This is a genomic window from Marinobacterium sp. xm-m-312, from assembly GCF_013283295.1.
Classification (GTDB): Bacteria; Pseudomonadota; Gammaproteobacteria; order Pseudomonadales; family Balneatricaceae; genus Marinobacterium_E.
The window spans coordinates 230,304-280,901 of sequence record NZ_WBYS01000004.1 but is presented as its reverse complement, the minus strand read 5'-3'; the positions used below and the strand labels follow the sequence as shown (position 1 = coordinate 280,901).

General features: G+C 46.8%; 51 protein-coding genes and 2 pseudogenes (1 of these 53 cut by a window edge). 24 read left to right on the top strand and 29 right to left on the bottom strand.

Annotated features, from left to right (window positions below):
* Positions 1-183 precede the first annotated feature (183 nt).
* The 3 genes from rarD to XMM312_RS07045 form a co-directional block, all read right to left on the bottom strand.
* A complete protein-coding gene (rarD, locus tag XMM312_RS07055; RefSeq protein ID WP_173488952.1) occupies positions 184-1,086 on the bottom strand; it encodes an EamA family transporter RarD in 903 nt (300 codons plus the stop codon).
* Positions 1,083-2,159 (bottom strand): histidinol-phosphate transaminase, encoded by a 1,077-nt coding sequence (gene hisC / locus XMM312_RS07050; protein WP_173488951.1) that lies wholly within the window; start codon positions 2,157-2,159, stop codon positions 1,083-1,085. The genes rarD and hisC overlap by 4 nt, the downstream gene beginning before the upstream one ends.
* A 219-nt stretch (positions 2,160-2,378) precedes the next feature.
* The gene (locus tag XMM312_RS07045; protein ID WP_173482303.1) at positions 2,379-2,567 is read right to left on the bottom strand and encodes a PA3496 family putative envelope integrity protein; all 189 of its coding nucleotides are present in this window, start codon (positions 2,565-2,567) and stop codon (positions 2,379-2,381) included.
* 212 nt (positions 2,568-2,779) lie between these two features.
* On the opposite strand from XMM312_RS07045, the gene XMM312_RS07040 reads away from it, so the two are divergent.
* Together XMM312_RS07040 and XMM312_RS07035 are read left to right on the top strand one after the other, a co-directional pair.
* Complete coding sequence (locus XMM312_RS07040) at positions 2,780-3,454, top strand: AzlC family ABC transporter permease (protein ID WP_173484244.1); 675 nt, start codon at positions 2,780-2,782, stop codon at positions 3,452-3,454.
* Positions 3,433-3,744 carry a branched-chain amino acid transporter permease gene (locus XMM312_RS07035; RefSeq protein WP_173488950.1) on the top strand — a complete coding sequence of 104 codons (312 nt, stop codon included), beginning with the start codon at positions 3,433-3,435 and terminating at the stop codon, positions 3,742-3,744. The genes XMM312_RS07040 and XMM312_RS07035 overlap by 22 nt, the downstream gene beginning before the upstream one ends.
* Here the strand turns inward: XMM312_RS07035 and XMM312_RS07030 are convergent.
* Complete coding sequence (locus XMM312_RS07030; RefSeq protein WP_254442871.1) at positions 3,741-4,064, bottom strand: metalloregulator ArsR/SmtB family transcription factor; 324 nt, start codon at positions 4,062-4,064, stop codon at positions 3,741-3,743. The two genes, XMM312_RS07035 and XMM312_RS07030, sit on opposite strands and share 4 nt — an antisense overlap.
* Positions 4,065-4,268: 204 nt before the next feature.
* On the opposite strand from XMM312_RS07030, the gene XMM312_RS07025 reads away from it, so the two are divergent.
* Positions 4,269-5,171 carry a universal stress protein gene (locus XMM312_RS07025; protein WP_173488949.1) on the top strand — a complete coding sequence of 301 codons (903 nt, stop codon included), beginning with the start codon at positions 4,269-4,271 and terminating at the stop codon, positions 5,169-5,171.
* A gap of 5 nt (positions 5,172-5,176) precedes the next feature.
* On the opposite strand, the gene xthA is transcribed toward XMM312_RS07025, so the two are convergent.
* Positions 5,177-5,992, bottom strand: coding sequence for an exodeoxyribonuclease III (gene xthA / locus XMM312_RS07020; RefSeq protein ID WP_173488948.1), 816 nt, complete (start codon positions 5,990-5,992; stop codon positions 5,177-5,179).
* A 310-nt stretch (positions 5,993-6,302) separates the two neighbouring features.
* Here xthA and gorA point away from each other — a divergent pair, with 310 nt between their 5' ends.
* Entirely contained in the window at positions 6,303-7,661 is a 1,359-nt protein-coding gene (gene gorA, locus XMM312_RS07015; RefSeq protein WP_173488947.1) for a glutathione-disulfide reductase, read from the top strand.
* 55 nt (positions 7,662-7,716) lie between these two features.
* Here gorA and XMM312_RS07010 read toward each other — a convergent pair whose 3' ends face one another.
* On the bottom strand, positions 7,717-8,883 hold the full coding sequence (locus XMM312_RS07010; RefSeq protein WP_173488946.1) for a cation diffusion facilitator family transporter: 1,167 nt from the start codon (positions 8,881-8,883) through the stop codon (positions 7,717-7,719).
* A gap of 68 nt (positions 8,884-8,951) precedes the next feature.
* On the opposite strand from XMM312_RS07010, the gene XMM312_RS07005 reads away from it, so the two are divergent.
* The gene (locus tag XMM312_RS07005) at positions 8,952-10,538 is read left to right on the top strand and encodes a chloride channel protein (RefSeq protein ID WP_173488945.1); all 1,587 of its coding nucleotides are present in this window, start codon (positions 8,952-8,954) and stop codon (positions 10,536-10,538) included.
* Positions 10,539-10,555: 17 nt separating this feature from the next.
* Here the strand turns inward: XMM312_RS07005 and XMM312_RS07000 are convergent, their stop codons facing one another.
* Entirely contained in the window at positions 10,556-10,768 is a 213-nt protein-coding gene (locus XMM312_RS07000) for a hypothetical protein (protein WP_173481490.1), read from the bottom strand.
* A gap of 206 nt (positions 10,769-10,974) precedes the next feature.
* Here XMM312_RS07000 and XMM312_RS06995 point away from each other — a divergent pair, with 206 nt between their 5' ends.
* The 5 genes from XMM312_RS06995 to XMM312_RS06975 all read left to right on the top strand — a co-directional run bounded on the left by XMM312_RS06995 (position 10,975) and on the right by XMM312_RS06975 (position 17,636).
* Complete coding sequence (locus tag XMM312_RS06995) at positions 10,975-14,127, top strand: DUF3427 domain-containing protein (RefSeq protein ID WP_217363890.1); 3,153 nt, start codon at positions 10,975-10,977, stop codon at positions 14,125-14,127.
* Positions 14,128-14,329: 202 nt separating this feature from the next.
* Entirely contained in the window at positions 14,330-15,145 is an 816-nt protein-coding gene (locus tag XMM312_RS06990; RefSeq protein ID WP_173488944.1) for a hypothetical protein, read from the top strand.
* Positions 15,146-15,257: 112 nt separating this feature from the next.
* Positions 15,258-16,028 carry a type IV toxin-antitoxin system AbiEi family antitoxin gene (locus XMM312_RS06985; protein WP_173481488.1) on the top strand — a complete coding sequence of 257 codons (771 nt, stop codon included), beginning with the start codon at positions 15,258-15,260 and terminating at the stop codon, positions 16,026-16,028.
* A complete protein-coding gene (locus XMM312_RS06980) occupies positions 16,025-16,924 on the top strand; it encodes a nucleotidyl transferase AbiEii/AbiGii toxin family protein (protein ID WP_173482312.1) in 900 nt (299 codons plus the stop codon). Before XMM312_RS06985 ends, XMM312_RS06980 begins: the two co-directional genes overlap by 4 nt.
* 19 nt (positions 16,925-16,943) lie before the next feature.
* On the top strand, positions 16,944-17,636 hold the full coding sequence (locus XMM312_RS06975; RefSeq protein WP_173482313.1) for an aspartate/glutamate racemase family protein: 693 nt from the start codon (positions 16,944-16,946) through the stop codon (positions 17,634-17,636).
* 148 nt (positions 17,637-17,784) lie between these two features.
* Here XMM312_RS06975 and XMM312_RS06970 read toward each other — a convergent pair whose 3' ends face one another.
* The gene (locus tag XMM312_RS06970; protein WP_173488943.1) at positions 17,785-19,146 is read right to left on the bottom strand and encodes a TrpB-like pyridoxal phosphate-dependent enzyme; all 1,362 of its coding nucleotides are present in this window, start codon (positions 19,144-19,146) and stop codon (positions 17,785-17,787) included.
* 307 nt (positions 19,147-19,453) lie between these two features.
* Between XMM312_RS06970 and XMM312_RS06965 the strand changes: the two genes are divergently transcribed.
* The 4 genes from XMM312_RS06965 (at position 19,454) to XMM312_RS11670 (ending at position 22,686) form a co-directional block, all read left to right on the top strand.
* Entirely contained in the window at positions 19,454-21,205 is a 1,752-nt protein-coding gene (locus tag XMM312_RS06965) for a hypothetical protein (protein ID WP_173488942.1), read from the top strand.
* 138 nt (positions 21,206-21,343) lie between these two features.
* A complete protein-coding gene (locus XMM312_RS06960) occupies positions 21,344-22,267 on the top strand; it encodes a hypothetical protein (protein WP_173480770.1) in 924 nt (307 codons plus the stop codon).
* 16 nt (positions 22,268-22,283) lie between these two features.
* Entirely contained in the window at positions 22,284-22,490 is a 207-nt protein-coding gene (locus tag XMM312_RS11675; protein ID WP_371731429.1) for a CBS domain-containing protein, read from the top strand.
* 16 nt (positions 22,491-22,506) lie between these two features.
* Positions 22,507-22,686: an HPP family protein gene (locus tag XMM312_RS11670; RefSeq protein WP_254856799.1), complete on the top strand. Its 180-nt coding sequence runs from the start codon at positions 22,507-22,509 to the stop codon at positions 22,684-22,686.
* A 92-nt stretch (positions 22,687-22,778) separates the two neighbouring features.
* On the opposite strand, the gene XMM312_RS06950 is transcribed toward XMM312_RS11670, so the two are convergent.
* Together XMM312_RS06950 and XMM312_RS06945 are read right to left on the bottom strand one after the other, a co-directional pair.
* Entirely contained in the window at positions 22,779-25,820 is a 3,042-nt protein-coding gene (locus XMM312_RS06950; protein WP_173488941.1) for an efflux RND transporter permease subunit, read from the bottom strand.
* Between the two features lie 3 nt (positions 25,821-25,823).
* A complete protein-coding gene (locus tag XMM312_RS06945) occupies positions 25,824-26,891 on the bottom strand; it encodes an efflux RND transporter periplasmic adaptor subunit (RefSeq protein ID WP_217362028.1) in 1,068 nt (355 codons plus the stop codon).
* 208 nt (positions 26,892-27,099) lie between these two features.
* Between XMM312_RS06945 and XMM312_RS06940 the strand changes: the two genes are divergently transcribed.
* The 6 genes and pseudogenes from XMM312_RS06940 to XMM312_RS06915 all read left to right on the top strand — a co-directional run bounded on the left by XMM312_RS06940 (position 27,100) and on the right by XMM312_RS06915 (position 31,121).
* On the top strand, positions 27,100-27,720 hold the full coding sequence (locus tag XMM312_RS06940; RefSeq protein WP_136249857.1) for a TetR/AcrR family transcriptional regulator: 621 nt from the start codon (positions 27,100-27,102) through the stop codon (positions 27,718-27,720).
* Positions 27,721-27,778: 58 nt separating this feature from the next.
* Positions 27,779-28,286, top strand: a pseudogene (locus XMM312_RS06935) (IS3 family transposase); the annotation flags it as partial.
* A gap of 77 nt (positions 28,287-28,363) precedes the next feature.
* On the top strand, positions 28,364-28,732 hold the full coding sequence (locus tag XMM312_RS06930; protein WP_136249858.1) for a hypothetical protein: 369 nt from the start codon (positions 28,364-28,366) through the stop codon (positions 28,730-28,732).
* An 88-nt stretch (positions 28,733-28,820) separates the two neighbouring features.
* The gene (locus tag XMM312_RS06925; protein WP_136249859.1) at positions 28,821-29,801 is read left to right on the top strand and encodes an IS5 family transposase; all 981 of its coding nucleotides are present in this window, start codon (positions 28,821-28,823) and stop codon (positions 29,799-29,801) included.
* 181 nt (positions 29,802-29,982) lie between these two features.
* The gene (locus XMM312_RS06920) at positions 29,983-30,291 is read left to right on the top strand and encodes a hypothetical protein (protein WP_173480772.1); all 309 of its coding nucleotides are present in this window, start codon (positions 29,983-29,985) and stop codon (positions 30,289-30,291) included.
* The gene (locus tag XMM312_RS06915) at positions 30,288-31,121 is read left to right on the top strand and encodes an SDR family NAD(P)-dependent oxidoreductase (protein ID WP_173480773.1); all 834 of its coding nucleotides are present in this window, start codon (positions 30,288-30,290) and stop codon (positions 31,119-31,121) included. Before XMM312_RS06920 ends, XMM312_RS06915 begins: the two co-directional genes overlap by 4 nt.
* Positions 31,122-31,652: 531 nt before the next feature.
* Here the strand turns inward: XMM312_RS06915 and queE are convergent.
* From queE to ccoN, 16 genes and pseudogenes are all read right to left on the bottom strand, one after another.
* Entirely contained in the window at positions 31,653-32,303 is a 651-nt protein-coding gene (gene queE / locus XMM312_RS06910) for a 7-carboxy-7-deazaguanine synthase (RefSeq protein ID WP_173481156.1), read from the bottom strand.
* Positions 32,303-33,220: a recombination-associated protein RdgC gene (locus tag XMM312_RS06905; protein WP_173484783.1), complete on the bottom strand. Its 918-nt coding sequence runs from the start codon at positions 33,218-33,220 to the stop codon at positions 32,303-32,305. The genes queE and XMM312_RS06905 overlap by 1 nt, the downstream gene beginning before the upstream one ends.
* Before the next feature lie 99 nt (positions 33,221-33,319).
* Positions 33,320-33,724 (bottom strand): thioredoxin fold domain-containing protein, encoded by a 405-nt coding sequence (locus XMM312_RS06900; RefSeq protein ID WP_173480775.1) that lies wholly within the window; start codon positions 33,722-33,724, stop codon positions 33,320-33,322.
* Positions 33,725-33,749: 25 nt separating this feature from the next.
* Complete coding sequence (locus XMM312_RS06895) at positions 33,750-34,628, bottom strand: alpha/beta hydrolase (protein WP_173480776.1); 879 nt, start codon at positions 34,626-34,628, stop codon at positions 33,750-33,752.
* Between the two features lie 76 nt (positions 34,629-34,704).
* Positions 34,705-35,247, bottom strand: a pseudogene (locus tag XMM312_RS06890) (adenine phosphoribosyltransferase).
* 13 nt (positions 35,248-35,260) lie between these two features.
* On the bottom strand, positions 35,261-36,022 hold the full coding sequence (fnr, locus tag XMM312_RS06885) for a fumarate/nitrate reduction transcriptional regulator Fnr (RefSeq protein ID WP_173480778.1): 762 nt from the start codon (positions 36,020-36,022) through the stop codon (positions 35,261-35,263).
* Positions 36,023-36,143: 121 nt separating this feature from the next.
* A complete protein-coding gene (hemN, locus tag XMM312_RS06880) occupies positions 36,144-37,529 on the bottom strand; it encodes an oxygen-independent coproporphyrinogen III oxidase (protein ID WP_173480779.1) in 1,386 nt (461 codons plus the stop codon).
* 75 nt (positions 37,530-37,604) lie between these two features.
* Entirely contained in the window at positions 37,605-38,258 is a 654-nt protein-coding gene (locus tag XMM312_RS06875) for a sulfite exporter TauE/SafE family protein (protein ID WP_173480780.1), read from the bottom strand.
* A gap of 2 nt (positions 38,259-38,260) precedes the next feature.
* Positions 38,261-38,473 carry a cbb3-type cytochrome oxidase assembly protein CcoS gene (gene ccoS / locus XMM312_RS06870; RefSeq protein ID WP_173480781.1) on the bottom strand — a complete coding sequence of 71 codons (213 nt, stop codon included), beginning with the start codon at positions 38,471-38,473 and terminating at the stop codon, positions 38,261-38,263.
* 6 nt (positions 38,474-38,479) lie between these two features.
* Positions 38,480-40,885, bottom strand: coding sequence for a heavy metal translocating P-type ATPase (locus XMM312_RS06865; protein ID WP_173484471.1), 2,406 nt, complete (start codon positions 40,883-40,885; stop codon positions 38,480-38,482).
* A 9-nt stretch (positions 40,886-40,894) separates the two neighbouring features.
* On the bottom strand, positions 40,895-41,404 hold the full coding sequence (locus XMM312_RS06860; protein WP_173482395.1) for a FixH family protein: 510 nt from the start codon (positions 41,402-41,404) through the stop codon (positions 40,895-40,897).
* Between the two features lie 90 nt (positions 41,405-41,494).
* Complete coding sequence (ccoG, locus tag XMM312_RS06855) at positions 41,495-42,916, bottom strand: cytochrome c oxidase accessory protein CcoG (protein WP_173488940.1); 1,422 nt, start codon at positions 42,914-42,916, stop codon at positions 41,495-41,497.
* 108 nt (positions 42,917-43,024) lie between these two features.
* The gene (gene ccoP, locus XMM312_RS06850) at positions 43,025-43,918 is read right to left on the bottom strand and encodes a cytochrome-c oxidase, cbb3-type subunit III (RefSeq protein ID WP_173488939.1); all 894 of its coding nucleotides are present in this window, start codon (positions 43,916-43,918) and stop codon (positions 43,025-43,027) included.
* 11 nt (positions 43,919-43,929) lie between these two features.
* Positions 43,930-44,109: a cbb3-type cytochrome c oxidase subunit 3 gene (locus tag XMM312_RS06845; protein ID WP_173480786.1), complete on the bottom strand. Its 180-nt coding sequence runs from the start codon at positions 44,107-44,109 to the stop codon at positions 43,930-43,932.
* A gap of 6 nt (positions 44,110-44,115) precedes the next feature.
* Complete coding sequence (gene ccoO / locus XMM312_RS06840) at positions 44,116-44,736, bottom strand: cytochrome-c oxidase, cbb3-type subunit II (protein WP_173480787.1); 621 nt, start codon at positions 44,734-44,736, stop codon at positions 44,116-44,118.
* Positions 44,737-44,756: 20 nt separating this feature from the next.
* A complete protein-coding gene (gene ccoN / locus XMM312_RS06835) occupies positions 44,757-46,196 on the bottom strand; it encodes a cytochrome-c oxidase, cbb3-type subunit I (protein ID WP_173480788.1) in 1,440 nt (479 codons plus the stop codon).
* A 392-nt stretch (positions 46,197-46,588) separates the two neighbouring features.
* Between ccoN and rlmM the strand changes: the two genes are divergently transcribed.
* Positions 46,589-47,653, top strand: a complete 1,065-nt coding sequence (gene rlmM / locus XMM312_RS06830) for a 23S rRNA (cytidine(2498)-2'-O)-methyltransferase RlmM (protein WP_173480789.1) — start codon at positions 46,589-46,591, stop codon at positions 47,651-47,653.
* On the opposite strand, the gene XMM312_RS06825 is transcribed toward rlmM, so the two are convergent.
* Positions 47,654-47,935: an antibiotic biosynthesis monooxygenase gene (locus tag XMM312_RS06825; protein ID WP_173480790.1), complete on the bottom strand. Its 282-nt coding sequence runs from the start codon at positions 47,933-47,935 to the stop codon at positions 47,654-47,656.
* A gap of 139 nt (positions 47,936-48,074) precedes the next feature.
* Between XMM312_RS06825 and tusA the strand changes: the two genes are divergently transcribed.
* The 3 genes from tusA to trxC all read left to right on the top strand — a co-directional run bounded on the left by tusA (position 48,075) and on the right by trxC (position 49,397).
* Positions 48,075-48,314 carry a sulfurtransferase TusA gene (gene tusA, locus XMM312_RS06820; RefSeq protein WP_173488938.1) on the top strand — a complete coding sequence of 80 codons (240 nt, stop codon included), beginning with the start codon at positions 48,075-48,077 and terminating at the stop codon, positions 48,312-48,314.
* Positions 48,311-48,871, top strand: a complete 561-nt coding sequence (locus tag XMM312_RS06815) for a ProQ/FINO family protein (RefSeq protein WP_173482398.1) — start codon at positions 48,311-48,313, stop codon at positions 48,869-48,871. The genes tusA and XMM312_RS06815 overlap by 4 nt, the downstream gene beginning before the upstream one ends.
* 100 nt (positions 48,872-48,971) lie before the next feature.
* Complete coding sequence (trxC, locus tag XMM312_RS06810) at positions 48,972-49,397, top strand: thioredoxin TrxC (protein ID WP_173482399.1); 426 nt, start codon at positions 48,972-48,974, stop codon at positions 49,395-49,397.
* A gap of 1 nt (position 49,398) precedes the next feature.
* Here the strand turns inward: trxC and XMM312_RS06805 are convergent, their stop codons facing one another.
* Together XMM312_RS06805 and XMM312_RS06800 are read right to left on the bottom strand one after the other, a co-directional pair.
* A complete protein-coding gene (locus tag XMM312_RS06805; RefSeq protein ID WP_173488937.1) occupies positions 49,399-50,454 on the bottom strand; it encodes a DUF3080 family protein in 1,056 nt (351 codons plus the stop codon).
* Positions 50,420-50,598: the 3' end of an MATE family efflux transporter gene (locus XMM312_RS06800; RefSeq protein WP_173488936.1), read on the bottom strand. Its footprint extends 1,189 nt past the window's final position; the window shows 179 of its 1,368 coding nt (coding positions 1,190-1,368); its start codon lies beyond the right edge, outside the window; its stop codon occupies positions 50,420-50,422. The genes XMM312_RS06805 and XMM312_RS06800 overlap by 35 nt, the downstream gene beginning before the upstream one ends.

The window sequence follows — 50,598 nt, the reverse complement described above, 5'->3', positions numbered from 1 at the left end:
GTATGTACTTCTGCGTTTGTTATAGTCTGCGTCATGGTCCGTCTCCTTTGGATAAAAGTGTGGTAACTAATATCCTGGCACATTGTGATGCCGTTTAAGAAGCGGGACGGACCATCCCATTAGACCCGCAGCTGCGTAGCCAGTTTAACACTCTGGTGTCTGACCTAAGGTCTGACACCGCTGTTAACCGTTTGCCTTAGCCTTACGAAATAGATCGACACTGAACACAATCAGCCCCACCCAAATAAAAGCAAAGCTGATAAAACGATCGATGCCGAAGGCTTCGTTCAAAATGAACACAGCGCTAAGGAACTGCATGATCGGGGCGATGTAGTTTAGGAAGCCTACGGTACCTAACGGAAGCTTTCTGGCGGCAGAGGCAAACAGCATCAGTGGAACAGCGGTCATGACGCCGGCACCGATTAACTCCCAAGTGAATGCTCCGAAATGATCAACACCCTGGGTGGCTAGCAAGCTTAGGTAGATCAGAGCGATCGGCAACATGATTAGGGTCTCAATCAACAATCCGCTGACTGAATCGACCGCTATCTGCTTACGCACGACGCCGTAAAAGCCGAACAGCAGCGAGAGGCTAACAGCGATCCATGGGAACTCGCCAATGGCGACTATCTGCCATAAGACCCCGACAGAGGCAAAAAAGACCGATGTTTTTTGTAGCCTATTGAGTTGCTCTTTAAAAAAGATCAGCCCCAACAACACCGCAACCAAAGGTGACAGAAAATACCCCAGACTGGCCGCGATCACTTGGCCACTGCCTACCGCCCAGATATAGATCCACCAGTTACCACTGATTAGCAGTGATGAAATGGTTAACCAGAACAGCGTCTTCTTGGATGTTAACATCGTCCAGGTGGAACGGATTTTTTTCTGTAGAAGAATCAGCAAGCCAACAAAGAGCACACACCAGACAATACGGTGTGCTAACACCTCGTCGGCGGGTACCTCGGCGAGTAGGGTGAAGTAGAGTCCAAAGCAACCCCAGATTAGATAGGCTAGGGTGCCTTGGAAGAGTCCTTGTCGATACTCTTTGTGTGAGTCCTGTTGTGACGCTATTGATTGGTTCAAGCGTCTAGCTCGACCATATCAGGGTGCGATTTGAGTGCGTCGATCAATGCATCCATCTCAGCATCGGTACCAATGGTGATGCGAAGGAAGTTCGCGATCTCAGGGCGACTGAAGTGGCGAACTAACACCCCTTTAGTACGTAAATAGCCCATCAACTCACTCCCCTCAATAAACCGGTGCTCGGCAAAGAGGAAGTTGGTTGCTGATGGAAGTATGTTGAAACCTAGCTTTTCAAGGCGATCACGAGTGGTCTCGCGCGTTGCGATGATTTTGTCACACATCTCCTTGAAGTAGGCGCTGTCTTTCAATGAGGCAACACCAGCAGCGATCGCGAGCATATCCATAGGGTAGCTGTTGAATGAGTTTTTAACTCGATTTAAACCGTCGATCAGATGGGGTTGTGCGACGGCATAACCAATGCGCAAACCAGCAAGTGAGCGCGACTTAGAGAAGGTCTGTGTCACTACTAGGTTAGGGTATTGATTCACTAGCTCAATGGCCGATTCGCCACCAAAATCGACGTACGCTTCATCCACCAATACTACCGTTTCAGTGTTGCGATCGAGTAGGTTTTTGATCTGATCTAACGGCAGAGCTAACCCAGTAGGAGCATTCGGGTTGGCAAAAATGATACCGCCATTATCCAGTGGGTAATCCTCTAAAGAGATTGAGAAATCATCATTAAGTTTTTGATTCTTAATCTCAATTCCATATAGATCAGCATAAACATCGTAGAAGCTGTAAGTGATGTCTGGTTTAACCAGTGGCTTCTCTTGACGGAAGAAAGCCATAAACGCATGAGCCAACACTTCGTCTGAGCCATTACCGACAAATAGATTTTCGTTAGGCACACCCAGAGTGGTTGAAAGCTCATTGATGAGCGCAGAAGACTCAGGGTCTGGATAGAGGCGTAAACGATCGGTCTCAAACGCGGTTAACACTTCCTGAACCCCATGAGCAGGGGGGTAAGGATTCTCATTGGTGTTGAGTTTAACTAAGTTGGCAACCTTAGGTTGTTCACCGGGTGTATAAGGAACGAGATCATGGATCTGCGGGCTCCAAAACTTACTCATAACGAAACCTTACAAATGGATAAATTTGAGCTGAGATAGTATCAGAAGCGAAGTAGGGAAAGAAGAAGAGGTCGACCGGTGTCAGCTATTGATACTGCCACCGGTCGGGTGTGCCGAACTTGCCCTCAATAATTAAGGTCAACTTCAGTCAACTCCATATAAACAAAGTTAAACTTTGACCACAACCTTTTTTATTAAGACTTAGGTGGTACGGGGAGCCTAGTAAAGTTCGTCGTAAGCGTCACGTAACTGACTGGCGAGAACGCGATCCTCCATAATATCTTCGATCTGACGTCTGCGCTTAGCATTGTATCTGGATCGGTTACGTTGGCTCTCTTGCTCTTCGAATTGATCATTCCAATCGTCGAGGTCTTCGATCTTTTCATCGACACGGACTTTGCTGCCCATCTCTTAATCTCACTCTATAAAATTGATCGCTCAGTTCTGACGCTAGTCACGGTCGAGGGTTACCGTTAATGCGGAATATAGTTCATGCTTAGAATTTTGAGAAAATTAATTTTTTCAATTTGATTTCAATAAAAATCGATATTTTAACTATCTATAAAGTTGACCTGATCAAGAGCCTGAGCGAGGATCGCTTTTTTACGAGAAGTGAATGCATGCATCTTTTTAGACTCTCATTGCCGGTTCTATTTGGCTACCTTCCACTTGGGATGGCCTTCGGCGTGCTGTTTGTCACCGAGTTGGGATTGGATTGGTATTGGGCCGTTGCATTCAGCGTCATTGTGTTTGCCGGCTCTGCCCAGTTTTTATCGGTGGGTTTGATTGCCAATCATGCAGGGCTGTTAGAAGTGTTTGTGGCTGTTTTCCTCCTGAACAGTCGGCACATCTTCTATGGCCTGACTCTGCTATCTTCGCTAAAGCTTACTGGGTGGCGTAAGGCCTACATGGTCTTTGCATTGACCGATGAGACCTTCTCACTGATAACCGGGCTGCCAAAAGAGAGCGGCCTGCAGCAGCAAGATTATTGGCGCTTGGCAGGCATCAATCAGAGCTACTGGGTTTTCGGTACATTGATTGGTGCTCTATTGGGTGCTCAACTGACACTGCCCGATTTAGGTTTGGAGATAGTGCTGCCAGCACTGTTCGTGGTACTGGCCGTTGAACAGTATCGAACGCATAGAGCGGCGGGTTTGATGTTGATAGCCTGTTTGATTGGGCTGATCGCCATTTGGCTTTGGCAAGATCAGATGCTGTTGCTATCGATCACTACCGCACTGGTTCTAATGTTAATTAACTACTTGAGGCAGCGATGGACCAGTCACTCTATCTGATCAGCTTTATAGCGTTAGCAGCGTTGGCAACAGTGGCAACACGTGCGCTACCGTTTCTCTTTTTATCGCGTCACAGTCAGCACCCACTACTGGAGTATCTGGGTCGCTATCTGCCACCGGTTTTGATGGTGCTGTTGGTGGTGTATGCGGTCTCTGATCTGCCGATGGCCAATCAACAGTGGGTAATCAGTCTGGGGAGCTTAATGCTGGTGGCCGTGACTCAGTGGTTGAGCAAAAATGCACTGCTCAGCATTGCGCTGGGCAGCCTGTTGTACATGCTATTGATTTAAATGCCGCAGTACATGCCGTGCAGAGTACTGATAATTCGTTGTGCACGATCGCCTTCAAGTGAGTAGTAAATCGTTTGCGAATCGCGACGAGTTTTAACTAGGCCATCACGACGCAGCACTGCTAGGTGTTGTGACAGGGCGGACTGGCTTAGATCCAGATGCTCGTTTAGCTCGGTGACAGAGAGCTCTTTACCTTCCAAGTAGCAAAGAATCATTAATCGACTACCGTTTGCGAGTGCCTTCATCAAACGCGCGGCCTCTTTTGAGTTTTCACGCATTAGCTCTAATGTGTCTGCGGGTAGGCGTTGTGTATCTGTCATAGTTGAACTCGGTAATGATCGGTCCCCAAAGGGATGTGAATTTGCTTAATTAGCAGTTTTGAATATAACGACTTGATGGGTGTTTGTAAATTTTTATTATCCTATCGCATCGTTTAATCGCCCTTAATTGCGCTGAGTCAGGCTCATTTCGACAGTTAACGCTATACTGCAATTAATCACATAGTAGAGGGTAGGAGAGTACTTATGTTCCAACGAGTCCTGGTCACCAATGAAGAGTCACACTACTCCCCGCAGCCACTGTTAAAAGCGTCGGCACTCTGTGCAGAGTCGTCTCATATTGAGTGGTTTCAGTCGGTCTATAACGCTGCGTTTGAAACGGCGACGGCGGAAGATCAACCATCACAAGAGGATGCATTGGCACTCTATGTGACGCACAGGCTCAACCAAGCTGAGCGGCACATCGAAGAGTTAGACCTACCACAGGATGTAGCGGCTGATATTCGTTGGCACCCTAGCTTTCTTAAAGCGGCACTAGAAGAGTCAGATCGTTACCAGCCTGACTTGATGGTGGTACCCCGTGTCAGAAAACATGATCTGTTGGATTGGCTAATCGGTGGCGATGAGCAAGAGTTGGTGCGTCGTCTCCATGAACCGGTTCTGCTAGCCAATGATCAACCCTGGCAGGCCCACCCAAGGATTGCCGTAGCCATTGATCCGTTCCATCTGGATAGTCGCAATCACAGGTTGGAGAAGCAACTGCTTGAGGTGGCTGATCAGTTTGCACAACGGCTGTCAGCTGAGCTTCATGTCGTTCACTGTTTTCAAACACTTCCACAGAGCGTCATCTATGATGAGCATTTAGTGGAAGATTTTGAGTCGCTTCAAAAACAGGTGGGTGAGGAGCATCGTCAAAGAATTGAATCGTTGATTGAACCTCTAAACCGTCCATTGGGTTCGCCACTGCTTAAATTGATTGTGGGGGATGCGGATGAAAAATTGCCTGAGTTCTGTCAGCAAGAGAAGATCGATCTGTTGATTCTGGGCGCACCCGAAAAAGGGTGGGTGGAGCGCTTCTTAATGGGCAGCACCACCGCACGTCTTTTAAATAGAATAGAGTCCGATATTTTGGTTATTCACGATCAATAAAGTATTTAAAGATCGAACTTAGCCCAGACTGGTGCATGGTCAGAGGGTTTTTCCATACCGCGAATATCAAGATCGATGCCGGTCTCCACGCACTTTTGCATTAGAGGTTTGGTCGGCATGATCGCATCGATACGCAGACCCCGTTTAGGCGTGTCCTCAAACCCGCGACTGCGGTAATCGAACCAACTAAACAGATCGTTGGTCTCTGGATGCTGTTCACGGAATGAGTCAACCAGTCCCCAGTCATACAGGCGCTGTAACCACTCACGCTCTTCGGGTTGGAAGCTGGTTTTACCGGTTTTAAGCCAGCGAAGACGGTTGGGTTCACCAATGCCGATATCCTTATCGGTCGCAGAGATGTTCAAATCCCCCATCACAAGTAGATTGCTGTTGGGGTCATTATCATTTTGTAGGTAGTCACTGAGATCCGCGTAGAATTTGCGTTTAGCAGGGTATTTTGTCTCGTGAGCTATGTTTTCACCCTGTGGGAAATAGCCGTTAATAACACGCAGTGTCTCGCCCTTGGCTGTTTTGAAATCCCCGATGATCATGCGACGTTGAGCATCCTCATCATCGGTGACAAACCCTTTTTGAATCGATAAAGCCGGCTCTTTGGAGAGAAGGCAAACCCCGTAGTGGGTCTTTTGACCATGGAAATAGGCGTGGTAACCCAGCTTCTCCATCTCTTCAATCGGGAACTGATCATCATGCACCTTGGTCTCTTGAATACCGATGACATCGGGCGAGTGGCTATCCACCAAAGCCTGCAACTGATGAAAACGCGCACGAATGCCATTGGTATTAAACGAGACAACAAACATAACAACCTCCAAAGTCTAGTGGCTTGGATGCTACCGAAAATGGGGGAGGGTTAAAAGAATAACCCAATTATTGTTGGAGCCTTATCAAAGATGAGGCGATCTTTTCGGTGACTGGCTTCAGCCTGTCATCCGCAAGTATGCTTTACTACTTACCTGGAAAACGCTGAGATAGTGGATGTCAGGCTGAAGGCCAGACACCGGTGCCAATAGCCCTACTCAATCACATCATTTGCGCTTCTTAATTGGATGCAGCCTCTCACACAGGGTAAGCTTAAATGATTGAATATTAATGATCTCAGATAGGTAGAGCATGAGCGGTTACGATTACGATCTTTTTGTTATTGGTGCAGGGTCTGGTGGTGTGCGTGCGGCGCGTATGGCGGCGGCGAAAGGGGTTAAAGTGGCCGTGGCAGAGGACCTCCATTTGGGGGGTACCTGTGTCAACGTTGGTTGTGTGCCTAAAAAACTCTATGTCTATGCATCGGAGTACATGCAAGAGATCGAAGAGGGGCGCGGCTTTGGTGTCAATGCAGACTCAGTCAGCTTTGATTGGGCGACGCTGCGTGATAACAAAAAGCACGAGATCGCTCGCCTCAATGGTATCTACGGTAAATTGTTGGATAACTCGGGTTGTACCCGTATCAATGGACGTGCGACGGTGACAGGCCCTAATTCAGTCAGCGTGAATGGTGAGACAATAACGGCTGAGCGTATTTTAGTGGCAGTTGGTGGTTGGCCGTTTGTGCCCGATATTCCTGGTAAAGAGCACGCCATCACATCAAACGAAGTCTTTGATCTAGACAGCTTCCCACAGCGCGTCATGGTGGTCGGTGGCGGTTACATTGCCATTGAGTTCGCCGGTATTTTTGCAGGTCTGCAAGCACAAACGGAACTGGTCTACCGAGGCGATCTATTCTTGCGTGGCTTTGACCAAGAGGTGCGCGAGTTCACGGCAACTGAAGTGGCTCGCAAAGGCATTAAATTAAGCTTTAATACCGATGTCGCCAGCATTGAGAAACGTTCTGATGGTGCACTCGATGTGACCCTGTCTAACGGTGAAGTCCGTGTTGTTGATCAGATTCTGTACGCCACAGGTCGTGTGCCTAAAACGGCCAACCTTGGGCTCGAATCAGCAGGCGTAGCGATGAATAACAAAGGTGCCATTGAGGTTAACGATCGTTTCCAAAGCTCAGTGCCATCAATTTACGCCTTAGGTGATGTGATCGATCGTGTTCAGTTAACGCCTGTCGCGCTCGCTGAGGCGATGTCGTTGGTTGATCACCTCTATGGCAGCGGTGAGGGCGAACTGCCTAACTATGAGTTAATCCCAACGGCGGTCTTCTGCCAGCCCAATATTGGTACTTTGGGACTAACGGAAGAGCAGGCGCGTGAACGCTTTGACAGCGTGGATGTTTACGTTTCTGATTTCAGAGCGATGCGCCACACCATCTCGGGTAGTGAAGAGCGCACACTGATGAAACTGATCGTGGAGTCTGCCACTGATAAAATCGTGGGCATTCATATGGTCGGTGCGGATGCTGGAGAAATCTTGCAAGGTCTTGCTGTTGCAGTGATCGCTGGCGCGACTAAACGTGATTTCGATCGAACGATCGGCATTCACCCAACGGCTGCTGAAGAGTTTGTAACAATGAGGCAGAAAACCCGTTAACCATTAAAGCCACTGGTATCGGTGTGTTTAATGGCCGATACCAGTGTGTTACTTCTTATTGTGCAACCACCAACACCTCTAGATGGTGAAGCCAACTGTGTTTGCTTAACGTCTCTTTAAGCGCCTGCTTCAACTGGCTGGGCGTCAGTGATTTCTCATCCAACAACGGCTGCATAGCCGGTAGTAGACGAATCTCTAAATCAACCTTCTTCGGCGAATAGTAGAGCTGCAGCTGATAACCACTGCTACTGCCAACGGCATCGTTCAATGCAGCATCAACCGCTTCTCGAATGGTGCCACGAGTCGGCATGATCGGGCAGCTCAACTCATCTAAATGCTCATCATTGTAAGTATCGATGTGGAAGATCACTTGGCTGATCTCCGGAAACGCTTCGGTTAACGCGCAGACAGCTTGGTCCCCTAAATAGTGGCCTTCGCTGGCGCTTAAATGCGGAGCAACCTGAAGGTGCATCTCTAGAATGATCTGGCTTCCCATAGGACGCGATTTGAAGTCGTGAACGTTAATGATGCCTTCAACCTCATTCACAACGGCACGAAACTCGGCCGCTTGCTTTTCGGGTAGGGCAGTATCAACCAACTCCGTAAGACTGCGTTTAACCAGTCCCCAACCGATCTTAGTGACTAGGCCCGCTACCAATACTGCCGCAACAGCATCAAGCCAAACCCAGCCGAGCATGGCCCCAATGAGTGCAACAAACACCACAATCGATGACAGTGCATCGGTACGAGAGTGCCAGGCGTTCGCAATCAATAGATCCGATTTAAGGCGCTTGCCCACCGCAAGGCTATAACGGAAGATCCACTCCTTAGAGATGATTGAGATAGCAGCAACAACCAGAGCCGGCCAGGTAGGCACCTCGGCAGGGACACCTGAGAATAGATTGCTGATTAACTCGTAGGCCATACCAAGACCCACCAGAATCAAGACAACACCCAGCGCCGTGGTACCCACCGTCTCAAAACGACCATGCCCCCAAGGGTGATCTTCGTCGGGTTCTTGATGAGAAATGCGTAGAACCGCAATCACCATAAAATCGGTGGCAAGATCTGAGAGCGAATGAACACCGTCAGCAATCAGGGCAGCCGAGTTGGCAAAAAAACCAACCACAATTTTAGTCACCCCTAAAAAGAGGTCGACGGCTGAACCAATGAGTGTGACTTTTTCGGCCTCTTTACGGCGGGTATCCAATTCGTTTTGCATGAAAGCTCCCAGAGTTAACTTTGATAAGGATAAGTGACTAAGGCATTCAGGGCCAGAGTGTCTGTAAAATGAATGTGATAAAATTTGGTCTATTCATTCATGACTATTGGCCTAGCGACATGTCTTCAAAGCCGTCAGATACGACACCTAACTCAAGTAGTGCGTCGTTTAATAAGTTACCTCAGCTTGTGCTATTAGGTATCGCCGTCGGCGTCGTCACCGCTTTGGTGATGGGGCTGTTCCGTTGGCTCATTACGCTACCGACTGAACTGGTTAGCGGGCTTGGGTTGTCGACATCTGATCCTTGGGTTCTTTTTGCTCTGCCTGTAACGGGTTCTGTGCTCTTATGGCTCTTTTGGAGTGGTCAATCTAAAGACAGTCGCCGAGTGGGCATACCGCATCTTTTTGAGCACCTCTCTTACCAACATGGCGCCTTACCCTTTAAAAACTTATTGAATCAGATCGTGGGTGCGACCTTGGCTATAGGCACCGGACAACCAGTAGGTCGTGAAGGGCCTGGGGTTCATATTGGTGCGGCGTTCAGTAGTTGGTTGGGCACCAAAGTCGGGGTCTCCAACAGTTATCAAAGGCTGCTGATAGGCTGTGGTTCTGCAGCCGCCATTGCTGCGCTCTTTAATACCCCGTTAGCCGGTGTTCTGTTTGCGATGGAGGTTATTCTTCTTGAATACAGCTTGGTCGGTTTTACCGCCATTATTGTCGCCTCCATCAGTGCTGATGCCATCTCCAGAGCCCTATTTGGTTCCCCGGAGCTGTTGGGCCACAGCCTGAAAAGCAGTGACCTGTTTGCTCACCTGCCGGTTCTAGTACTGTTGGCAGTACTCATCGGTGTCGCGGCGTTTCTGTTCCACGAGATCGTCACGCGATTAGCAAAACAGCGTGGGCAATATTGGCCAGCGAAATTGATCTTTTCGGGTCTGTTAGTCGGTGCGTTGGTTGCATATGAACCGATCCTGTTCACCCCAGTACACGCAGTGATGCTGGGTACCCTTGATCAAGCCTATGCGGAACAAGCCCTTTTTCTATTACTCCTCTTCTACCTATTTATACCGCCTCTGGTAATCGGCCTAGGCATACCTGGAGGAATGATAGGGCCCTCGCTTACCTTAGGCGCGTTGATCGGTTCTATCCTTGGTTATCAATTAATCGGCACCGATTTTGAGATTGATCAGGCCAGCCTATCGCTGATCGCAATGGCTGCGATGTTATCAGCGGTCATACATGCACCACTGGCAGCTCTACTGGCCGTATTTGAACTCAGCGGCAATGTCCACACCCTAACGCTAGCCCTCACGGTAATCGTACTCTCAGACCTGATCATGCGATCGCTGTTCAATCGCCCCTCGATCTTTGAACGACTGCTGTTGCTTCAAGGCTTAAGTCGAAATACTCAAATCTACAGACGCGTCATGACCAGCCACAGCGTTAAAGAGTTAATGATTCAGCTGAGTGAAAGTAATGCCGATTTTGCTACAGATGAACAAGTAGTGATTGAATCCAAAGCGACCCTGTTACAAGCGATGGAGTTGATGCAATCGAGTGGCCAAGATGAGTTGCTTGTCTCTAGAAAGGGTCGACCCATAGGCAGGGTTCTAAGAGACGATATTGAGCGCTTTTTTAAAGAGGCGAGTGAGTAACAATCACCACCACAACCTTACATAAAGTCTCGGCCAATACTCTTTTTTGCAAGGACCTCCTCGTAGAGTTCAAGGATTGTTTGGCTATGTTCTCTTGCAACATCAGTCAAACTTTCCTTAGCCATAATGACTTTCTCGTCTCTGATCGCTTCGCGAAGCTGTTCAGGCGTCCACTGTTCCGCGTAAGACCTAAGGGACTCGATGTAGCTATGTGGTTTTACTTTAATCATACATAAGCTCTAATGTGTATATTTATACAGTATATTGGTTTGTGCCATTGTAATAAAGAGCTTTTGAGGCTTATTTGATTTGAATCTGGAGTGGATGCTGATTGAAGCGTGGCTTTTAATTAGGTGGCCAATAGGTACTGTGTACTAAAAAAATCTCTAATCGATATTATAAGATCAAGTCAGCTTATCAAAATTTGGACTCACCTATGAATGACACAATGCAGCAAGTTGGTATTTATGAACAGTTAATTACTCAATTGGTCTCCAGTCGTCTAGATAGAGATCATTACTACGTAGGTGAACGCACTCTAAGTGGAGACGAAGCATCTCTGTGGTTGTCGCGGTTTCTGGGCCAGATACTAGAATATGCGATTGAAGCGGTGCCCTCGGGTGACGATCGTCTCCAGCAGCAGATTAATCTATCAAATGAGTTATTGCTTTGGCTAAAAAAGCAGATTCAGGATGATGGTTTCTTAGATGATAATTTATTGGCAAGCCAAGGGAAGATCCTGACTGCTCTTTACGAACTCGATAATCCTGTTGCCGCGGACTTGAGAAGCTATGTTGACGACATATTCCCAGTGACTGGACTTACACAAAGTGAGCTGTTCAGCGGCAGTAATGCAGGGCTGTCGCTAGAATCTGAATTGAAAAGAGAGATTCTTTCAGCCGATAAAATTTATTGGCTCGTTTCGTTCATCAAGTGGGCTGGGATTCGTATTTTCCGTAAGGAGCTGGAGGCGTTCACTGCTAGCGGTCGGGAGCTCAACATCATAACTACTTCGTACATGGGCGCGACAGACGCTAAAGCAATTGAGTATCTAGCTGGGTTGCCAAATACCAAGATCAAATTAAGCTACAACACTGATCGAGAACGCCTACATGCAAAAAGCTATCTATTTCTACGCAATACTGGCTTTCACACTGGATACATAGGGTCTTCAAACCTGTCGCGCTCAGCGCTGACCAATGGCCTTGAATGGAACCTAAAAATCACCTCTCAAGAAATACCCCATATCATCCATAAATCGATGAGTATGTTTGAAACCTACTGGGCCTCTAACGAATTCGAGATATTCACCGGCGATCTTGAAAGTGTGCAAAAGCTTAAAACAGCACTGCGTCGGGAACGTGGTACTGAAGAATCAAGTCCGAATCATTTTTTCGATATAACACCGTTTCCGCATCAGCGAGACATATTGGAACAACTGACGGTTGAACGCGAGATTCACAACCGCTATCGCAATCTGGTAGTTGCCGCAACCGGGACAGGCAAAACTCTAATCTCAGCTTTTGACTTCGACAGATTCTTGAAATCAAAGCCAGACGCCAAGTTTTTGTTTGTTGCCCATAGAGAAGAAATACTGAAGCAGGCGCGGTGGGCCTATCGGGGTGTTCTGCGCAACGGAAATTTCGGGGAGTTATGGGTCGGCGGTCACACCCCGGAACACTATCGCCAGTTGTTCGTGTCGATCCAAACCCTCAACAACCAAATTTCTAATTTACAGCTCACTTCTGACTACTATGACTATATCGTGGTCGATGAGGTACATCACATCTCAGCTGGGAGTTACCGAACACTACTTGAACACTTCGCCCCTTCAATTTTACTAGGTCTTACTGCCACACCCGAGCGTCACGATGGTGGTGATATCCTCGGAGATTTTTGTGGTGTCATAGCCGCTGAAATTCGATTGCCAGAAGCCATTAACCGCCGGCACTTGTGTCCATTTCAATACTTTGGCATCGATGATGATACCGATCTTCGAACGATTCCTTGGAGTCGAGGACGCTACGACATCGCGCAGCTAACGAACCTGTACACCCATAATCATGCGCGATTCGCGAGAATTTTACTGAGTCTGCAGGAAATTATTACTGACCTCAGGAACATGAGAGCGCTGGCATTCTGTGTTAGCAAAGATCACGCTGACTATATGGCGAAACAGTTTTTGCTAAAGGGCATCAAAGCTGATGTCTTAACCAGTGATAACAGCCATGAACGTCAACAGAAGCAGCAGGCAATTCGATCGGGATCGATCAACGTTCTTTGCGTAGTTGATATATTTAACGAGGGTATCGACATTCCCGAAATTGATACGCTTCTATTTTTGCGACCTACCGAAAGTTTGACCATTTTCCTACAACAGCTGGGCCGAGGTTTGCGACTCTCGGATGGAAAGGACTGTTGTACTGTGCTCGACTTCGTAGGTAATTCTCGACCTGAATATGATTTTGCAAACAAGTTCCGCGCCCTAGTAGGTAAAAGTAGCAGTGCGATTTCAGACGAAATTAAACAGGGCTTCCCACATGCTCCACTCGGTTGCCGTATAGAGCTAAGCAAACGAACTCAGGAAATGGTTCTGACCAATATTCGTCAGGCCACACTCACAACACAGCGTCTTTTAGGAATGATTCGGCAATTCCCACAGCATTCTTCTCTACCGTTAACGCTTGGCAATTTCCTGATCCATAACCCTCATATTGACCTTGCTGACCTATACAAACGCGGCTGCTGGACTGATCTTGTGCAGCAAGCACAAGACAAATCTTTTCCGGAAAATGTGGAATCAAGCCAACTGAGTATGCTCCGTAAAGCCATACACAATCGTATTCTGACGTGCGACGATCATGCCTACTTAAAATACTTGCAACAGCTGTGTCAAAACGGTTTTACACTCCCAGACGACCCAGGCCGGCATGGGCTTATGGCCCACTATGATTTCTGGCAAAAAACAGGACCAGAGAGTGGATTCAGCACACTCTCAGAAAGTTTAGGGGCATTGAATATTGATCCCCTAAGAAATGAATTAATCGACGTACTGAATTGGCAGATTTCAAGAATAAAGCATCAGCAACCCATGATAGCTGGACTCAGTATAGTTCCGTTGAGATTGCATGCGCGTTATGCCCGTGAGCAGATCTTAGTCGCCTTTGGAGCAACAACCTTTGAGCGCCAGCCTCCCGCACGAGAGGGCGTCTTTGTGATTCAAACTGAGAACATCGAGCTCTTGTTCGTCACGCTCGACAAGAACGAAAAGCAGTTTTCGCCCACAACGATGTACCATGATTACGCCATAAATGAAGAGTTATTCCATTGGCAGTCACAAAACTCAGCAAGACCCGATCGAGGGCGTGGCCTCGATTACATCCGTCACCGGGAGATCGGCAAGCGGCTGTTCCTTTTTGTGCGTGAGAACTCGAAAGACGCGATAGGGCGCACTATGGGATTTGTTAACTATGGGGAAGTTGAATACGTGTCACATACGGGTTCGCAGCCAATGAATATTACTTGGCGGTTGAAAGAGCCGATGCCGAACTTTATGTGGCATCAAGCCGCAAAGCTGGCTGTCGGTTAGATTTAGTTGATATGCATAAAGAGCGGTCAAAGTAGCTATGAAGAATGTGAACGGGGTTTTGTGCCCTTGCAGTAGCGGTAAGTTTGAACACCACTGCTGTGCGATCAAGGATTACGCAGCAGACTATGAGGACCTCGAAGCGTATTTAAACGCGCGATCTCACAATTCGATAGATGACCTGCAGCGGTCAGCGGATGAATTCATGAAAGGCAAGAACAACGTGCCCTTGCAGGAGTTCTGCGGCTTCTCCGCCAGCCAAATGGGTTACTTGTTGTACGAGCCGTTTACGTCTGACAGTACGATCGTATTCAACGAGTCCATCTCGCCGCCGATGAACTCTCCAGTCATGATCGCGCTAACCGAACTGATTGAAGGCATCCCCACGGATGGTGTGAAAGCCACGACAAAGGGAAATTTACCAATGGCTATCTGTCGTCCAGTAGCCGCCAAACTGCTTGAGCAAACACCTGAGCGTGGCCGCTATCGCTACGAGAAGTTTCGGAACGAAGAAGATTTGATGCCCTTGCTTTTGGTTCGACTTCTGTTGGGCATTGGTGGCTACTTAAAGAAAACGAAAGGGCGGTTTAACTGGACGAAAAAAGGCAGAGACTTTATCGGTCACTCTGCGGGGCATTGTTATCTTGAACTTTTCAAACTGGCAGCTTCGCGCTTCAACTGGGGCTATTTTGACGGTTACCCTGATGTCCCTATTATCCAGCAAGGGTTCGCCTACACACTCTTTCTCGTGCAGTCGTACGGTGATTATCCTAAACCAGAATCGTTCTACACGCAGCTGTTTCTAGAGGCCTTCCCAATGGGTTTGATGGAGATCGATGACAGTGATCACCGAGAGGCGAACGCTCGTTTCGAAAGCTGCTACACCGTGCGCAGTTTCGATCGTTTTATGGAGTATTTTGGTTTAATCGAGTCGCAGCTTATACCTGCTGAGATGGGTAAAACTGTGGCACTGAGAAAGACCCATGACCTAGATGGTCTAGTTCGTTTTTGTATCACCTAGCACCCGAACTTGAGTTTATATTTTCAAATATATAGGTATTTTAAATACCTATAATCAAATAATATTAAACCTTCTTCTTGCTTTAGTTTACATTGTTTAATATATTGGCATCATGAATACCGATAATCGAAGTAAATTAAACCGACTTCTGACATCACAACCCGATGGGGTTGTGATCGCATCTGCCTGGCTGACGACACAAGGCTACAGTCTTGATCTGCAGAAACAGTATCGGAAAAGCCGATGGTTTGATTCGATCGGACGTGGTGCCTTGGTTCGTCACAATGACTGTGTAAGCTATCTCGGCGCAATCTACGCACTACAAACGCAGCTAAACTTATCCGTTCATCCCGGCGGACGAACAGCGCTTACCCTACAGGGCAAGGCGCACTATCTGGAACTTGCCCTGGATGAGGTGCGTCTATTTGGCAGAGTGGGAGAAACACTCCCCTCATGGTTTCAGAAATACGACTGGGGTGTTCGACCTCAATACACCCGTTCTGACTTTCTTCCGCCCAGCATAGGGTTAATCGAACATACGTATGAAGGTTTCTCTGTAAAAATATCTTCCGCTGTGAGAGCCATCCTTGAATGTCTATATTTGGCTCCCGCTGAACAGTCACTGCTCGAAGTTTATGAACTAATGGAAGGGCTCAATAATCTGCGTCCAAGCCGTGTTCAAGAATTATTGGAGAGTTGTACCTCAGTAAAAGTGAAGCGCTTGTTTTTATACTTAGCTGACAAAGCAGGTCACGAGTGGTTCAACCATCTGAACGTCGAAAAGATCGACCTTGGGAAGGGCAAGCGCGCCTTAGTGAACGAGGGCGTCTATGTCCCCAAATACCAAATAACAGTTCCACCAGAGCTGGAGCGTGCCCAATGAATAACGGTTACAAACGCCAGGTAAAGCTGCTGTTAGACGTGCTCCCGGAGGTTGCCAGAGAGTCCAGCTTTGCGCTTCATGGTGGCACGGCTATCAACCTTTTTATTCGGGATATGCCGCGGTTGTCCGTAGATATCGATCTCACTTATATTGGATTTGACGATCGAAATACCGCCCTGCAAGGCATTAACGCGGGGTTAGAGCGAATCAAAACTCGAATCGAAGGTTTGCGTAGTTCGATCAAGGTTCAGCATCGTAGTGATGTTTGTAAGCTCTTAGTCGATGATCAGGGTGTAAAGATCAAACTTGAGGTCAACACAATTGGACGAGGACTGCTCCACGAAGCTAACCGGATGCCGCTGTGTGACAGGGCGCAAGAAGAGTTCGATGTGTTTTGCGCTATACCCGTTGTACCTCTATCTCAACTCTATGGTGGAAAGATATGTGCAGCATTAGACCGCCAACACCCGAGGGATCTGTTTGATGTCCGCCTTCTCAGTGATGAAGAGGGAATCGGTGATAATGTGAAATTAGGCATCATCTACGGACTGCTCTGCTCTAATCGCCCGACTCATGAAATGTTGAATCCTCGCTTGAGCGATCAACGTGCGGCTTATGAAAATCAATTCAGAGGCATGAGTGACGTCACTTTCTCTTATACAGATTTCGAAGAGACACGAGCTCTGCTCATTGCCAGAGTCAAATCACTACTGAATGATGTTGATCGAGAGTTCTTACTGGGTGTTAACCGACTCGAGCCGGACTGGTCTCATTACAATTTTCAGGTATTCCCCGCCATCAAGTGGAAGTTACTAAATCTACAAAATTTTAAAAACCAGAAACCTGACGTATACCGTGCACACTTATCAGCATTGGATGACTACTTGAAGAGATAGAGATGTCAGAGAGGTTTACATGAACACTATCGGTCTACTGGGCGGCATGAGCTGGGAAAGTACGCTTAGCTACTACAAAGCCATCAATGAAGGCGTTAAGAAAAGACTCGGTGGTCTTCACTCCGCTCAAATTGCACTTTATAGCGTCGACTTCGATCCGATTGAGAAACTCCAGCACGAGGGTAACTGGGACGGTACAGCTGAAATTCTGACAGAGGCTGCTCAGAGAGTTGAAGCAGCAGGCGCTGATTTCTTACTTATCTGCACCAACACAATGCACAAAGTGGCGCCACAAATTGAAAGCGGCATCAATATTCCGCTCATCCATATCGCAGATGCAACAGCGGAAACACTGGTATCCAGAGGTATCCAAAAGGTCGGTTTGCTCGGAACTGCTTTCACAATGGAGCAGGACTTTTATAAAGGGCGTCTCACAGATAAATACGGGCTCGATGTCATTGTGCCCGATGCTAATGACCGCTCCTTCATTCACCGAGTTATCTACGAGGAACTTTGTCTAGGCACAGTCACTGCTGAGGCGAAGGATGGATATTTACTTGTCATTGATCGACTTGCAGCAGAAGGTGCGGAGGCAGTTATCCTGGGCTGCACAGAAATTGGCTTGCTAGTAAAACAAGAAGATACAGAGGTCGATCTTTTCGACACGACAGAGATTCATGCACAAGCTGCAGTGAATGCTTGTTTGCGATAATGAAGTTTACAGGTAAAGAGTTAATGACCCCATTGGATCCTTGCCTGATGTCTCCGAAGCATTCCATTCCAGATAAGCCAAGCATTTACTCAAAAAAAACCGCACCAATATTTAGTGCGGCTTTTGGAGTAGGATTACCAAACGGCTATTAAAGGTTTGGTACGGTTTCCATCGATTTATCGATAACGGATTGTTCTAGATCCGCATCAACCATTTGACCCGCCAAGTAGTTCTCATAAGCGGCTAGATCTAAGTGACCATGGCCACACAGTGCAGTTAAAATGACCTTCTCTTCACCGGATTCTTTACACGCTAGCGCTTCACGAATCGCTGCGGCAATCGCATGAGTCGGCTCTGGCGCTGGCACAATTCCCTCGGTTCTGGCGAATTTCAGTGCACCTTCAAAACATTCGGTTTGAGGAATGTTGATCGCTTCGACCATACCCAGCTCATAAAGGTGGGAGACCAAAGGCGCCATACCATGATAACGAAGGCCACCCGCATGAATGGTATCTGGAATGAAATCATGTCCCAGCGTGTGCATCTTCATTAACGGTGTCATGCCGGCTGTATCGCCAAAGTCATAACGGAACTCGCCACGTGTCAGGGTAGGGCATGCAGAGGGCTCTACACAGCGGATGGTTGGATTCATCTTACCGGCCATCTTCTCTCTCAAGAACGGGAATGCTAAGCCACCAAAGTTAGAACCGCCACCGGTACAACCTACTAACACGTCTGGTGTTTCACCTACTTTAGCCAACTGTAGTAGTGCCTCTTCACCAATAATGGTTTGGTGCATTAGCACGTGATTAAGGACAGAACCCAAGGCATAGCGAGCTTCTGGGTTAGCCGCAGCTTCGCCCACTGCTTCAGAAATCGCTATCCCTAACGAGCCAGGGTGGTTAGGATCCGCAGCCAATAAGCTTCGGCCGTATTCCGTTCGATCTGATGGACTTGGATGAAGTATTCCACCATATATCTCCATCATTGTTTTTCGGTAGGGCTTTGAACGGTAAGAGGCAGCCACTTGCCAGATCTCACATTCCATACCAAATTGCGAGCAGGCAAAGGCTAGAGAGGTACCCCATTGTCCTGCACCCGTCTCAGTAGTGAGTTTTTTGATGCCCTCTTTGTAGTTATAGTAAGCCTGTGGTACGGCTGTATTCGGTTTATGCGAGCCTGCAGGACTAACACCCTCATATTTGTAATAAATCTTAGCTGGTGTATCTAGCAGTTTCTCGAGACGACGAGCACGGAAAAGGGGCGAAGGGCGCCATAGTTTGTAAACGTCTAGCACCTCACCAGGAATATCAATGAAACGCTCTTGGCTCATCTCCTGCTCAATTAACGCCATCGGAAATAGTGGTGCAAAGTCCTCTGCTGTTGCTGGTTGCATCGTACCTGGATGAAGCGGAGGTGCCATTGGCTCTGGGAGATCGGGAAGAATGTTATACCATTGAGTGGGCATTTCATCTTCAGTTAGCAAAATCTTATTATCGTTCTCGAACATATTGCCTCTCTTTTATTTTTAGGATTCAGCTATATGAGGTTAAACGATTTTAAAATGTAAGTTCAACCATCAATCTAATGAGGATTTAATTGGGATACTGGTAGTTATTGAGTCGTTGAAATGACAAAATAAAGTGTCTCAATATTTGTACTTGTGCTGATTGTAGCGTTTACCCACTGGGACTGTTTACTCAGAAACCTTGGAGTTTTTATGAACGAAATCATCTGCCCACATTGCGATACGGCTTTCAAAATCGATGAAGCGGGCTACGCTGATATCCTGAAACAAGTCCATGACAGTGAGTTCGATGCCGGAAGGTTTTAACTTAGAAGCTATTGGTAATAAGTTAGGACTGACTAAAGAAAGAGTTCGACAAATTTTAAATGAAAAGTTTGGTTGGTCAAAAGTTGATAAAGCTCGAAAGCGTTTCCGTAAAATAAAAAAAGATCAAAAGGATTTTGACGCAAAAGATCTTAAGCACAACAAAATGTTTCAAAACATTTTATCGAAAGGAGATCGTGTTCCTTACTGGAGTATATTTACACTTGATCCTTACTATCTTGATACCTGTGCTGCATTACTAAAGGCAAGGTTAGCAGAGAATTTTGATCTTCAGTTAACTCAGGATGATGCACGTTTCTACATCGAATCTAAGTTGAGAACACTCTTCTACAATAGCTTCGATCGTCAAAAGTCTCAGCCAGACTACTGGATGACTATGACCCCACTTCAGTTCACAGTCATTACTTGCTCATCACCCGACTTAGAAGACGTTGTGAAAGTGATTACGGGTAAAAGTAAAAAGTCAGCTTTTGACATGAGTCGGCTTGATCATGCTAAAGGGAAAAGCATCTTGAACTGTGCCTTTCAAACACCAACACTGAATCGGTGTGAGGGGATAACAAGAACCCATTTGGCAAGCAAGATTGAACAGCAAAACGCTTGGAGCCAGGGCTTGAGAGTTTTGTCAGAAACTAATCCGCTCGAGTTTGAAAGGGTGTTTGCTTCCTCTAAGAAGCAGGCTGTGAGGGATGTAGGATTCGATAATTTCATGAATTACAGCAAAGAGTTGGTAGAGCTTGATGTGATTGATCTTGTCTCAATGATTCTTCACCGACCTTATAAGAATCGAAAATTCAAACGTAAACATTTTCATGTTGGCAGGTTAGATCATTCAATAGGATACACGCGTTCAAATGTGGCTTTACAAGACGCTAGATCAAACATCAGAGAGTCTAGAGCTAGAAACGGTGTAGTTTCATCAATTAGAAACAACTTGGTCTCTTTGGCGCATTTGCTAGCTAGTGATGAACGTCTACAGCAGTTAGAGTATTTCGTATCGATTCATGTCTGGCTTGTAAATGCTGCTCGGTATGCTCCTGAAGCCTTGCAGGCAAGCTATAACTTAATTGCGGATATGAGAGATGATCTATTTGCTGTTCTTCATGAGCCAGATTCTTTGCTGCCCAGTCAAAGAGATACGATCAGAAACTTTTTGTGCATCAATGAAGGGATGAATCCTTTTTATGACTTGAGAGTAGCTTCTCACATTTCACCGTTCTCTACTAAAACAATAAGCGCAGCCTATTTACCTAAGAAGCCTGCGAATAAGTCCATAGCATCTCAGCGAGATCTGAAATGTGTAGATACAAGGCGCTTTTTGCCGCTAATGGCCGTAGTCCTTAGCAAGAAGAGCAACACAGTAGATGCACATTACAGGTCACGCCCTGCGGGGCTTACAGTCAAATCCATCTTCAGCGTTGTGCTTTCTCGACTTAGCCCGCTAGGCCTTCGAAAACACGCCTTGATAATGAATTTGACTGTAAGCCTGAGATGCCATGGACTTGTTCGCAGGCTTCCTAAGAATGATACCTTAGATTTTAATTTAGATAGCTCGGAAGAAAATAATCTTGATTATTATATTGAAGAACTGATGGAGTGGTTAAATTATAATTACGTGGTTTGTGATTCTGAAACGCCTTATCTGATTCGAAATATTAAGAAAATGTTCATAGATGGTATGAAAACTTCAGAAGTTGTTGACTTTATGTTGGCTTGATTTAATAGGGAGGCGGAAGCCTCCTTTTTATTTTTAAAATTTGTCATGAATTTTTACAAAAATTCATTATTGCTTTTTTTTCTTTAAAATTATATTTTTGTATTACGGATTAATAATAATAAAAAGAGGTGTCCGCAAATGAAGAATATTAAATTAAATCTAACTCAAAGACCTAGTCTATACAGAATTGGTAAAACTGATTACCAATTTGATGGCAACTTAAGTGAACTGTTCACAGCAGACGAAGTTATCCACGCTTACGAAATAATTAGTGAAATTGGTAATGAAGACGTTGTGATGGCTTCTCCGTTATTTCATTTATTCAAGAAAGCCTACCCCGAAAAAAATGATGAGCTATCACACTCAGAGCACTCAGCTAAGCTGAGGTATACGTTATACAGCCCTGTACAAGACGCGCTTCTAAGATTTGTTACATCAAGGGCATTGGAACTAGCTGATGCAATTCCTGTAAGAGATAAGGTGAATGAAAGTGATCGCTGGGAGCGATTCATTGATGCATTTGATCTGTTATCTAGGAAGTATAAGAGTCTACCTAATAGAATCTTACCTTTAGAATTGTTGTCAGACAGTAAGAATGATCTTTGGAAGATCATGTATAAGCTGCTTAGTGATCGAAAAATGTATTCCGCCGATATGAGTGCTGCAAATTTCTCGGACTGGGTTGAGCAGTATGCAATTGAATCGATAGCGATTGATCACAGTAATATAGCACCTGAATTCTTCGACACTCTTTCGAATGATCAGACTTTCAAGATACTCAAAGTATCTAGGATCGTAGAGCATGAGGTTCCGTATTTGGAAACAAAGACAAAGAACCCTTATACCCTTATGGCTGAAAATAAAGTTCTGGGAGGAGTTGATAAGTCATTTCAACGTTTCGTTAACATCTCTTCGTATAGTGCTATCGGAATTGATTTGGCACAAATTGCAGACAAACTTCTTACTGACGATAAGGAAGATCTCTTAAATTGGAGTGCGATAAAATCAATACCTCCCCGCTACAAGCAAAAAGAAAGATCGGAACTTAATTTCGACTTCTAGGGGCATAGCGAACATAATGTCTAAGCGCGTAGTGAGTGTTCACATGGATGACAGCTTACAGTCGCTTAGAGAGCTATTTTCGGCAACGGGATTTCATCATTTACTCGTGGTACATGACAATGTACTTACCGGAATCATTTCAGATCGCGATTTTTTAAAAGCGATAAGTCCGTTTATTGATACCGTTGGTGAGCGAGTGCGAGACAGAGCAACATTTAGATAAGCGTGCCCATCAAATCATGACCCGAGAAGTCATCACCTTAACCCCGGAGGATTCCGTTTTTACTGCCATCGAATTGTTCAATAACAATAAGATATCGTGCATACCCATAGTCGACATACATTATCACCCAGTGGGTATAGTGTCGTGGCGAAATGTGATGAAGTTTATGCAGAAAAGGGTAGAAGCAAAACGCTAAAATGGCGCTAGCACCTTTGACGAGCGTTTTATCAAAGGTGATAGAGCGTATCGAGCAAGCGCCAAATTAACGTTACATTTATTCAGAAGCTGCTAGGCTTTTCTATAACTTACTTTAAATAGCAGGCTATATAAAACGGGAACGGCAATAAGCGTTAGAATTGTCGCGAATGTGAGTCCGCCCATTATGGTCACAGCCATATCGGCAAAAAAAGCATCAAACAACAATGGAGCCATCCCCAATATAGTTGTCACGGCCGCAAGTGCTACGGGTCTGACGCGGCTTAGTGTGGCTTCAACGATGGCGCTTTTTATTGCCAATCCTTCTTCAATTTGAAGATCAATTTCTTCAATAAGTACTATGGCATTTTTAATCAGCATCCCGAATAAACTCAAAAAGCCCAGTAGCGACATAAAGCCGAATGGCATATCAGTAGACAACAAGCCCGTGACTACACCTACTACCGCCATGGGGACAACCAGCCATATAATAAGCGGTTGGCGTACGTGGCCAAACAATAACACCGAGATAATGAACATCACTAAGAAACCAGCGGGTAAACCTGCACCTAAGGCCTGTTGAGCTTCGCTAGCGCTTTCAAACTCACCACCCCATTCAAGGTTGTAGCCCGCAGGCAAATCAATATCTTCAATTAACGGGCGAATACGCGCCAGCGCTTTGCCTGCGGTTTCATGTTCGCCAGGCTCTGCTTCAACGGTTATGGTGCGCAGGCGATCTTTGCGATGAATGCGCAGCTCTTCAGTCATAAGGTCTAAGCCATGTGATACCTGGGTAAAAGGAATATACTGACGTTGCTGAGAAGACCATACTTGAGACTCGCGAATAGACTGAAGAGCCGTGTCATCGGCGTTCCCCATTTTTGCCATGATATTATAGGCATAATCACCATCTTGCACGGTGCCCAGTTTCACACCACTGCTTGCGTACTGTACGGTTTGACTAAAATCTGAATGCGAAACCCCAGCAATTCCCGCATTGTAGTTGTCGAACTGTGTGTTTATTGCAAACCCTTTCTCTCGCCAGTTATGACGAACATCAATCACCTGACCATCTTCAAATAAACGGGCTTTGGCTTCTTCTGCTAGTTGGCGTAACACTTCAGTATCTGGACCTGAGAAACGCGCTTCGAGTTTAGCGCCTGAGCCTGGACCAAATTGCATGCGCTCCATATAGAAATTGGCATCTAAATCCAAATCACTTAGCTTGCTGGTTAATGCACGTTGAATGGCAGGAATGTGCTCTAATTCGCTGGCACGGACCATAAAGAATGCATAGTTTTCATTAGCGCTTTTTGGCGCGTATGTCAGCGTAAATCTATCAGCACCTTGCCCAATAAATGTGGTTACGGCACTGACATTATCCAGCGCTAAAATACGTTTCTCTGCTTCTTTGGCAATTTGCTCTGTCGCGCGAATGTCGCGGTCTTGGGGCCCCCAATAGTGCACAAAAAATACCGGTGCATTTGATGGTGGAAAGAACCCTTGTTTGACCATACCAAAACTGCCATAGGCAACAATGGTAATAACGAGGAGTGCTGCAATGGTTACCCAACGCAGTTTCAGTGCGCCGATAAGTGTGTGTTTAAACCACTGTTGTGCAGCGGAGGGCGCATCACTTTGTGATTGCGACATGCCCTTGCGATAAAAATGTGCGCCTAATACGGGGACCAACGTTACGGCAAGTATCCAGCTGATCATCAATGAAACCAACACTACGGTAAACAATGAATAAAGGAACTCGCCGGTTGCATCGTTAGATAAACCAATGCCAGAGAAGGCGGCAATACCTATTATGGTTGCGCCTAATAACGGCCATTGTGTGCGCTTAACAATGAAGCTGGCTGCATCTTTTGCTGAGGCACCTGTTGCCATTCGCAGCATCATGCCTTCTGCTACCACTATTGCATTATCGACCAGCATACCCATGGCGATGACCATTGCCCCTAATGAAATACGCTGAAGCTGAATATCCATCAACCACATGATGAGGATGGTACCGAGTACGGTAACAAGTAATACAGTGCCTACCACAACCCCAGAGCGCCATCCCATGAATAAACACAAGGTTAATGTTACCACGGCCACAGACATCACAAGGTTATTGATAAAGCCGTCCACCGAATCATCAACTACTGAGGCTTGATCGTAAATGGGAGTCAGGGTAATACCAACTGGAAGTTGTTTGAGCAGGGCCTCCACTTTTGCATTTACTCGCTCGCCGACATCTACGATGTTCACATCCGTTAATGCTGACACACTTAGCGTAAGGGCTTCTGCACCGTTATATCGCACTAATACAGGCTGAATATCAGCAGGTTCGAGTTTTAAGGTCGCAACATCAGCAACACGCAAAGAACGGTTTGTACCAGGGATCACCAGTGATAGATTTGAAATTTCATCTAATCTGTCTGGTGCACGCTTGACAATCAAGCGCACGTTTTTTTCATCCACCTTTACGCGCCCACCATTGAATGGTCGAAGATTGTCTTGGAACAATGAGGTCAAATCTGGGAAAGAAATACCCAACCCAGCGAGTTGATATGGGTTGATGTAAGCAACAATTTGCTCTTTTTGAATACCGGTTACGTTGACCTTTGCCACACCTTCAGTGGTAAGTAAATCTCGACGAATAATTCGGGCAAACTCACGTAACTCATGGGTGTCGAAATCTGGAGCGCTGAGAGCGTAATAAAGCCCATAAACATCACCGAAGTCATCAAATACTACGGGGTCTTGAGCGCCCGTGGGCAGCGAACTGGCGGTGTCGTGAAGGCGCTTCCTCAATTCGTCCCAAATTTGAGGTAACACATCACTATCGTAAGTACTCTTTACCTCTACGGTAATTTCAGAACGCCCTGGAGAAGATATTGAAGTCACTTCTTTTAATTGGGGCATTTGTTGAATAGCGATTTCTAAACGTTCTGTGATTTCACGTTCAACTTTTTCCGCGCTAGCGCCAGGATAAGCAGTGTATATCTTAACTTGTTTGATGGTAAAAGCAGGGTCTTCAAGTCGACCAATTTTGGTCATAGCCAGCACACCACCTAGTAGCAGTATGATGACCATCAGCCAAACATTTACGGGTTTGTCGATTGAAAAGCGGGCGATATCCATGGTTTATTTTTCTCCCTTATACGGAAGCACTTTCATGTTTTCTCGCATTTGTGCTGCTCCAGCGGCAACCACCTTTTGACCAAGTGAAATTGGCCCTTCTACTACAGCAATATCCCCCTCGATATGTTTGACATCAACGCTGTGTTGTTTCACTGTTTGTAGACTGTCATCAAGTACCCAAACGGCAAAGCCATCGTTCTCATCACCGACTAGTGCTTTCACTGGCACGACTAAGCCGTCGGAATATAAACTACCTTGAAGGCTTACTTTAACCACTGCTCGAGCACCAGGAGTGAGTGGTAATTCTTTTCGAGGCTCCATGGCGAATACTACTTCGTAGGTTTGAGATACGGGGTCCGGTTGTGTGGAATGCTCAACATAAGTTACTGGGTACCACTGACTGCGGTTTGTCGCCAATGTGGCACTCGCTTGCTTAATGCCACGCCCTATGTTGGCGGTAAGTAAGCGCTCTGGCACATTGATATTAAAGTAGATTTTCGACACATCTTGCAAACGGGCGATAGCAGTCCCTGATTTTACAAAACTGTTATTTTCTACAAGACGTTGGGATACTTTCGCATCAAATGGCGCGTAAAGCCGAGTATAACTTAAGTCTTGTTCTGCGTTTTTAAGGTCAATAACAGATAATTCATAGGATGTTTTTGCCGAATCCAGTGCGCTTTGAGATACCAAATTTTGTGCGAACATTTTTTCAATTCTATCGAGTTCTCGTTTTGCTTGTTCTAATCTGGTTTTAGACTCTTCAACTCTGCGCTCAAAGGGCTTTCTGTCTATTGTGGCAAGCAGCTTGCCTTTAGTGATATCACTGCCGGTAACTAAATCGGTTTGTATTAATCGGCCAGAGACTTCAAAACTCAAATCAACAGTTTTCACAGCAGATACGACGGCAGGAAACGTAAATTCGTCAAAATTGGGAATAGGTGAGACTTCAGCAAACTTCACATGCCGCACTACCTCCGATTGTTGCTGCTGAGCTTTTTCAGGTGAGCAAGCGGTGAAAATAAAAATAGAAAAGAGACTTAGCGCTAGAGTATGTGAGTAGTGTTTCAAGGACATAGTCGTATGCCATCCATTAGTAATATGTTGAACATAGATAACCAGTATCGTTGCATTTAAAAACAACCTACGTTGCAAACATTGTGCGCCTTATAGTATGTTAATACAAAAGTAAACTGGCGAGTGCATTATGGTTCATCTGCATTGAAAAGTAAACTGGTCGGTGTAAAAAGAAGTTTTATATGATTAAGAGAGTAGACCAATGGCTGGCAATACACGAACCCTTAGCGACTTAAAACGCGAAGCGATTATTCAAGCAGCGACGCAAGCGTTTCAAGAATTTGGCGTGAAAGGTACTAGCATGGATAAGCTTGCTGAGTTGGCTAATGTGTCTAAGCGTACTGTGTATAATCACTTTTCTACGAAAGAAGATTTAGTTATGCATCTTGTCACCGAGCAGTGGCAAAGTGCCATAATGAATATCACAGCGCATTACTTACCTAACGAACCTCTCGATACACAGCTGCAAAGCATCATTCTCAAAGACATCGAGTTTATGGTAAGTGAAAGTCATCTTGATTTAGCCCGTGTAGCGATTGGCTACTTCTTTTATGAACCTGATAAACTCAAAGACGAAGTAGCGCAGTTAAAAGCTCAGGAAACGGCCATGCATCGATGGCTCAATGATGCAAAGGCTGATGGCAGATTGGCTTTTGATGATGTTAAATACGTGGTGAATGAAATAGACAGTTTGGTAAAAGGGCAGTGTTTCTGGCCACAGCTTTTTAAAATTGAAGATGCGCTAAGTGACGAGGCTAAAAAGAATATTGCCAAGAACATTGTTGCACTAATTTTGAGTCGATATGCAATAGAGAGTAAATAGCGTGTTAAACGGGGAATCTATTATCATACGTAGCTGTTTGAAGTAATGCTCAGAAGATCTGAAGGCTCAGGTGGGCTATCGCAGGCCACGTCATCGTGGTGGTGAGAGTCACATTGTTGTTCCCAACCGGTTGCAGCGTCAGTTTAATCCTACGGCGCCAGATGAAGCCTGGGTAACGGATATTACACATATCCGCACTCACGAAGGTTGGTTATATCTGGCAGTGGTCGTGGATTTGTTCTCACGCAAAGTGATTGGCTGGTCAATGCAGTCACGCATTACCAAAGACATTGTGCTGAATGCGCTGCTGATGGCTGTCTGGCGGCGTAATCCTAAACAACAAGTGATGGTGCATTCCGACCAGGGAAGCCAGTACACCAGCCATGATTGGCAAGCATTCCTCAAAGCTAATGGCCTGGAAGGTAGCATGAGCAGACGATGCCAGAAGCGATATCTTTGAATACATCGAGATGTTTTATAACTGCAAAAGAAAACATGGTTCCAATAATCTGCTGTCACCAGTAGAGTATGAAAACCGTTACCAAGAAAGGCTGGGAAGTGTCTAAGTTATTGGTAGCGATTCACTGGCATATTAATCTATAATCAACCCTATGAATGAGCCTTGTATAGAGTAAACTTTGTTATGCCACACCATATATCAAAAATTGATAATTCTCACATTATAATGGTGGTATATGAAGGAGAGATAGACTTCGATGAACGCACTCAAATCTTTCAAACAATAATTACTGATTACAAACAAAAAGCCATTTATAAGTTACTCATTGATTATCGATTAGCCAATTTAAAAGCTTCAAAAGTTGAACAAACTATTTTCGCGAGATTTGTAACATCAGAACTAAAATTCAAACACGCTGCAATTGCAATACTCGATAATGAACCTCAAAATGGTATCTATCCTGCAATCAAAGATAATGTCCAACTTACTCAATATAGAGTAAAACAGTTTTCAGATGAACTTGAAGCATTGAACTGGTTAAATTCAATCTAACTCAACACAGTGCCATCTAAGGAAGATGCGAATAAGTTCCTGATGTGAGATCATAGTGACATAGCAATCCAGCAGGAACCAATGTTCCATGAGCCACCAGTTCACCTTTGCCGATAGCGAGTTTTCCAGCAAACGCCGTCAGACTCGTAAAGAGATATTTTTATCCCGAATGGATAACCTGCTACCGTGGTCTCAATTGCTGGATGTAATAGACCCTTTCTACCCCAAGGCGGGTAATGGTCGCCGTCCGTATCCGCTGGAAACCATGTTCCGCATTCACTGTATGCAGCAGTGGTACAGTCTTGGTGATGAAGCCATGGAGGACGCGCTGTACGAGATTACTTCAATGCGCCAGTTTGCACAACTGTCACTGGATAAGGCCATTCCTGACCGCACCACCATCATGAATTTCCGGCACTTACTGGAAAAACACACACTCACGCGCAAGTTATTTAAAACCGTCAACCAATGGCTGTCGGATTGTGGTGTGATGATGACACAGGGCACGTTGGTGGATGCGACGATTATTGAAGCGCCTAGCTCCACCAAGAACAAAGACAAGCAACGTGACCCGGATATGCATCAGACCAAGAAAGGCAACGAATGGCACTTCGGCATGAAAGCCCATATTGGCGTGGATGCCAAGAGCGGCTTAACCCATACGCTGGTGACTACTGCCGCCAATGAACATGATCTGAATCAGTTGAAAAACCTGTTGCACGGCGACGAGGAATTCATCTCTGGTGATGCTGGTTATCAGGGCGCAGAGAAGCGGGAAGAACTGAAAGACTCGAATGTAGAATGGCTAATTGCCGAGCGTCCCGGCAAGGTGCGAGCCCTGAAAAAGCATCCTCGTAAGAACAAAACCATTATTAACATCGAATACTTAAAAGCCAGCATCCGGGCAAAGGTAGAGCATCCGTTTCGGATCATCAAATGTCAGTTTGGCTTTATCAAAGCACGCTATAAAGGACTGATGAAAAATGACTCTCAGTTAGCCATGCTATTCACCTTGGCAAACCTGTTTAAAGTAGACCAAATGTTGCGACGACAGCCAAGATCTGTCTGAAATCCGGGAATCGCCCGAAATAGGGTCGAAATCCGGCCGAAAATTGGGGAGAATTGGAAATTTGGTGTTCAAAAGTTAGGCGGTCAGCTCAAAGCTTCGCTCGATACCTAAATCGCAGGACCTATTCGCAGCTTCCCTAGAATAAGTACACTTACAGAAATTTCATACTTTGGAGTAATTTTTGGGTAAGCTTAATTTTTTTCTTCAACTAATCCGCCAAATGGATTCAGCTGCAAATGACCTTGGGTTAGGCAGTTTGACCGACTCCGATCGAATAGTGCTCGTTAAGTTATGGGATGCCCTTGATCAAAAGAGTTCTCAAGCGACGCTCAGTCATGAAAAGTTTGAAGAGTTAACAAGAAAGCAGGAAATAGAGGTTTCTCGCTCTCAATTCTTTAAATCACTTAAAAAGCTTGAAGATATTGGTCTTATAAAGCGCATTGGTGGCCCCAGAAGCGCTACATACCAGCTAATTGATGATAATTCATGAAACATATTTTAATCACCGGTGTATCCCCTGGTGGAATCGGTTACTACTGTGCTTTACGTTTAAGAGAGCTGGGTCATAACGTTGTTGGGACCATACGAAACAATGAAGATGCTGAAGAGTTAGCATTAAAAGGTATTCCTACAGTCTTCATCGAGATGTCTGATTATAGAAGCATTCAGAGTGGCTTTAATGCAGCGTTAGAACTCTTGGATAATCGTATCGACGTTCTATTTCAAAATGCAGGGTTTGGCCAAGCAGGCTTCGTAGAAGACCTACCCGTCGAAGCGTTTGAAGAACAGTTCAAAGTAAATGTTTTCGGATTGCACCATCTCAATACGCTTGCCATCCCTCACATGAGACAACAAGGAGAGGGGCGAATTGTCATTCACAGTTCTGTACTAGGGTTTGTTGGTATGGCGTGTCGTGGAGCCTATGTCGCCAGTAAGTACGCCCTTGAAGGCATGGTTCAGTCGATGCGAGTTGAGATGAAAGGCAGCGGAATAGAGTTCAGTCTCCTTAATACAGGTCCAGTAGAGAGTCGATTCAGAGCGAATGCTTTAAAAGCCTTATTGAAGTATGTGAATGTCGAGCACTCTGTTAACAAAGATATTTACAATGAAACTGTGTTACCACGCCTAAATAAGCCTGATCATGAGAGCACTGGAAACTACCCACAAGAATACGTTTTTAAAGCGCTAGACCATGCCATCAATGCACGAAAACCCAAAGCGAATTACTTTATTACCCCTCCTACAAAGGCCCTTTACTGGTTAGAAAAGTTGCTTCCGAAGTATCAGCTTGATCGTTTGCTAAGAATAGTGGATCGATAAATCTAAGTGATGTTACTAGTATGAGAGCAAAGGGATTCATCAAGGCTTTAGTTTAGTTCTAGGAAGAGTAAGTCCGTATCAGTAAACCCCAGATCCTTGTCATTATAATTTGAATATCAAGCTTAATTTGAATTTAAATATTAGATTGCACTAATATATATCCACAGCCTTCTCCAATGCACAGTTTTAAATTCAAATCATGTTGATACCAGTATCAAACTTAGTTTGAAATAACAATTCTGCATCAGTGTCGCCAAAGTACTAACTTAAGTTCTATTTTCGACATTATGAACAAGTTAGGCCCAAAATAGACAATTTAAGATTACATTGCCAATGTAAGTTATTGTTTATTATAGGTTTAATGGTATTGGTTAAATTTTAACCAATTTTCTGCTTTTACCTTTTAATGACGCTTTAGTTCACCTTTGATGACTCTGTGCACAGGGTTATCCACAGATAATGTGAGCACACTTTGCTAGCCCCCATGGTTACTGGGGTGGTCGATTTTAGAGAATTAAAGGTTAAAAACGATCAGTCGATGTCAAGGATTTTGTGGGTTTGAATGCTTAATTTCCATTGAGGATTTTGCATGCAATATTCGATGCAACGTGCACGATTTTCAAGCGCGTTTTGGTCATCCAGGGGTTGGATGTAGAAGTGTTCGAAGCTTAGATTTTGGAACTGTTCTGGCTGTGCTCTGAGCTCTTTTTGCGGGTAGACCAGCTTCAACTCGTGGCCCTCTAAAAGAAGAATCTCGGAGCTCCCTTTGGGGCTGACACAGACCCAATCGATTCCGTTTGGAAGCGGTAGGGTGCCGTTGGTCTCAATGGCGATCTCAAACCCTTGGTTATGTAGAGCATCGATCAGATCGCTGTCCATCTGCAGGGCAGGCTCGCCCCCGGTGATGACGACAAAGGGTTGTCCTTGCTTAGGATCTGGCCAGAAGCTAGCGATCCTTTGTGCCAGGGCTTCGGCGGAGGTGAACTTGCCGCCGTTTTGACCATCCGTACCCACGAAATCGGTATCACAGAATTGGCAGACTGCAGCCACTCGATCGGCTTCACGACCACTCCAAAGATTACAACCGGTAAAGCGACAGAACACCGCAGGGCGTCCTGCGTGAAAGCCTTCGCCTTGTAGGGTGTAGAAGATCTCTTTTACGGAGTAGGTCTTTGCCAAAATTAAGCCTCTTCTGCCTCACCGCCCAGGGCTTCCAAAAGCTCAGGGAGTAGGCGGGTAAATTCAATGCCCAACAGGGCTAGATCAGCATCCAGTGCCAGTGCTTCGTCCTCTTGCTCGCGGTCGCTCTGTTGCTCTTGGTACTGATCCGTCATTTTAATCGAGTGCAGGGTTAGATCCGAGTGCATGACAAACTGCAATTGATCACGCCACACCAGTTCTAGGCGCTCTGCTAACATGCCTCCGCTAAGGTGCGCTTGGATCTCTTTATCTGTCAGGTTTTGGCCTTTAATCTTGATCTGGCTGCTGGTCTCTAGAGGATCGGTAAACTCGGTGACAGCACCCAGTTCAAGTGCACGGGGTAGATCACGGTTCTCTAGTAGCCAGTCGCTGAATACTTTGTTGGCAGGAAGCGCGGTCGAGGTCAGTTTTACCGATAGTGACCCTAGATCTTCACGCAGTGTGCTTAGCAGCTCTTCTGCGCGCTTAAAGCTGCTGCCTTCCACAATCAGTAGTTTATGGTGAGGCGCAATAAGAGCACGTGTGGTTTTACGGCGTGTAAATGCGCGTGGTAGCAGTGTCAGAGTGATCTCGTCCTTAAGCTGCACCTTCTCTTTACGGTAGACCTTACGATCTTCGGTCGCCTCTATCTGTTCTACCTTCTCGTTGAGCTGATCTTTGATCACGCTCGAGGGTAGGATCTTCTCCTCTTCTCGCAGTGAGATAAGGTGAAAGCCGTGACTGGTCAGTACCGGTAGATCGATGACACCTGGCGCCACTTTACCCCAACCCACTGAACGTGGTTCTGCGCCTTTGCAGGGTACGAAGGGTCTGGCTTCTAGCGCCTCCATCAGTGCGGCTTCATTGAATGAATCACTGGGAGAAAAACGGTACCAAATAGCGTTACGAAACCAGAGCATAAAACCTCTAAATGCGGATTAGGTGAAGGGGCGCTATTATGTTGCTCTGATAGAAGGGATGCAAGCAGAGAGCCCTCTGCTTGCGGTTAGTTTCTGAGCTTAAAAACTGTTACGAGCCGATTTAATCGCTTCATCGATGTAGTAACCGTAGAACTCTGGCGTGTTCACACCGACGATCTTTTTAGCGCGAGTCTCGCCCTTTGCATCGACAAATAGAATGGTCGGGGTGAAGCGTCCACCCAAGCTTTTAGCAACCTGTTCAGCCGAGCCCGTTGAGCCATCAAAGTTGATAACGGGAGTAGGGTTGCTCAGATCCAGTACCTGAATAGGGGGTGCATCGTTCGTTTGTAAAAGAGGTTTTAGGAAATCCTCTTTGACGGTAACACAGAAGGCACAGCCATCCTGAGAGACCAACAGAACAATTACTTCGTTAGGGTTCGCTTTACCAAGCGACTGAAGATCCGTAGCTGTCTCAAGCTTTACCTCGGCTTGGGCGCTTATCATAAGGCCCAAGCTGAGAAGAAGTGCGCTACAGGTTTTCGATAAAATCGACCGCATATTCCACCGCCTCGTCGGCAAACAGATCTAAGAAGAAGTGATCTGCATCCTCAACGACTACTAGTTCAATGTTCTCTTTGTCGATACTTTCCATCTTTTCAGGAAGATCTGCAACCACGGTATCCAAGCTGCCTGCGATGACTAGAGTAGGGATGTTCGTCTCTTTTAACACTGTGGGTGTGTCGTACTCTGGGTAGTTGCCGTAGTAGCTTAGGACGGCTTCAGCCGACGCACCGCTGTTCTCACAGTAGATGACGCTGATGCCATCGATTATCGCTTTAGGGTCCATGCCCTTAGCTTTCTCTAGAATCGGCTCGATGGGCGTTTCATAGCGTTTGCCATAACCCTCTAACGTCTTGCCGTAGTCCCAAGTTGCAGGTGCTAATAGAACTTGGCCTTTGATCTTATCTTGGTTAGCTGCAGCAAATTGAGCCGTCTGGTTGCCGCCACGTGAGTGACCCATTACCCAACGATCGCCTGCGCCCTGTCCATCCAGCCAAGTCTGCCAAGCATCCATTTCAGCCAGTGCTTGCTGCATGGTGTGTTGAGCCGGAACGGTACAGTCGTACATCGCTGATTCGCGGTTATCCAATCCATAACTTAGGTTGATGGCTAAAGTAGAGATGCCGTAATCGACCATCTGTTCCTGCACGTAGCTGATGATCTCCATCTCGTTGTGAGCCAGGGTGCCGTGCGTCAGCATTAGGACACCGTCTGCTAAGGATTTATCAGCAGCCAGTTCAAGATTGCCGTTGAGTGTTAAACCCTCAAAAGGAATCTGAACCTGTTCAGCCTGTGCAGTTGCTGCCATAAGTGATGCAGCGAGTAGGGTGGTCGATAGTCGAAGCATTTAAAACTCCATTAAACTTAAAATTTTTATCGTTTCTAGGTATAAAAAAACCGAGGTGGCTAAACCTCGGTTTCTATTAGAGACCGTCGTAGGCCAGTAAGCAGTATACGGGGACGCCGGTGTCTTGGATTTTTTGTGATCCGTTAAGGTCTGGCAGGTCAATCAGCGCTGCTACCTAAACAACGCTAGCCCCTAGACCGTTGATCAGTGTGCAGGCCGCCAGTGCTGTGCCCCCAGTGGCAATAAGGTCATCGATCAATACCACTTTGTCGCCAGCGGTAACGGCATCCTTCTGAATCTCCACGGAGGCTGTGCCGTACTCTAGCGTATAGTCTTGGTGAATCGTTTCACCGGGCAACTTGCCTTTTTTACGAACCAAAATCAGAGGCTTGTTCAGCTGGTGCGCAATAATCGCACCAAATAGAAAACCTCGAGCATCGATACAGGCTATGTGGGTAATATCCATCTGCATGTAACGATCAATAAAGGCGTTTGCGACCATGCGAGAGGCACGTGGATCTTGAAAAATCGGCGTAATATCACGGAACAGAATGCCAGGCTCTGGCCAATCTGGAATAGAGCGGACAACCGATTTTACATAGTGCTCGTCGTAAGACATTAAAGATCCTTATTTAACCGTGGTGTTGATTGCACTCTGGGCTGGGTGCTTCACCAGCCGCATCCAGCAGCGCTGCTTGATCAAGAATTTCCAGCTCTTTACCTTCAACACGAATCAGCTCTTGTGAAGAGAAGCGTGTAAAGATTCGACTGACCGTCTCGACCGCTAGGCCAAGGTAGTTGCCTATTTCGTTACGTGACATCGAAAGTCGGAAGGATTGTGCAGAGTAGCCACGCAGGGCATAACGTTGCGACAGCTTGAAAATAAAGGTTGCGATACGTTGTTCAGCCGTCTTTTTAGAGAGCAGCATCATCATCTGTTGGTCATCGCTGATCTCGTGGCTCATAGAGCGCATCACAGAACGACGCAGCTCTGGCATTTGACCTGCCAGATCGTCCAAGCGTGAGAAAGGGATCTCACAGACAGTGGTCGTCTCAAGCATCTTAGCCGACATTGGGTAGCTGCCTGAATCGAATCCGGCTAGGCCAACCAGTTCACCTGGGAAGTAGAAACCGTTGATCTGCTCTTCTCCCTCAGGGTTTACAGAGTAAGTTTTTAACGACCCCGCACGAATGGCGAACAGTGACGTGAACTCTTCACCCTGTCTAAACAGGAAGTCGCCCTTGTGAAGTGGTTTGCTCTTATCAACGATATCGTCGAGGCGAAGCGCCTCTTCGTCGTTTAGAGAGACAGGCAAGCAGAGTGTACTCAAGCTGCAGGTGTTACAGCTTACCTGGCCGATGCTGGCGAGTTTGATGTTTTTGGTGTCAGACATAAGGGCTCCTTAGTTGCCTGACAGTATATCCAAAAGCGCTTTATTGACCCAAGTCAATTTAGATAAAAAAGTGGACTTTTTAACGGTCCACTTTTAGTGAAATTTACTGTGCAAAATCGGATTAGATGATTTTAGAAAATCGCTGTTCTGAGTGATCGATATAGGCATCAAAGGTCATGCAGATTCGACGAATCAACAAACGCCCAGCGGCGGTGACATCCATTCCATCCTCTCTTAAATGAATCAGGCCATCCTGTGCCATCGGCTCAAGCAGTTTTAATTCGTTAGCAAAATACTCTTTAAAGTCGATATTGAGCGCTTTGGATTGATCGGCAAAATCGAGTTGGAAGTCACAGATCAGGCGGGTAATCACCGCTCTGCGAATTTTGTCATCCTCATTGAGGCAGTACTCTTTGGTTAATGCTGAGCCCTGAGATTCAATATCTTGCGTGTAGCGCTCAATGTTAGGGCTGTTCTGTAGGTAGTAATCGCCAATCTGACTAATCGATGAGACGCCCAAACCAATCAAGTCACACTGTGAGTGAGTGGTATAGCCCTGGAAGTTACGGTGCAGCGTTCCATCATCTTGGTGTTGTGTCAGTGTGTCGTCTGGCAGAGCAAAGTGATCCATACCAATGTTGCGGTAGCCCGCTGCCGTCAGCTTCTCAATACTTTGATGGTGAATCGCAAGTTTAGTGAGCGCGTCGGGTAACTCATCGGCATTGATACGACGCTGTGGTTTAAAGCGCTCGGGTAGGTGAGCATAGTTAAATACCGAGAGACGATCGGGTCGTAGCTCTAGAATTCGGTCCAAGGTCTCGGCAAAGCTCTCTTCAGTTTGCAGCGGCAAGCCATAGATTAGATCAACGTTGATTGAGCGAAAGCCCAGTTCACGCGCCTCTTTAAGCAGGTCCGTTGTCATCTCTAGGGATTGCACGCGGTTTACCTTGATTTGAACCGCTTCGTTAACATCCTGAACCCCTATGCTGATGCGGTTGAAACCCAATTCACGCAGCAGCTTTAAGCGGTCTTTAGTCATTTCACGAGGATCGATCTCAATGGCGTAGTCACCTTGATCGTCATCACGCAGTTTAAAGGCCTCTTTTAGCGCCTGCATTAAACGAGCGGTCTGCTCATCATCAATGAAGGTGGGTGTGCCGCCGCCCCAGTGAAGCTGATCCACTTGAACGTCACTGCCCAGTTCAGTGCTACGCAGTTTAATCTCTTTTAACAGCGTCTGAAGGTAGGGTTCTGCACGGGAGCGATCTTTTGTGACCACCTTGTTGCATCCGCAGTAGTAGCAGACGTGCGCACAGAAGGGGATGTGAATATAGAGTGATAAAGGCTTACGACTGTCGCGCTCACTGATCGCTTTAGAGAGCGTTTTGACACTGTCTGGGGTGTCAGTAAATTGCAGTGCGGTTGGGTAAGAGGTGTAGCGAGGACCTGCTAAATCATAACGGCGAATCAGGTCGGTATCCCACTGGATGTTGGTCTGTTGCAGCACAGTAATATTCCTTAATCTTCAGATGTCAGAATATTAAGCAATAATAGGGAGTTATGTGTTGATACGGGTCAACCGCTACGCGCTTAGCAGTGTCCAAATGCCCATCAGTATCAACAGTAGCCCCGAGAGTTTGCGCACCAATGTGTGGGCGACCAGCTCGCGTAGTTGTTTAGCCAGTAGCCCAGTGGCGAGCATGGCTGGCAAAGTGCCCAAGCCAAAGCCCAGCATGAGTAGAGTGCTCTCTGCAACGCTACCGGCGGCCGATGACCAGATTAAGGTGCTGTAGACCAGACCGCAAGGTAGCCAGCCCCAGCCAATGCCCAGTACTAAGGCTTTAAACGGGGTGTCGGCAGGCATAAAGGGTTTAAGAAGAGGCGCTATCTGTTTCCACAATAGCGAGCCAGCCTGTTCCAGTTTCGTTAGGCCAAACCACCACTGTGCGATGTAGAGGCCCATGCTGATCAGTAGAAGGCCTGCAATCCAGCGTAGCGCAAAGGCTATCTCTGTCTGTTGTAGGGTTGCACCTAACAGACCAAGAATGGCACCCGCTGCACAGTAGCTAGCGATACGTCCAAGATTGTAGCTAAACAGACCTAATAGGGAGTTGGCTCGACCTGTTCCACCTATACTGAGACTCGAGGCAAGTCCACCACACATGGCTAGGCAGTGTGTTGTGCCAAGAAGGCCAATGATGAATGCCGAGGTGAAGCTAAGAGAGGCGGGCAGCATGCTCAATCTTTTGGTGTTTCAGAGGATGGAGCTTCAGGCTCTTTTTTGACGCGCGCGTCTTCAGGAATCATATCTTCATCATCGTCGTATAGAATGCGATGAGCAGGGGACTCTAGGTCATCAAATTGACCAGAATTAACGCTGTAGAAGAAAGCCCAGGTCGCAAAGGCTACCAAGATGATCGCGACAGGGATAAGTAAATAGACGATTTCCATAAAAACCTACAGCTGTTTGGTTAGACGAAGGGCATTGCCGACAACAATCAGCGAGCTAAGGGACATGCCAATAGCCGCCATCCAGGGGGCAATAAAACCACTTGCTGCTAAGGGTAGCGCGATTAGGTTGTATAACAAAGCCCAGCCAATATTTTGACGAATGATGTTTCGTGTTTTACGAGCCATGTTAAGGGAGCCAGGGATGCGTCTTAGATCAGAGCTGACCAACACAGCATCAGAGGATGTTTTGGCAAGGTCTGTCGCGCCGTTCATCGCAATAGAGGTCTGCGCACCGGACAGAACGGGAATGTCGTTGATACCATCGCCAATCATCAGGATGCGTTCACCGTTGTTTTGCATCGCCTTTACACGAGCTAGCTTATCTTCTGGCGACAAGTGCGCTTCAACATGATCGATCCCTAACTCAGAGGCGATGCGTTGTGCATTCGCTTCGCGATCACCGGTTAGCATGCCAACAGGTAATCCCAATGCTTGGATCTGCTTAACCGCTTCAATAGCCTCAGGTCGAAGTTGATCGTCAATCGAAAACCAGGCGAGAGGGCCGGAGCTATTACCCATCAGAAGAAAAATCCCTGTCCCTTCTGGGTGAGTGGGAGGTTGGTTTCCAAAGAGTTCGGATACAAACCCGGGTTTACCAATACGATAGGTGTTTCCGTTAATCGTTCCCTCTACGCCTCTACCCACATGGTTAGTGGCCTCTTCAACAGAGTATTCAAAGTAGGGAGCAAAAGCGGACGCGATGGGGTGCTCTGAGCGGCTCTCAATTGCTGCCGCTAGTTGATTGAGCTCATCAACGGACTGCTCACAGAGAGGGGTGGTCTCACGCAACGTCAGTTTGCCGGTGGTCAGTGTGCCGGTTTTATCAAAGTAGACGGCCGTGCACTGTGCCAAACTCTCTAATACATGCCCGCGAGTAACCAGCAGTCCCATTTTACGCAGAGAACCTATGGCTGCTGTTAAAGCCGTCGGTGTAGCCAAGGAGAGTGCGCAAGGGCAGGTGACTACTAGGACGGAGAGTGTCACCCAGAAAGCGTCTGAAGGGGATATCTGCCACCAGATAAGACTGACAACGACAGCCGTTAGAAGAACGCCAGCGACAAAATAGCTCGCAACCTTGTCGGCAATCTGAGCCGCCTTGGGTTTATCAGCCTGAGCACGATCCAATAGATTCAAAATGGAGGACATGCGAGACTGTTCAGCACTGCTGGTGATCTCCATCTCAATCGCTTGCTCCATATTGATGGTACCGCCTACTAAAGGGTCGCCAAGCGCTTTGCTGACGGGCAGAGGCTCACCGGTGAGGGCCGACTCATCAATGCTGGTGTGTTGCGTAAAGAGTATGCCATCAGCTGGTATGGAGTGACCGGGCTTAACCAGTACGCGATCGCCTGGGTTGAGTTCCGATACCGGGACAAGCTGTTCGCCTGTCTCGGTCAATCGCGTAGCGCTGGCTGGAAGAATATTGGCCAACTCATTGCCGGCCATACCGGTTCTGTGGCGCGCTTTCATCTCGAAGAAGCGGCCAATCAATAGGAAGAAGGTGAACATCGAGACCGAGTCGTAGTAGACCTCGCCGCTCTGCGTGATCGTAGCCCATACGCTGGCTATATAAGCGCCACCTATAGCGATAGATACCGGCACATCCATACTGAGGTGTCGGGTGCGAAGATCCCGTCGGGCCGCGTTGAAGAAGGGGCGCGCGGCATAAAATACAACAGGGGTGGCAACAATGAAGCTGGTCCAGCGAATAAAGTTCTGGATGTGCTCCTCCATGAAGAAGGCGTCACCTAGGTAGAGTGCCGATGACATCATCATCACCTGCATCATGCCGACACCGGCAACACCCAGTCGGCGCATCGCCTTTTTCTGCTCCTGTTCGTAGAGCTTCTCTTCTTGGTTGGGCGTAAACGGGTGAGGTGTGTAACCGATCGAAATGATGGCGGCCATCAGTTCACTTAAGGGTTTCTCTGACGGGTTCCAAACGAGTCGAGCGCGGTGGTTGGTTAGGTTAACGGTAAAGCTAGTGACACCAACCTGTTCGGTCAGATGCTTCTCTAAAAGCCAAACACAGGCAGCACAGTGGATCCCTTCAATGACAAAGAGGGCCTCTTTGCGATCGGAGTCTATGGTTCTGACGAAGGGTGCTTGAATGGATTCATTATCATAGAGTGCGAGTTGATCTTCGGACTCTATTTCAGTGGGGCGTTCTTGCTGTTGACTGCCGCGGTGCTGGTAGTACTTCTCTAGACCTGAGCCCAGTATTGTTTGAGTGACCGCACGGCAGGCGGGGCAACAAAATGACTCTTGCTTTCCATCAATTGAAAGCTCAACCTTCACCCCCTTAGGAATAGGGGTGGCACAGTGAAAACAAGAGTCTTTTGGATTACTCATTTTGGTCTGTTAGAACTTACCCACCTTGAAGGTATTTTGATCGTAAGGGGGCAATATTTCGCGACGTAGACGCCAGTTACCCTCAGTGTTGGTAATGATCAGGTAGCGTTTGCCGGTTAGTGTGCTCTGTAAGTTGCCAACGTAGACGCCTGTACCGCCCACTGAGCGAACCGTTAGGCTTTGATCATACTTCTGGTGGGTAGGGTGAACCAGGTCAACGGATAGTTGATCACCCAAAAAACTGTTCGATTTAAGATCCAAGCGAATATCACCGGTCAGTGTGTCCAACAATACTTCACCATGAATGCCTAAGCGATCCGCTTCATCTGAACGGCTGGTGTCGACATTAGTACCACGTGCCTCTTTGTAGTAATCGTCTTTAACCACGCCATCCATAGTCGTAATAGCAAGATAGAGGAAGGTTGTTCCATAGATAACCACAGCGATCAACGGCGCCAATACAAACCATAGCCATTTCTGCTTGTACCAAGGGCCAATGTCGTGAGTCTGTTCAGTCATGTAAACCTCAAAATAGTGACTAAAATAAAGCGCGGATATCCCTAAGAATATCCGCGCGCGAGTATATCACAGATTCTCTGTGACACTGTCTTAACGCTTAGGCGCAGGACCTATGAAACGACTTTCTGATTCAGCTTCAACGCCTGAGCCATCAGTCGCTGTTACGATAAAATCGATCTCATAGTTTGCTCGCTCCATAGCGCGAGGATCCAGAATGATCGACAGGTTGTGATCGAGTAGTTCACCAACGGCTACGTTTACAACGGTATCACCATTGATGATGGCATCCTCTAACCCTTCAACACGGATCTCGTACTGGTAATCACGTTGTGATTTGTTTGCCAGTTTTAGTGTGTAGGTGTTACGGATCAACCCATCATTAGTAGTGCTGTAGAGCTGACCGCGTTCACGAATAACGTCCACCTCAAGCGGCACTCGTGTAAAGAGTACATAACTGAAGGCGATGAACATGGCACAGATCGCGACGAAGTAACCGATCAAGCGAGGGCGGAAGATATGGGTTTTTTTACCGTTAAGCTCATGCTCGGTGGTGTAGCGAACCAGACCTTTCTCATAGCCCATCTTCTCCATGATGTTGTCACAGGCATCGACACAGGCACCACAAGCGACACACTCATACTGAAGACCATCACGGATATCGATACCGACAGGGCAGACGTGCACACAGTGACCACAGTCGATACAGTCACCCAGGCCTTCAGCCTTGTGATCGATGTGGCGTTTACGAGCACCACGATTCTCACCGCGTTTCTCATCGTAAGAGATGATCAAGGTATCTTGGTCAAACATAACACTCTGGAAACGAGCGTATGGGCACATGTAGATACAGACCTGTTCGCGTAACCAGCCAGCCGCACCGTAGGTACCAACCGTAAAGAACGCCAACCACCAAAGTTCCCAAGGTCCAAGATTGAAGCTCAGAATGTTTGGAACCAGTTCGCGTACCGGTGAGAAATAGCCAACAAATGCAACGGCTGAAACGGCACCTATAGCAAGCCAGATAAGGTGCTTAGCCAGTTTGCGCAGAACCTTGTTCGCACTCCAAGGCGCTTTGTCCAGCTTCATGCGAGCGTTGCGATCACCCTCAGTTAGTTGCTCGATACGAATGAACAACCAAGTCCAGACAAACTGTGGGCAGGCATAGCCACACCAGAGACGACCGGCAAACACCGTAACAAAGAAGAGGGTGAAGGCCAGAATGATCAGCAGCCACGAAAGCAGCATGAAATCTTGTGGCCAAAACGTGAAGTTAAAGACATGGAACTGGCGGTTTGGCAGATCAAATAGCACGGCCTGTTTGCCATCGTATTGGATCCAAGAGAAACCGTAGAACATCAGCAGCATGATCGCACTTGAGATGTTTCGTAGATTCTTGAATAGGCCGGTCGTGTACTTAACGTAGATCTCTTCACGCTTCGCGTACAGATCGTAGGTTTCAGTAGCGCCAGAGCCCTTTTTTGGGGTGACATCTTTAACTGGGATATTAGACATGCAACTCGCCTGTGCTTATATGACTTGATTTGATTGTCTATTATAAATGGAATAAAAAAAAGGCGACTTGATATATATCAGGTCGCCTTTTCTTCTGCGGGGGGTCTATTAGTTGTTAGACAAGCTGTAGACGTATGCAGAGATCAGTTTGATCTTATCTTCTGAAAGAAGATCTTTGTGCGCTGGCATTACGCCTGCACGGCCTGCACGGATAGTGTGAGCGATCTGCTCAAACTTACCACCGTAAAGCCATACATCGTCAGTTAGGTTAGGTGCACCCAGTGCCGCCATACCTTTACCTGTTGGCATGTGACATGCCGCACACAGAGTGTTGTATTGTGCTTGACCACGTTCAGCTGCTGCTGCGTCGTGTTCGTTGCCGCTGATGCTAAGCACGTAGTTAGTCACGTCTTGAACACCATCTTCACCCAGTACCGCACCCCAAGCAGGCATCGCACCACGACGACCATTGACGATAGACATCATAATGGTTTGTGGCTCGCCACCGTACAACCAATCTTTGTCGGTTAGGTTAGGGAAGCCGTAAGCACCCTGACCGCCAGTACCGTGACAAACAGAACAGTTGTTGGCAAACATGCGCTGACCCATTTTAAGGCCTGCTTCGTTACCTGGTTGGTTTAGCTCTTCAATTGATAGCGAAGCGTATTTAGCGAAAACAGGTTTGTAGACCTCTTCTGCGTGTGCCACTTCCTCTTCCCACTGGTTAGCCGACGTCCAACCAAGAAGGCCCTTGAAGTTACCAAGACCTGGGTAAAGCGCTAGGTAACCGAGTGAGAAGATAACCGTACCAATGAATAGTTGGAACCACCAGCGTGGTAGTGGGTTATCAAGCTCTTCGATGCCATCGAATTCGTGGCCCGTAGTCGCTTCAGTTGTTTCTTTGTGTGTTTCACTTTTGCGCGTTGCTAGAAGCAGCCAAGTACAGCCGATAATAACGGCTAGAGTGATGACTGTGATCCATGCGCTCCAAAAAGCACTCATCTTTCTACTCCTTACTCGACGTCTTTGTCAGTTTTTCTGGTGCGTTCATCAATCTCCTCGTCCTGGAAGGGGAGGTTGGCTGCATCGTCAAACCGTTTGCGGTTTTTCGGATTCAGTACCCAGATGAACAGGGCCAGAAACGTTACCAGCATCACTACTGGAATGTATGGACCGTAGACGTCGTAGCTCACTATTAATTACCGCTTGTTGTTGTACACAGTATGCATCTTGCCTAGCGCTTGTAGGTAAGCAACTAGAGCATCGATCTCATATTTGCCTTCTACGTTTTCTCGCGCTGAAGCGATTGTTGCATCGTCAAATGGAACGCCTAGCTTACGAAGAGCTTCCATCTTCGCAGCCGTATCTTTACCCGTTAGCTTCTGTTCGAACAGCCAAGGGTAAGATGGCATTTTTGATTCAGGTACAACGTCACGTGGGTTGTATAGGTGAGCACGCTGCCAGTCATCTGAGTAACGACCGCCGACACGAGCTAGGTCTGGACCTGTACGCTTAGAACCCCAAAGGAATGGGTGCTCGTAAACGTGCTCGTTAGCAGTAGAGAAGTGACCGTAACGCTCAGTCTCCGCACGGAAAGGACGGATCATCTGAGTGTGACATACGTGACAGCCTTCACGGATGTAGATATCGCGACCTTCAAGCTCTAGAGCTGAGTAGGTGCGAAGACCTTCGATTGGCTTAGTCGTAGAGCTCTGGAAGAACAGAGGTACGATCTCAGCCAAACCACCACCACTGATCACGATGATGATCAGTAGGGCAAGGAGGCCGACGTTCTTTTCAATAGTATCGTGTTTAATCATCTTAATGTCTCCGGTACTAATTACGCAGTAGCTGCTGATGGATCTGGGTTTTCAGCTTTAGCTACTGTGCTGCCTGCACGTACGGTCTGCCATACGTTGTAAGCCATTAGAAGCATACCGGTTACGAAGAAGACACCGCCTAGGAAACGTACAAAGTAACCTGGGTGGCTCGCTTCTAGGGCTTCTACGAAGCTGTAAGTAAGCGTGCCGTCTTCGTTAACTGCGCGCCACATTAGACCCTGTAGGATACCGTTAACCCACATTGCACAGATGTAAAGAACTGTACCGATTGTTGCCAACCAGAAGTGAGTGTTGATTAGGCCGACGCTGTACATCTGAGCCTTACCAAACAGCTTAGGAATCATGTGGTAAACCGCGCCGATAGAGATCATTGCAACCCAACCTAGAGCACCAGCGTGTACGTGGCCGATAGTCCAGTCAGTGTTGTGTGACAGTGCGTTGACTGTCTTGATTGCCATCATTGGGCCTTCGAATGTTGACATACCGTAGAAGGATAGAGAGACAACAAGGAAGCGAAGAACTGGGTCTGTGCGAAGCTTATGCCAAGCGCCAGATAGCGTCATCATACCGTTGATCATACCGCCCCAAGAAGGTGCAAGAAGGATCAAAGACATGACCATGCCGACTGACTGAGTCCAGTCTGGAAGCGCAGAGTAGTGTAGGTGGTGACCACCAGCCCACATGTACGTCGCGATCAGTGCCCAGAAGTGAACGATCGATAGACGGTATGAGTAGATTGGACGCTCTGCTTGCTTAGGTACGAAGTAGTACATCATGCCTAGGAAGCCTGCCGTTAGGAAGAAGCCTACAGCGTTGTGTCCGTACCACCACTGAACCATCGCGTCGACAACGCCAGGGTAGACAGAGTAAGACTTCCACAGTGTAACAGGCATAGAGATGCTGTTAACGATGTGAAGCACTGCAACAGTGATAATAAATGCCATGTAGAACCAGTTGCCCACGTAGATGTGCGACGTTTTACGGTTCTTAACGGTACCTAGGAACACGATTGCGTATGAGATCCATACAACCGCGATCAAGATATCGATAGGCCATTCAAGTTCAGCGTACTCTTTAGTGGTTGTCAGACCCATCGGCAGCGTGATTGCTGCTGCGACGATGACTGCTTGCCAACCCCAGAAAGTGAACGATGCTAAACCGTCAGAGATTAGACGCGTCTGACAGGTGCGCTGTACAACGTAGTAAGACGTTGCAAATAGTGCACATCCGCCAAAGGCGAAGATAACTGCGTTGGTATGCAACGGACGAAGACGTCCGAAAGAGAACCATGCAGTGTCGAAGTTAAGTGCCGGCCAGACTAGTTGTGCGGCGATGAGTACACCCATCGTCATACCAACTATGCCCCAGACTACAGTCATGATGGCGAACTGGCGTACAACTTTGTAGTTGTAGGTCGTGTTTGCTGTTGCAGTGCTCATTTCATGCTCTCATCAAAGCTAAGTGAATTGATAGTTTTTGAAACCGTTGCGAATTATCAGTTATGGGGCAAGATTTTTCAATGCAAAACGCCCCTAAATAGGGCGTTGTAGCTATCCATTAGTATTATCTAATAAGTCGGTTGTCGTGAATTTTAAAAAGGCGGATACGATTTGTTAATGGTGTAAGTTACTGATATTAAATGACTTAATCATTTATTACGATTGGTTCAAACTATATATCTGTTTATTATTTGTTCGATTTTAGTCAATTTTTTGATTCATCAAAAATAACGCTTTTTTGATATGTATCAATTTTCATAAAAGTGACTGATTTTTGCTATTACGACGGCTAACTCGTTAAACTGTCGCCTCTGTTTTAGGGAGAGGTTCCTTTGAATCACATTATTATCTATTGTCGCAGTGGCTTTGAGAGTGAGGCCGCCAGTGAAATATCAGTAAAAGCGGCGGAGGCTGGAGTTTACGGTTATCCGAAGTTTGATGATTTGGCGGGTTATATAGAGTTTGTGATCAACCCTCCTCACAACGCGCTGCAGTTGATGAGTAAGCTGCGCTTTCGCGATCTCATCTTTGCGCGCCAATGGATCGCCTGTGAGCCAATGCTGCAGGGCGTTTCGTCAAAAGATCGCCTAACACCCATCAGTGAAGCGGTTGCTAAGCTGCCCAAAGCCTCTGAGTTGTTGGTTGAGAGTGCGGATACTACTGATGGCCGCAACCTTAATGGTTTGGCTAAAAAACTCGGTAGTGCTGCAGCAGGCTTTTTACGACAGCAGGATCTTTTACTTCCAAGAAAATCAAAGGCTGAATATCGGCTACATATCTTCCTGCTCGAAAATAATCAGATTTGGGTCGGTGTCAGTCCGATCAATAACAGTTCCAAATGGGAGCAGGGGATTAAGCGACTTAAATTCCCAGCCGATGCACCGAGCCGCTCTACATTAAAACTTGAAGAGGCGTGGCACTACTTTATCCCACAAAAAGCCTGGGATGAGCGGTTGCAGCGCGGTATGAAAGCAGTCGATTTGGGGGCGGCCCCCGGTGGCTGGACCTATCAGCTGGTTAAACGCGGCATGTTTGTCACAGCGGTTGATAATGGGCCCATGAAGGGTGATCTAATGGAGACCGGTCAGGTTGATCACCAACGCGAGGATGCCTTTACCTTTGCGCCTGCCAAGCCAGTGGATCTGATGGTGTGTGATGTCGTTGATAAACCGACACGTGTCATTGAGTTGATGGCAAAGTGGGCCATTAATGGCTGGGCTGATCGTTTGATCTTCAACTTAAAGTTGCCAATGAAAAAGCGCTACATTGAAGTATCAGATCGAATAGAGCAGTTGGAGATGATTCTTCAGGAGCATGAAAAACCCTACCGTCTCGTCAGCAAGCATCTCTACCACGACCGTGAAGAGATCACTTGCTACCTGGAGTTAGACGTCTAATCAGTGCTCGTAGATTTTGATCAGCTCGTCACGCTCTAGCATGGGACGCAGTTTGTTCATCAGCTCAAGACGTTCCTGAGATTGATACCAACGCTCCCAGTCAGCCAGTGTGCTGTAGGTGGCAATGACTAAACGGTGCTCTGGATCATTGATGTCATGCATGACCTCGCCTTTGATAAAACCTGGTGAACGCATAGACGCTTGCAGAGTCTCTTTGGCAATGGCCGTGTATTGTGGCTCTAGTTCGGCAGGAACCTTGCGGTTTATAAAAACCTTGATCATCGATTTGTCCTCTAACTACTTGTTATATCTTGAGAATAACGTTCGGCTTAATATAGGTAAAGGTTAAATGGCCTTAAACTCGTTGGTGTTTTTAAAAACTATTTGCGACAATGCGCGACTTGATTGAAAGGATAGTGCCATGAGCATTGAAGAACCCATAGAACAGCTGGATGCGCGCGGTCTCTACTGCCCAGAGCCAGTGATGATGTTGCATGGTAAAATTGCTCAACTTCAAGTGGGTGATCTCTTTGAGGTGATTGCCACGGACCCCTCTACAGAGCGTGATATCCCTAAGTTTTGTAACTTCTTAGGGCACGAGTTGGTCAGTCATGAAGTGAACGATGATCTTTTCATCTATCGAATACGGAAAGGTGGATGAGTAAAATCATTCAACAGATAGCCTCTGATACAGAGCGTCTTCTGCAAGAGGCAGAAGAAATTTTAATCAGAGTTGAACAACAAGTTGATCGAACTGAACCTCGTCAACTTCAAGAGAATAAAACAGTGACAGAACAGAACACAGCTAAGCCTCGCAATAAAAACCGTGAAGCTAACCAAGCCGCAGTCGAACTGCTGATTGCCGCTTACCCCAATACATTCAACCTTGAAGAACCCAAGCCTCTGAAAATTGGTATTCAAGAGGACTTAGTGGCGGATGAAAAGGTCAGTCGCGGTAAGATTAAGCGTGCGCTAGCGACTTATGTTCGTAACCCACGTTACCTTCAGTCAATGGTTGTTGGCGCTCAGCGTGTTGATTTGACCGGTGCTGAAGTGGCTGAAGTGACTGCTGAAGATGAAAAGCACGCTAAAGCTAAGCTAGACGAGTACAAGCAGCGCCGTAAAGAGCGCCACCAAGAGGCTCGTAAACAACAACGCGTTGCTCAAAAAGAGGAGCGTCTTACCTCTAAACTAGAAGCCCTAGTTAAGAAGTTCTAATCGCTTAGGCAGGGCAACGGTTCTCGCTGCTCTGTCTTGTTCTCCCCTTGAACTCTGAATTTCTGCCTATATATTAGTAGTTAATGATATAGGAGATGTTATGAGTCAATCAGTTAATCTCAGCTGCCCCCACTGTTTAGCAACCAATCGAGTGCCCAAAGATAAGCTCGATAAAGGGCCTGCCTGCGGTAAATGCCGAAAAGCGATCTTTACTCAGCAACCGATCGCCCTGAGCGAAGAGAATTTCGCTAAGTTTATTCGCAATACGGATATTCCGGTTATTGTTGATTTCTGGGCAGGTTGGTGTGGACCCTGTCGAATGATGGCACCCGCCTTTGCCGAAGTGGCAAAACGCACTGAGCCTGAGATGCGCTTCGTTAAAGTTGATACCGAAGCCAATCAACAGCTGGCCGCTCGCTATAACATCAGAAGCCTTCCAACCGTTGTCCGTTTTGAGGGCGGTAAAGAGGTTAAGCGTCAGTCGGGCGCAATGAACATCAGCCAGCTGCAGCAGTGGGTGGGTTAATTCAGTTCTGATTACCCGGACGAAGTCCACACTGATCCAAAATATTCTGCCAAGATTGGGTGTGGTTCTCTCGAGCTTTTAGATACCTAGACCAGACCTCTCCTTCGGGATGGGTATAGGTGTCTAGCCATCGGCTTTGAGGGAGGTTGAGTGACGCGATGATGGCTTGATGAAGGTTACTCCATTGGCGGCCTGTACGTTCAACCTGAGCGATGTAGGGTTGCAAACTGTTGACGTAAAACTTCATAAAGACGTTCCAGAGTATCTCTGACTTCTGGTTTTGCCTCTGATTAAAGCAGATCGGTCTGTCATTGAGTCTTTGGTTAATCGCTTCTGAGGTCTGCTCTAAAACCTGAGTTAACAGTGCCATGCTGGCGAGCCACTCTGATCCGAAATTGGATCGATAGAGCGTTTCGTAGTCACGCTCTAGCTCATTGGCAAAAGAGGGTGTTTGCCAGTCTGTATTGTTTTGGGTTTCAGCGATCTCAGCAAAGCGCTGCATTGTCAGCATTAACTCTGAGGTTGAGTAGTCTGCATCGGGTAACAGTGGTGCAGCCCCCAGTGAGAAGTGATGTTCCATCTCTGGGCTGCTGTATAGGCTGTTCCATATCTGCTTTGGCCAGTTATCGCTCTTGATCTGATTGATCTCTTGAACACGCGCTAACACATCAGTTTGACTACTGTCACCTGTGAGCAGCTTCTGACAGCTGCGTAATTTTGGGATGAACCCCAGTTCGTAAATCAGTCGTTGTGAGCCACCGGCCAATTTGCCAAGGCTGGTGTTTCTCTGTGCGATTAGATCGATCAGCCCGCACTGCTTAAGATCGAGAACATCGATCAGGCCTTCGGTAATGGGTCTCAGGGTTTCAGTTCGCTCTCTTCGATCGGGAAGAATGGGGTAGAGCTTAGAGGTTTTGTTCAGTTGAAGATCAAAATCGATATCTATGGCTCGACTGGTCCGCTCGGCATAGGTCTCAACCAGGGACTGGGCTGGATCGGTATCGATACAGCCCGCGATAAAACTAGTTGAAATTAGGAGGGTTAACCAGTGCTTCATTGGATAGCTTATAGAGTCGTTTTATCAGTAGTACGGCGGCAAAGCTTAAGCCGATGAGTATGCCTAACCAGTAACCAACAGCCCCCATCTCTAAATGTTCGGCAATGATATACCCACTGGGTAGCCCAAGTATCCAGTAAGCGA

Excerpts from the sequence above, each read along its gene's own strand:
- hisC (WP_173488951.1), bottom strand. The coding sequence starts at position 2,159 with ATGAGTAAGTTTTGGAGCCCGCAGATCCATGATCTCGTTCCTTATACA.
- XMM312_RS07045 (WP_173482303.1), bottom strand. The coding sequence starts at position 2,567 with ATGGGCAGCAAAGTCCGTGTCGATGAAAAGATCGAAGACCTCGACGAT.
- XMM312_RS07040 (WP_173484244.1), top strand. The coding sequence starts at position 2,780 with ATGCATCTTTTTAGACTCTCATTGCCGGTTCTATTTGGCTACCTTCCA.
- XMM312_RS07035 (WP_173488950.1), top strand. The coding sequence starts at position 3,433 with ATGGACCAGTCACTCTATCTGATCAGCTTTATAGCGTTAGCAGCGTTG.
- XMM312_RS07030 (WP_254442871.1), bottom strand. The coding sequence starts at position 4,064 with ATGACAGATACACAACGCCTACCCGCAGACACATTAGAGCTAATGCGT.
- XMM312_RS07025 (WP_173488949.1), top strand. The coding sequence starts at position 4,269 with ATGTTCCAACGAGTCCTGGTCACCAATGAAGAGTCACACTACTCCCCG.
- xthA (WP_173488948.1), bottom strand. The coding sequence starts at position 5,992 with ATGTTTGTTGTCTCGTTTAATACCAATGGCATTCGTGCGCGTTTTCAT.
- gorA (WP_173488947.1), top strand. The coding sequence starts at position 6,303 with ATGAGCGGTTACGATTACGATCTTTTTGTTATTGGTGCAGGGTCTGGT.
- XMM312_RS07010 (WP_173488946.1), bottom strand. The coding sequence starts at position 8,883 with ATGCAAAACGAATTGGATACCCGCCGTAAAGAGGCCGAAAAAGTCACA.
- XMM312_RS07005 (WP_173488945.1), top strand. The coding sequence starts at position 8,952 with ATGAATGTGATAAAATTTGGTCTATTCATTCATGACTATTGGCCTAGC.
- XMM312_RS07000 (WP_173481490.1), bottom strand. The coding sequence starts at position 10,768 with ATGATTAAAGTAAAACCACATAGCTACATCGAGTCCCTTAGGTCTTAC.
- XMM312_RS06995 (WP_217363890.1), top strand. The coding sequence starts at position 10,975 with ATGAATGACACAATGCAGCAAGTTGGTATTTATGAACAGTTAATTACT.
- XMM312_RS06990 (WP_173488944.1), top strand. The coding sequence starts at position 14,330 with ATGAAAGGCAAGAACAACGTGCCCTTGCAGGAGTTCTGCGGCTTCTCC.
- XMM312_RS06985 (WP_173481488.1), top strand. The coding sequence starts at position 15,258 with ATGAATACCGATAATCGAAGTAAATTAAACCGACTTCTGACATCACAA.
- XMM312_RS06980 (WP_173482312.1), top strand. The coding sequence starts at position 16,025 with ATGAATAACGGTTACAAACGCCAGGTAAAGCTGCTGTTAGACGTGCTC.
- XMM312_RS06975 (WP_173482313.1), top strand. The coding sequence starts at position 16,944 with ATGAACACTATCGGTCTACTGGGCGGCATGAGCTGGGAAAGTACGCTT.
- XMM312_RS06970 (WP_173488943.1), bottom strand. The coding sequence starts at position 19,146 with ATGTTCGAGAACGATAATAAGATTTTGCTAACTGAAGATGAAATGCCC.
- XMM312_RS06965 (WP_173488942.1), top strand. The coding sequence starts at position 19,454 with ATGCCGGAAGGTTTTAACTTAGAAGCTATTGGTAATAAGTTAGGACTG.
- XMM312_RS06960 (WP_173480770.1), top strand. The coding sequence starts at position 21,344 with ATGAAGAATATTAAATTAAATCTAACTCAAAGACCTAGTCTATACAGA.
- XMM312_RS11675 (WP_371731429.1), top strand. The coding sequence starts at position 22,284 with ATGTCTAAGCGCGTAGTGAGTGTTCACATGGATGACAGCTTACAGTCG.
- XMM312_RS11670 (WP_254856799.1), top strand. The coding sequence starts at position 22,507 with ATGACCCGAGAAGTCATCACCTTAACCCCGGAGGATTCCGTTTTTACT.
- XMM312_RS06950 (WP_173488941.1), bottom strand. The coding sequence starts at position 25,820 with ATGGATATCGCCCGCTTTTCAATCGACAAACCCGTAAATGTTTGGCTG.
- XMM312_RS06940 (WP_136249857.1), top strand. The coding sequence starts at position 27,100 with ATGGCTGGCAATACACGAACCCTTAGCGACTTAAAACGCGAAGCGATT.
- XMM312_RS06930 (WP_136249858.1), top strand. The coding sequence starts at position 28,364 with ATGCCACACCATATATCAAAAATTGATAATTCTCACATTATAATGGTG.
- XMM312_RS06925 (WP_136249859.1), top strand. The coding sequence starts at position 28,821 with ATGAGCCACCAGTTCACCTTTGCCGATAGCGAGTTTTCCAGCAAACGC.
- XMM312_RS06915 (WP_173480773.1), top strand. The coding sequence starts at position 30,288 with ATGAAACATATTTTAATCACCGGTGTATCCCCTGGTGGAATCGGTTAC.
- XMM312_RS06905 (WP_173484783.1), bottom strand. The coding sequence starts at position 33,220 with ATGCTCTGGTTTCGTAACGCTATTTGGTACCGTTTTTCTCCCAGTGAT.
- XMM312_RS06900 (WP_173480775.1), bottom strand. The coding sequence starts at position 33,724 with ATGATAAGCGCCCAAGCCGAGGTAAAGCTTGAGACAGCTACGGATCTT.
- XMM312_RS06895 (WP_173480776.1), bottom strand. The coding sequence starts at position 34,628 with ATGCTTCGACTATCGACCACCCTACTCGCTGCATCACTTATGGCAGCA.
- fnr (WP_173480778.1), bottom strand. The coding sequence starts at position 36,022 with ATGTCTGACACCAAAAACATCAAACTCGCCAGCATCGGCCAGGTAAGC.
- XMM312_RS06875 (WP_173480780.1), bottom strand. The coding sequence starts at position 38,258 with ATGCTGCCCGCCTCTCTTAGCTTCACCTCGGCATTCATCATTGGCCTT.
- ccoS (WP_173480781.1), bottom strand. The coding sequence starts at position 38,473 with ATGGAAATCGTCTATTTACTTATCCCTGTCGCGATCATCTTGGTAGCC.
- XMM312_RS06865 (WP_173484471.1), bottom strand. The coding sequence starts at position 40,885 with ATGAGTAATCCAAAAGACTCTTGTTTTCACTGTGCCACCCCTATTCCT.
- XMM312_RS06860 (WP_173482395.1), bottom strand. The coding sequence starts at position 41,404 with ATGACTGAACAGACTCACGACATTGGCCCTTGGTACAAGCAGAAATGG.
- ccoG (WP_173488940.1), bottom strand. The coding sequence starts at position 42,916 with ATGTCTAATATCCCAGTTAAAGATGTCACCCCAAAAAAGGGCTCTGGC.
- ccoP (WP_173488939.1), bottom strand. The coding sequence starts at position 43,918 with ATGAGTGCTTTTTGGAGCGCATGGATCACAGTCATCACTCTAGCCGTT.
- ccoO (WP_173480787.1), bottom strand. The coding sequence starts at position 44,736 with ATGATTAAACACGATACTATTGAAAAGAACGTCGGCCTCCTTGCCCTA.
- ccoN (WP_173480788.1), bottom strand. The coding sequence starts at position 46,196 with ATGAGCACTGCAACAGCAAACACGACCTACAACTACAAAGTTGTACGC.
- XMM312_RS06825 (WP_173480790.1), bottom strand. The coding sequence starts at position 47,935 with ATGATCAAGGTTTTTATAAACCGCAAGGTTCCTGCCGAACTAGAGCCA.
- tusA (WP_173488938.1), top strand. The coding sequence starts at position 48,075 with ATGAGCATTGAAGAACCCATAGAACAGCTGGATGCGCGCGGTCTCTAC.
- XMM312_RS06815 (WP_173482398.1), top strand. The coding sequence starts at position 48,311 with ATGAGTAAAATCATTCAACAGATAGCCTCTGATACAGAGCGTCTTCTG.
- trxC (WP_173482399.1), top strand. The coding sequence starts at position 48,972 with ATGAGTCAATCAGTTAATCTCAGCTGCCCCCACTGTTTAGCAACCAAT.
- XMM312_RS06805 (WP_173488937.1), bottom strand. The coding sequence starts at position 50,454 with ATGAAGCACTGGTTAACCCTCCTAATTTCAACTAGTTTTATCGCGGGC.